Below are 54,515 nucleotides of genomic sequence, written 5' to 3' on the forward strand. Positions count from 1 at the left end.
GGTCACCTGACCCTCGGACGCCGTAAAACTCAATCGAACCCCGATCTAGTCGAACAGGGTCGAGACCGAGCGTTCTTCGCTGATGCGGCGCATCGCCTCGGCGATGAGCGGCGCGATCGTGACTTGACGCACATTCTGCGACACGCGCACGGCTTCGGTCGCCATGATGCTGTCGGTGATGACCAGCCAGTCGATGGGTGCTGCCGAGACACGGGCCACGGCACCGCCCGAGAGCACGCCATGGGTGACATAGGCGCTGACCGAGACGGCACCCGCTTCCTTCAGCGCCACCGCGGCGTTGCAGAGCGTGCCGGCCGAATCGACGATGTCGTCCACCAGCACGCAGCGCTTGCCGTCGACGTCGCCGATGATGTTCATCACTTCCGACACGCCGGCCTTCTCGCGCCGCTTGTCGATGATCGCCAGGTCGGCATCGAGCCGCTTGGCATAAGCCCGCGCGCGCACCACGCCGCCGACGTCCGGCGAGACGATGGTAATGTTGCCGCGGCCGAAATTCTGCTCGATATCCTTCACCAGCACCGGGGCGGCGAAGAGATTGTCGGTCGGGATGTCGAAGAAACCCTGGATCTGGCCGGCATGGAGATCGAGGGTCAGCACGCGGTCGGCGCCAGCCACCGTGATGAGGTTCGCCACCAGCTTGGCCGAGATCGGCGTGCGCGGGCCGGACTTCCGGTCCTGGCGGGCATAGCCGTAATAGGGGATGACGGCGGTCACGCGGCGCGCCGATCCGCGGCGCAAGGCATCGAGCGTGACCAGCAGCTCCATCAGATTGTCGTTGGCGGGAAAGGAGGTCGACTGCACCACGAACACGTCCTCGCCGCGGACGTTCTCATGGATCTCGACGAAGACTTCCATATCCGAGAAGCGGCGCACCGCCGCCTGGGTCAGCGGAAGATTGAGATAGGCCGAGATCGCTTCGGCCAGCGGCCGATTGCTGTTGCCGGTCAGAATCTTCATTGCTTACACCCGAATGCGCCCGCGGGCGCCCGAACAAGGGCAGGACCCGCACCCTGCCCCCCGCGAAGGCGGCCGGAGAGTATCAATCCGTCATAGGGCTGTAAACGAAATTGGCCGGCTGCGACAAATTCACAGAAACATGAAAAATATCAATGTGATAAGGGTGAATCCGGCGAGCATCAGAAGGTAGGGCATGGATGTGTGGCGCAGCCCCCTCCCTAGCCCTCCCCCTTGCAGGGGGAGGGGACAACAGACGGCAATCCCCTCTCCCGCTTGCGGGGGAGGGTTAGGGAGGGGGCTGCTCGCTGCGGCACCGTCACTTCACCACCAGATCCACCGGCATCCGCGACAGCGCCTCGCAGCCATGCTCGGTCACGAGCACGGTCTGGCCGTTGGTCATGGCCATGCCCTTGGCGCTGTCGAAGATGATGATGTGGATGAAGAACACCTGGCCCGGGACGGCAGGCTCGGGATTGCCGTGATAGAACATCGGCCAATCCATCCAGTTGGGCGCGAAGGTGGTACCGAGGCTGTAGCCGGTCGCGTTCATCCGGTTCTCGCGATGGCCATGGGCGTCGCAGACCCGGGCATAGGCGTCGAACACCTCGCCGATCGGGCGGCCGGGTTTCAGCGCCGCCTTGCAGGCCTCGAGCGCCTCGACCGCCACCTTGTGCATCTCGAGCTGTCCCGGCATCGGCTCGCCGATCGGGATCGTGCGCATGAGGCAGGCATGATAGTGGCGATAGACGCCGGCGAATTCGAGCGTGAGCTGATCCTTGGCATCGAGCTTCCGCCGTCCGCTGAAATAGCGGCAGAGCAGCGCGTCGCGGCCTGAGCCGATGATGAACTCGTTGGCCGCATCGTCGCCGCCCTCGCGATAGATGGCACTGTGCATGGCCGCCAGGATGTCGCCCTCGAAGGCACCAGGCCCGGCGAGGCGATGGGCCTCCTGGAGCGCCTTGTCGGCGAGCTCGGCTGCCTTGCGCACATAGACGATCTCGGCGGGGCTCTTCACCAGCCGCAGGCGGCTCACCAGGTCGGACGCATCCTCGAGCTTGCAGAAATCCTCAAGCGCCGCATTGAGGCGCATCGCGTTGCGGCCGGTCAGGCCATAGGCCTCATATTCCACGCCAAGGCGTTTGTTATGGAGATGGAGCTCGGCCAGCATCGCCTTGAGCTCGAGCGCGGGCGCGGCCTCGGGTCCGTCGACCCAGATGCGGATATCCTTGATCACCGAGGTTTGCTGCGCCTGCAGGAGGTCGGGCGCGCGCGTCAGCAGGAAGAAGCGGCCATCGGCGCCGAGATAGAGGCATTGGAAGAAGACATAGCCGAAGGTGTCGTAGCCGGTCAGGTAGAACATGCTCTCCTGCCGGAAGATCAGCAGCCCGTCGAGGCCGCGCGCCTGCAGCATCGCCACCGCGCGGGCGCGCCGGCCGGCCAGTTCATCGGACGTAAAGTGAAGTGCCATGTTGCTTCCTCGGATTCGAAAGAAGGGGACGAGACCGAAGCGGGCTCGGGATCAGGGCTCCAGGCAGACCAGTGAGAGCAGCCGGCCGTAATCCTTCTGGCCTTCGAGCGTGGTGCGGCGATAGCTGAAGAAGCGGTCGGCCTCGGCACAGGTGTCGCAGTAAGCGAGGTTCACGCGCTTGACGCCGGCGGCCCCCAACCGCGAGGCGACATAGCTCGGCAGGTCGAAGAGGTAATGGCCGGCCCGGCGCGAGGGCGCGAAATAATCTTCGTTCTGCGGGTTCTGCGCCAGGAACGGCGCCGGAAATTCCGGACCGACCTCGTAGGAGCGCTGCGCGATGCAGGGTCCGATGCCGGCGACAACGCGGTCGACCTTGGCGCCGAGCTTGACCATGAGCTCCAGCGTCGCCTCCACCACGCCGCCGATGGCGCCGCGCCAGCCGGCATGGGCCGCACCCACGATGCGCGCCTGCGGATCGGTCATCAGCACCGGCGCGCAGTCGGCGGTCAGGATGCCGAGCGCGATCCCGGGCTGGTCGGTCACCATCGCATCCACCTGCGGCGCCTCTTCGCGCTTCCAGGGAACGGTGACATGGACCGCCTTGGCGCTGTGAACCTGGTAGCAGGTGACGAGCGGCAGTCCCTCCAGCTCGGCTTGCGACAAGGCGCGGCGGCGATTCTCGGTGACGCGCTCCGGATCGTCGCCCGAGCCATAGCCGCAATTGAGCGAGGCATAGAGGCCTTCGCTGACGCCGCCCAGCCGCGTCATGAAGCCGTGGCGCACACCGTCGAGATCGTTGAGCCGACCGAGCGTGATCATGGGAAAGGTTCCAAGCCTCGTGACAATCAGTCGGGCGGAAAACCGGCGGGCGCGGGGCCCTGGGGCGCCGTCAGGGCCAGCGCCTGAAACAAGGTGCCCATTTCCCGCGGGTCGAGCAAGCGGGCGAGGGCGCGCTCGACGCCGGCACGGGCGGCGGCATCCGCATCACGGGTCAGGCGCTGGGCCCGGAGCCGGATGCCGAGCGCCTCCAGGAAGGCGCCCTGGGTCATGGGGCCGTGCGCCCGGGCGCCGCGTTCCCGCGCGGCGCGGCCGAGGCCTGCGAAATCCACATGCGCGCTGAGATCGACCCGGCCCGGCTCGATCAGCAGATTATCGATGCGGCGATGGCCCTGGACCGCCTGCAGGCTCCAGCCCTGCCCGTCGCCATAGCCGTAATCGACCAGCAGCGCGGCACCGCCCTGCTGCCCCAGACGGCGGCCGATCTCGCCGGCGATGGTCAGGCCCTGCGGCGAGATCTCGGCCAGCCTTCCGACCGGCGACCGCCGGGTTTTCTCGTCCAGCAGCCCGATCTGCGGGCCTGCCGGGATCAAGGTCCATTCCAGGTCGGCATCGACCGCCGGCTCGATCACGGCGCGCTCGCGCCAGCCCTCGCGGGTGCGCTCGAACTGATGCACCGGCAGCGCGTCGAAGAATTCATTGGCGACGAGAAGGAGCGGCGCCTCGGGCAGATCCGCCAGGGTCTCGTGCCATTGCGGCGGGGCGATCGGTTCCGCGAAGGGTGCCAGGGCCTCGGCCTGGCGCTGGCGCAACACCGGGCTCGCCTCGATCAGATGCAATCGCAGCGCTTTGTGAAAGGCGGGCCGCAGGCGCGTTGCGCGCAGCGCGTCGGCGATCAGCGTGCCGCGACCAGGCCCCAGCTCCACCAGCAGAACCGGATCGGGCGCGCCCATGCGTTCCCAATAGTCGAGACACCAGAGGCCGAGGAGCTCGCCGAACATCTGGCTGATCTCGGGCGCCGTCACGAAATCGCCCGCGGCACCCAGCGCCGGCTGGCACCGGTAATAGCCATGCTCGGGATGAAGCAGCGCCTCCTGCATGAAGGCGGCGACCGTCATCGGTCCGGTCAGGCGCAGGCGGCGGCGGAGATGGGTCTCGAGCGGTGTCATCGCTTGCATCCGGTCGCGGTCCGGAACGCGTGCCTCATTGCGGCGCGGGCTTGGCCCGCCAGATGAAGATCAGCCCCATCACGATCATCGGCAAGGACAGCAGCTGGCCCATGGTGGTGCCCATGGCGAGGAATCCCAGCTGCGGATCGGGCTCGCGGAAGAACTCGACCAGAAAGCGCGACAGCCCGTAGCCGGTGAGGAACACGCCGGACAGCAGCCCCAGCTTGCCGCGCGCCGGCGTGAAGCGGGCGAGGAACAGCAGAATGAGAAACAGGACGATGCCCTCGAGCGCGGCTTCATAGAGCTGGCTCGGATGGCGCGGCTCCGGCCCGCCGCGATCGAACACCAGGGCCCAAGGCACATCGCTGACGCGGCCGAACAGCTCGCCATTGTTGTAGTTGGCGAGCCGGCCGAAGAAGAGACCGATCGGCGTCGCGCAGGCGATCACGTCGGCGAGCGCGAAGAAGGGCAGGCCGCGGCTGCGGGCGAACAGGATCATGGCGAGGATCACGCCGATGAGACCGCCATGGAACGACATGCCGCCCTGCCAGACCATGAAGATCTTGAGCGGGTCCGCGAGATATTCCTGGCCATTGTAGAAGATGACATAGCCGATGCGGCCGCCGAGGATGACGCCGAGCACGGCCCAGACCAGGAAGTCGTCGAACAGCCCGCGGCCCAGCGGCATCGGCGCCAGGGAGCCGAGCCAGACGCAATAGCGCCACCCGGCGAGCAATCCCAGCACATAGGCGAGCGCGTACCAGCGGATCGCGAAGGGCCCGATCTGCAGCAGGACCGGATCCAGATGAGGATAGAGAGTCGCGAACAGCATGAGATGCCTGACGCCGTTGAGGTCCGCGCAAGTTATAGGTGCTGGCCCGCGGTCGCGGCAAGCGTCCCCCGGCTTCTCCCTTGGCGCCGAACCCCTTTCACCGCCACAATCGTGAGGCCGTCACGGCGCGGCGATCTCGGGGAAGGTGCATGGCGATGGGTGGACTGAAACGTGCGGCGATCTGGGGCCTGGGGCTGACATGGCTGCTGATGGGCGCCGGGTTGCCTGCGCATGCCGACGAGTTTCCGGTCGGCGACAAGGGCAGCATGTGGGCCGATCCCTATCTGATCGGCTCCTATCGCCATATGGGCGACATCTACGCCTCGCGGCGGGTGCCGCGTTCGGGTCCGGTCTCCGAGCTGCCGGCGGGCGAGCCGCTGACGATCGACAGCTTTCCGGTCGGCGGCGTGGCGATGTCCCTCGAAGATTATGTCGCGCGCGCCCGCACCACGGGACTGATCGTGCTGAAAGATGGCAAGGTCGTGCTCGAGCGCTATTGGCATGGTGCCGATGCGACTTCGCGCTTCGCGTCCTGGTCGGTGGCGAAGTCCTTCGTCTCGACGCTGGTGGGATTCGCCGTCGCCGACGGCCTGATCAAAAGCGTCGAGGATCCCGTCACCGATTACCTGCCGGAGCTCCAGGGCAGCGGTTATGACGGCGTGCCGATCAAGGCGATCCTGCAGATGTCGTCCGGTGTCGCCTTCAACGAGGACTATGAGAGCAGCGCCTCCGACGCGCTGATCTTGTGGAACCAGGTGCTGCAATACAACAAGCGGACCTTCAGCGATTTCGCTGCCCGGTCGAAGCGCGAGGTCGAGCCTTACGCGAAGTTCAATTACAAGGGCCTCGACAGTGTCGTGCTGGGGATGCTGGTGGCGCGCGTGACCGGCAAGAATCTCTCCACAGATTTGGCCGAGAAGATCTGGGGGCCGCTGGGCATGGAGGACGATGCCAGCTGGCTTCTCGAGGATCGCAGCGACAAGGCGCTCGAGGCCCCTTTCTGCTGTCTCAATGCAAGGCTGCGCGACTATGCGCGCTTCGGCCAGTTCATGCTCCAGGGCGGCGCCTGGGACGGCAAGCAGCTCTTGCCGGCGAGCTGGATTGCCGAGGCGACCCGGCCCGACCGCAGCCAGGTCGAGTTCGGGGCGCTCTATCCCGGAACCTCGCTGGGCTATCAATATCAATGGTGGGTGTTGCAGGGCTCCGACCGCGCATTTAGTGCGGAAGGTGTCAATGGCCAGTTCATCTATGTAAATCCCGCCAAGCAACTGGTGATCGTCATGACCAGCGTCTGGCCGCAGTTCTGGGATAACCGGCTGGCGAAGGAGAGTTTCGCGCTGTTCGACGCGATCGGCGCCGCGCTGCCCGACTGAGCGCCTCGCGACGATCGGCCCATCAAACCGGTCCAAACGCACTTGTTCTGCAACGCGAGCCGTATAACATCGTCGCCGCCATGAGCCAGAACGCCGATAGCAGGAGCCTTCGCGTGCAAACCCAAAATCGGTTCCTCGATGACCTCGCCAAAGTGGCGGCGAGTGCGCTGGGGGGCATGAGTTCGATGCGCCAGGAGATCGAAGGGCGGATCCGCGAGCAGTTCGCGCGTCTGCTGTCCGGCATGGAACTCGTGAACCGCGAGGAATTCGATGCGGTGAAAGCGATGGCGGCCGAGGCGCGGATGGACCAGGAGCGGCTGCGAAGCCGTCTGGCCCAGCTCGAGGCCGAACTCGCCAAGGCGCGCGAAGACGCCAAGGTGGCTTCTCCCTCGACGCCCGCTTCGACCCCACCGGCCTGACGCGACCGGCCTCCTTCCCCTGCGCGCTCCAGCCGTCTGCGAGGGAGCGGGTTCTCCCCTGCGCCATTGCGGAAATGTGACGCGGACGCCCCCAGGACCAGTTGTCCACAGGGGGTGTCGGAACCCGACGGCGATTTCCCCTTTATCCCATCAGATAGCAGTTGCACCCGGAGTCCTGATTTGGCACGCTAAATCTGGTGGGTAGATTGAGCTGTCATTCTACATATCGGGGCCACCACAAGACCTACCCGGATGTCCCGTCGCCCGGAAACTGCGCGCCCAGCGCATTTCGATCCGACCAGGGCCATTCCGTCACCGCCTACGTCTCGGTGCCCCGAGGCCGGCTCTTGGCAAGGAGGGCGCCTGATGGCGACAGCCAGGTTTGAGCGGACCGAGCCCCGGCATAACCCCCTCGATATCCTCGAAGAACTGGTCAGCGCCAACGAATGGCGTTTCGACCGGAATGCCGACGAGGAAATGGTGGTGGAGTTGCCGGGTCGCTGGTGCGATTTCCGTATGTTCTTCGTCTGGCACGAAGATCTGGAAGCGGTTTACTTCTCCTGCACATTCGATCTCCGGGTTCCGGCGCATAAACGCAGCGCCGTCGCCGAATTGCTCGCCCTCATCAACGAGAAACTCTGGCTGGGCCATTTCGACGTCTGCTCAGACGAGCTGGTGCCGATGTTCCGTCACACGGTCCTTCTCCGTGGCGCCGGGGGCGTGAGCCCGGAACAGCTCGAAGACCTGGTCGATATTGCGATCAGCGAATGCGAGCGCTTCTATCCTGCCTTTCAGTTCCTGCTGTGGGGTGGCCGCAAGCCCGATCAGGCGATCGAGGCGGCGCTGCTCGACACGGTCGGCGAGGCCTGATAAGCCGCCGTCCCCGAGGTCCGGCCGATCTCCGGCCGGACCTCGGCGGATCTGAAGGAGGGTTCTTTCCATGCGCGATCTCGAGGGACCGCTGCTGCTGGTCGGCTGCGGCAAGATGGGCGGCGCCATGCTCGCGGGCTGGCTCGGCCGCGGCCTCGATCCGGCCGAGGCCCACGTCGTCGAGCCGAACAAGGCGGCCCTGGGCGATCTCGCCGACCAGGTGCGCCATCACGCCGATTTCTCCAGCCTGCCGGCGGCCCTGGCACCCCGCGTCGTGGTGCTGGCGGTGAAGCCGCAGATGATGGCCTCGACCCTGCCGGGCTGCCGGCGTTTCGTCGCGCCCGGCACGCTGTTCCTGTCGATCGCCGCCGGCAAGACCATTGCCTATTTCGAGCGCGAGCTGGGCCGGGGGCCATTGGTGCGCGCCATGCCCAACACCCCGGCCGCCATCGCGCGCGGCATCTCGGTCGCGGTCGCCAACCCGGACGTCACCGCGGATCAGAAGGAGCAGGCCGACCTGCTGCTGAATGCGGTGGGCGAGGTCGCCTGGGTCGACCAGGAATCGCTGATCGACCCGGTCACGGCGCTTTCCGGCGGCGGACCCGCCTATGTCTTCCTGCTGATGGAATATCTGGCGGCAGCGGGCGCGGCCTCGGGGCTGCCGCTCGATCTGGCCCGGCGGCTGGCGCGGGTGACGGTCTCGGGGGCGGGCGAGCTGGCGCGGCAGAGCGCCGAGTCGGTCGAGCAATTGCGCCAGAACGTGACCAGCCCCGCCGGCACGACGCTCGAGGCGCTCAAGGTGCTGATGGCGGATGACGGACTGAAGCCGCTCCTCATCAAGGCGATCGCCGCGGCGACGCGACGCTCGCGCGAGCTCGCCGGCTGAACGGAGGCCAGGATGTCGGCGCCGTCCGATCCGGGTTTGCATCCGAGTGCCCAGCGGGTCCAGGCGCTGCTGCGCGCCGCCGGCCATAGCGGCGAGGTGGTCGAGTTCGCCGAGACCACCCGCACCTCGGCCGAGGCGGCCGCGGCCATCGGCTGCGATGTCGCGCAGATCGCCAAATCCCTGATCTTCCGCGCCCGTCCCTCGGACCGGCCGGTGCTGGTGATCGCGTCGGGCCGCAACCGCGTGAACGAGAAGCTCGTGGTGCAGCAGCTCCTGGCCAAGGGCCTGGGCGAGGGGCTTGTCCGTGCCGATGCGGATTTCGTGCGCGACAAGACCGGTTTCGCCATCGGCGGTGTGGCGCCGATCGGCCATGTTACGCCTCCCATCATCTTCATCGACCGCGATCTCCTGGGCTATCCTGGGATCTGGGCCGCCGCCGGCACGCCGCATGCGGTCTTCCAGCTGACGCCCGAGGAACTGGTGCGGGTGACCGGGGGCGAGGTCATCGCCGTCCTCTGAGCCTGCTGGGGCGTAAGACCTTGGGGCGACCGCCTTTCGATGCCGCCTTCGGCGCCCTACATTGAAGGGACAGCAGCTTCGTCACGGGACATAGGACCATGGCACGCAGGGCAAAGGCGCGACGCGGAGGCGGCAAGGCGGAAACCGGGACGGCGCAAACCCGTGCCAGGGCGCGGCGCAAGGCCGGTCCCAGGGCCGCCAAACTTGGCGACTCGGGGGCTGCCAATGCCGATTCGCTCGAGGAAGCGGTTGTGGCCGCCGCCATGGCCCTGGCCGAGCGCCAGCCCTGGACCCGGGTCACCCTGGGTGACATCGCCGAGGAGGCCGGCCTGCCCTTGGCCGCGCTGATGCTGGCTTTCCCGTCCAAGACCGCCGTTCTGACGGCCTTTCAGCGTGGAATCGACCGGGCGGTGCTGCAGGCCGGCGAAGTCGGGGAGGGCAGCGCCCGCGACCGGCTGTTCGAACTGCTGATGCGCCGGCTCGAGGCGTTGAAGCCCCATCGCAAGGCGCTGGCCTCGATCGCGGCTGCAGCACCCCACGATCCGGTCGGCGTCATCTGCGGCTGGAGCCGCCTCCTTCATTCGATGAGCACGGCCCTGGCGCTGGCGGGGCTCTCGGCAGATGGGCTGCAGGGGATGATCCGGCTCAAGGGGCTGGCTGGACTCTATGGGTCGGTTCTGCCTGTTTTCCTGCGCGATGACAGCGACGATCTCACCCGCACCATGGCGGCGCTCGACGGCAGGTTGCAGCGCATCGAGACTGTCATCAATTGGTTCCGGGGCCGGATCAAACCGGAAACATGAAATTCATGTTATTGAAATATAACATTTAATTTCATTTTTGTTGCAGTGCAAAATAAATCTTGACGGAGCCGGTGCAGCTCCCATATTGTGCAGTGCAACAAAGAGATTTCGGCACCGATCCCCAACCGGGCCGCACCCCCCTGACACCGCGGAGACCAACCATGGCCAAGGCGCAAAGCACTGTGTTCGACTACGAATTCCCCAAAATGCCCGATTTCTCGCAGCTGCAGCAGGACTACAGCCGCTATTTCGGTGACTTCAGCAAGATGTTCACGGCCGGCAAGTTCCCCGGCTTCGACATCGAGGCGGCGATGACCTTCCAGCGCAAGAACATCGAAGCGCTGACCCAGGTCAACCAAGCGGCCCTCGAGAGCGTCCAGTCGCTCGCGAAGCGCCAGTCCGAGATCGCCCGCGAAGCGGTCGAGACCTATTCGAAGTTCGCCAAGGAAATCGGCGCCGTCAGCGTCGAGGACCGTTTTGCGAAGCAGGCCCAGGCTGCGAAGGAAATCTTCGAGCAGGCCGTGACCAATCTCAATGAGCTGCGCGAGATCGCCCAGAAGTCGCAGGATAAGGTCGCGACCCTGATCAGCAAGCGCGTGAGCGACAATCTCGATGAGGTCAAGTCGGCCCTCCAGCCGAAGACCGTCTCGAATGGCGCCGCGAAGAACTAAGACCGATTAGACAGTCGGTTTCCTCCCAGGCCGTTTCGCCGCAAGGCGAAACGGCCTTTCTTTTTTGATTCCGCGGCAAAGCCGGCCCCGTTTTGCCGCGAGGCGAGACGGCCCATCTTTCTTGATGCGCTGCTTCGCCGAATAGGCAAGGCGGCGATTTCTTTTTATGGTCGCGAGGACTGAAAGCCCGATGCGACGCGAAGGGGTCCGATGCGATGAGCGAAGCCAAGAAGCCGGCGGTGCAGCCTCTGCGCTCCGCCATCACCTATGAGGATTTCGACCGGGTCGACATCCGGGTCGGCACCATCATCGCCGTCGATCCCTATCCCGAGGCGCGCCGTCCCGCCTTCAAGCTGCAGGTCGATTTTGGCCCCGAGATCGGCACCCGCAAGACCTCGGCACAGGTCACGAAGCACTACAACGCGCATACCCTCGTCGGCCGCCAGGTGGCCGCGGTGGTGAATTTTCCGCCCAAGCAGATCGGCAAATTCATGTCGGAGGTGCTGGTGCTGGGATTTCCCGACCATGAAGGCGAGGTGGTGCTGATCAGCCCCGAGCGCCCGGTGCCGAATGGCGGGAAGTTGTATTGAGCGGCATCGCAGCTTCGATAGCGCGCAGCCCCCTCCCCCTAGCCCTCCCCCTGTATAGACCGGAGAGGGGGATGACGAGCTATCGAATTACACCGGCAACCGCAGCAGCGCCCGCAATCCGCCCATCGGCGAGCGGTCGAGCATGAGCTCGCCGCCGTGGCTGCGCATCACGTCGCGGGCAATGGTGAGGCCGAGGCCGATGCCGCCGGTCTCGCGGTTGCGCGAGTTCTCGAGCCGGAAGAAGGGCCGGAACACTTCCTCGCGCATGTCCTCGGGGATACCCGGGCCGTCATCGTCGACCGCGATCTCGATGGCGGCACCGACATAGTCGGCGGCGATGGTGACGCGTCGCGCATGGCGGCGGGCATTGGCGATCAGATTGTCGAGGCAGCGCCGGATCGCATCGGGCCGGATCGAGACCGGCATGGGGCCCTCGACCTTGAGCTCGACCGGCTGGCCGGCGCGCGCCGCACCATTGGCGACCTCGCGCAGCAGCTGCGCCAGATCCACAGGCTCGGGCTTGGCGGTGCTTTCGCCGCGCGCGAAGGCGAGATAGCCCTCGACCATCTTCGCCATCTCGGCGACGTCGGCACGCAGCTCGTTGACCTCCGCGCTCTCAGGCATCATGGCGAGCTCGAGCTTCATCCGGGTGAGGGGCGTGCGCAGATCGTGGCTGACGCCCGCCAGCATCTCGGTGCGCTGCTGGATCTGGCGCTGGATGCGGGCCCGCATCAGGTTGAAGGCCGCGCCCGCCTGGCGCACTTCCTCGGCCCCCTTGAGCTCGAAGTCCGGCACGTCATGGCCCTTGCCGAAGGCGTCGGCCGCCAGCGCCAGGCGCTGGATCGGATGCATCTGCGCGCGCATGAAGAAGGTCGCCGCGCCGAACAGCACCAGCGAGGTGCCGACCATCCACAGGATGAAGACATAAGTGGTCGAACTGAACAGCCGCTTGCGCGGCGCGATCACGCGCAGCACCCCGTCGGGCAGCTGCACATAGATCTCGACCAGGTTCTTGAGCGAGCGGCTGTCGATCAGGAACGGTCGCTGCACCCGCGCGTTCAGCGCATTGGAGAGCTTCTGGTCCATCGACATCTGCTGCGCCAGGATCGGCTCGTTCGGCAGCACCGCGCCTGGGAGCAGCTCGGCATCGATCAGCATCTTGTCGTGGGCGATCTGGAAGATGCGGGGATATTCCTCCGGCCCCTTGGCCATCTGCATCATCTCGATGACGGCGCCGATGTCGCCGCCCACGCCATAGGCGAGCTGGCGGGTCACCGTGTCCCAATGGTCGTCGTAGAAGACCCAGGTGGCGATCACCTGCAGCAGGATCAGCGGCGTCACGATGATCATGACCGCGCGGCCGAAGAGCGAGCGCGGCAGCACGGTGTTCCACAGCCGGGCGAAATCGCGTTCGGCCTTGCGGGACTTTTCGGCGGGGAGGGTCGAGCTCACCATGGCTCAGTCCAGCCGCAGCATGTAGCCGCGTCCCCGCACCGTATGGAGATAGCGGGGAAAGCGCGGATCGGGCTCGATCTTGCGGCGCAGGCGCGTGATCTGCACGTCGACCGCGCGTCCGCTGCCTTCGGCCGAAGGTTGCTGCGACAGTTCCTCGCGGCTGACGGCCTCGCCGGCGCGCTGCGCCAAGGCCGCCAGCAATTCGGCCTCGGCCGCGGTCAGGCGAATCTCCTCCTGGCCGCGCTTCAGCTCGCGCCGGTCGAGATCGAAGGCATGGGGGCCGAATCGCAGCAGCCGGCGCGGTGCTGCCGCGGCCTGGGCGTCGCGGCTGCGGCGCAGCACATTCTGGATGCGCAGCACCAGCTCGCGCGGCTCGAAGGGTTTTGCCAGATAATCGTCGGCGCCCTGCTCGAGACCGGCGATGCGATGCTGCGCCTCGCTCATCGCGGTCAAGAGCAGGATCGGCACATTGCTCTCCCGGCGCAGGGATTGGGTCAGTTCCAGCCCGCTCTCGCCCGGCATCATGATGTCGCAGACGATGAGGTCGAAAGAGAGGCCGGCCAGCCGCTCGCGCGCCTGCTTGGCGTCGGCGGCGGCGGTCACGCGAAAGCCCTTGTCGGCGAGGTATTTGCGCAGAAGCTCTCGGAGCCGGTTGTCGTCGTCCACGACGAGGATGTGGGGCGCTTCGGCGGTCATTGCACCCGGATTATAGGCCGGCGCTCCCGGCCCAGGCCAGCCGGCCGAGGCTTGCGCGGGGTGGGCCGGTCCGACGGTCAGGGCTGCCGGCGCGGCAGCGCCAGGGCGGCGCGGTCTTCCTCATTGATCAGGCCCAGCAGGACCTTGCGGAAGCCTTCGACCGCATCGGCGCCGGCACCGCGATAGGCGGCGGCGATCAGCGAACGCTGGCGCTCCGACAGGCGGCGCTCCAGCTCGGCACCCTTCTCGGTCAGCTCCAGCAGCCGTTGCCGGCGGTCGCGTTCGCCAGGGCGCTGGCTCACGAAACCCTGCTCGACCAGGGCGCCCAGCACGCGGGAGAGCGACTGCTTGGTGATTTTGAGAATGGCCAGCAATTCCGACACCGTCATGCCGGGTTTGCGGCCGACGAAATAAATCACGCGGTGATGGGCCCGGCCGAAGCCGAACTCCTCCAGCATGGCATCCGCCACGAAAGTGAAATCGCGGTAGGCGTAGAACAAAAGCTCCATGCCTTGCCGAAGATCCTCTTCGCGCAAAAACAAAGGGTTGGCAGGGGGACGAGGGTCGACCATGGCGCACAAGGTAACAGGTTTACGTCAGTAATATTGACATAATTCCAGGTTTTGGTCTAAAACCGATCGGGACAGTGCTGCTATTATAGTGCTCCGGTTCACGCTGCTCCGCGCCAAAAAAAATCAAGACTCGGTTTGGCGCCGGGCGGCCGGCGGGAGCCCCGGAACCGGCTTCAACAGACGGGATGATCGACCAGGCGCCCGGCGGGCGCCCTTCAGAGAGAGGTTTCGACGGTCATGAGTGTTCTGCCCTTCGACGATCGCGATGGTGTCATCTGGTTCGATGGCAAGCTGGTGCCCTGGCGCGAGGCGAAGATCCACGTCCTCACCCACGCGCTGCACTATGCCTCCTGCGTCTTCGAGGGCGAGCGCGCCTATGGCGGGCAGGTCTTCAAGCTGACCGAGCATAGCGAGCGGCTGGTCAAGTCCGCCGACATCCTCGGATTCAAGATTCCCTACGGCGCCGCCGAGATCGACGCCGCCACCAACCAGGTGCTGAAGGCGATGAACCTGCAGGACGCCTATGTGCGTCCCGTGGCCTGGCGCGGCAGCGAGATGATGGGCGTCTCGGCCCAGCAGAGCAAAATCCACCTCGCCATCGCGGTCTGGGAGTGGCCCTCCTATTTCTCGCCCGAGCTGCGCGAGAAGGGCATCAAGATCCAATGGTCGAAATGGCGCCGCCCGGCGCCGGACACGGCGCCGACCTCGAGCAAGGCGGCCGGTCTCTACATGATCTGCACACTCTCGAAGCATGAGGCCGAGCGCAACGGCTATGCCGACGCTCTGATGCTGGATTATCGCGGCCAGATCGCCGAATGCACCGGCGCCAATGTGTTCATGGTCATCAATGGCGAGATCCACACGCCCAAGCCCGATTGCTTTCTCGACGGCATCACCCGGCGCACCGCGATCGATCTCGCGCGCCGGCGCGGCATCAAGGTGATCGAACGCGCGATCTTCCCGGACGATCTGAAGAAGGCGCAGGAGTTCTTCATCACCGGCACCGCGGCCGAGGTCACGCCGGTGGGCGAGATCGCCGAGCATAAATTCACGGTGGGCGCGATCACGCGCCAGATGATGGCGGACTACAGCGCCGAAGTGCGCAAGCCCGCGAGCCAGCGCAGCGCCGCCGAATAAGCCCGCGCCGACGCTTCGGAGCCAAAGGGGCCGTGCTCCCGAGAGGGACGCGGCCCTTTTCGATTCCGCGCGCATTACGCCCCCGTAAACGTCATCGAGCGGGTTTCATTCTAGTGGCCGGTCCGCCGGGCGCCCTATAACTCGTCGCGACAACGCTCTCATGCTGGGAAGGTCCCCGCCCGATCGGATCATCCGACACAAGGAGACTGCAATTGGCAAAGAAAGACAAAACACTGGCGTCGCGCCGGGAGTTGCTGATCGGCGGGGCCGCCATCATCGCCGCTTCGGCCGCTTCCACCGTGTCGGGCACGGCGGTCGCGGCCGAGACGCAAGGTCTGCAGTTCCAGAAGAGCGACACCGCGGTCGTGTTCATCGACCCGCAGAACGATGTGCTGAGCGAGAAGGGCGCGAATTGGGGCGCGGTCGGCGCCAGCGTGACCGAGAATCACACGGTCGAGAATATGGAGCGGATCTTCAAGGCGGCGAAGGCGAAGGGATATGAAGTGTTCATATCGCCGCATTATTTCTATCCCACCGACAACGGCTGGAAGTTCAACGGACCGCTGGAGAGCGACGAATTCCGAACCCACACCTTTGCCCGAAGCGGTCCGCTGACTCTGGCGGGCTTCCCGAACTCGGGCGCGGACTGGCTGGATCGCTTCAAGCCCTATATCGAAGATGGGAAGACGGTCATCGTCAGTCCGCACAAGGTATGGGGGCCGCAGACCAACGATCTGGTCCTGCAGCTGCGCAAGCGGCGAATCGGCAAGATCATCCTCGGTGGGATGCTGGCGAACATATGCGTGGAGTCGCATCTGCGCGAGCTCCTCGAGCAGGGCTTCGAGATTGCGGTGGTCAAGGACGCCACCGCCGGCCCCCGCCATCCGGAATGGGGCGACGGCTATCAGGCGGCGATGATCAATTACCGCTTCCTCGCCCATGCGGTGCTCTCGACCGACGAAGCGGTCGCGGCCATGGGGTAGGAAGCCCGCGAGCCGGCGTCGCAAGATCACGCGGTCCAAGTCATTTATTTCTAGTTCGATCAGCGATATGCTCGCTAGGATATATCCCTTGCGAGAATAGATATGCGCACGGCGCTCGGTTGCCCCTATGCCCAGAAGGCCTTCGCTTATTCGGCGCCGATTGGGGCCCTCGCCGGCTTGATCGGGCTCGGCGGCGGCGAGTTTCGCCTGCCCGTGCTGATGCACGTCATCGGCTTTCCCGCGAAGGCGTCGATCCCGCTCAACCTGATCGTCAGCCTGACGACGCTGGCGGCGGCCCTGCTGTTTCGCAGCCATGTCGTGCCGGCTGGCGCCCTGGAGCAGCATCTGCCGGAGATCATCGGGTTGATGGCGGGCGGCATGATCAGCGCCTTTTGGGGCGCTGCGCTGGTCCATCGCCTGAAGAGCGAACGCTTGATCGCTGCCATCGCGATCCTGCTGGCGGCGCTGGGTGGTCTTCTGCTGATCGAAGTTCTTTTTCCCTTTCAGCCGCTCGATCTGCCTTCCGAACTATTCGTGCGTCTTCCTATGGCTGTTCTGATGGGGCTCGGTATCGGGCTGGTGAGCAGTCTCCTGGGGGTGGCCGGCGGCGAGCTTCTGATCCCGACCCTGATGTTCGTCTTTGATGCCGACATCAAGACGGCCGGGACCGCGAGTTTGATGATCTCGCTTGCGATCGTCGCGATTGGGATCTGGCGCTATGGACGGCTCGGCGCCATCCCACGCGGACGCGGCCCCCAGCGCATCACCATGGCGATGGGGCTGGGCTCGGTCGTTGGCAGCCTGATCGGTGGCCTGGCCGCTGCCGCCGCACCGGTGTTCGCGCTCAAGATCCTGCTGGCGCTGGCGCTACTGGCCGCCGCTGCAAAGATCTTTTGGGAACGATCGTCCGCCCAGGGTTGAAAGCGGCTTCCTAGAGCTTCGGGCGGCGGTCGTCGCTGTCATACATGGGCCGCAGCCGCTCATAGGCGCTGGCGGCGCGGAACACGGCGACATCGTCATAGGGGCGGCCGACGATCTGCAGGCCCGTCGGCACGCCCGATTTGGCGAAGCCCGAGGGCACGCTCATGACCGGGCAGCGGCTCATGGCGTTGAAGGGCGGGGTCATGCACCAGTCGAGATAGCCGTCGATCTTGACGCCGTTGATCTTGATGCCCGGATCGCCGAGATCGGCATCGGCCTTGATCGCCGGCAGGGCCAGGGTCGGGCAGATCAGCAGGTCGTAGGTCTGGAACAGCGCGCCCAGCTTCTCATACATGGCGCTCTCGATCTCCATGCCCTCGACGAAATCCACCAGCGTGGTCTTCTTGGCGCGGCGCGCGAACTCGCGGGTATAGGGCATCATCTTGCGGCCATGCTCGGGGATCAGACGCGAGACCCAGGCGCCGAAGAGCCCCGAGAGATGAGCCCAGGTGGCGCGCTTCACATCCTTGGTCCAGCCGATCTTGACCTCCTCGACCTTGGCGCCGAGGTCGCGCAGCGCTGCGGCCGCGGCTTTCGTATTGGCCGCGACCTCGCTGTCGACTTCGTAGAAATCCAGATCGACGGAAAGTGCGATGCGCCAGCCCTTGATCCCTTCGAACTTGTCGGGGATGCGCAGCTTCGGGCGCACCGGCACGATGTCGCGCGGATGCGGGCCCGACATCACGTTCTGCAGCATTGCCACGTCGGAGACCGAGCGGGCCATGGGGCCGGCATGGTTGTACCAGTCGAGATTGAAGGGACCGGAATCGGGGTTGCGGCCATAGGGCGGCTTGAAGCCATAGACGCCGCAGGCGGAAGCCGGGATGCGGATCGACCCGCCGATATCCGAGCCGTTGGCGAGCGTCGTGGTGCCGGCGGCGAGCGAGGCACCCGCGCCGCCCGACGAGCCGCCGGATGTGTAATAGAGGTTCCAGGGCGTGCGGGTCGTGCCCCAGAGCTTGGTGTGGGTGATGGGCGCGCAGGAGAACTCGGGCGCGCAGGAGCGGGCCAGCATGATGGCGCCCGCCTTGAAGATCAGCTCGGCCGGCGGGGCCGTGACCGTATCGACATTGTCCTTGAAGACCAGCGAGCCGAAGGTGGTGCGCTCGCCCTTGATGGTGGTCTCGTCCTTGATGACGATCGCCAGGCCCTCGAGCGGCCTTGTGCGGCCGTCGGTGCGCATATATTTCGCCTCGGCCTTCTTGGCCTGGTCGATGGCGCGGTCATAGAAGGTATAGGTAAAAGCATTGACCTTGCTCTCGACCCGCTCGGCGCGCTCCACCAGCGCCCGCACCAGCTCCACCGGCGACAGCTTCTTGGTCTTGAAACGCCGCACCGCTTCGGTCGCGGACAAATAGCAGAGATCGAGATCCGTCATGTCGATTCCCCTGGATTTTTCGTGGCGCATTGACTGCGCCGACAAGTCTTGATTTCGGTCATAGCACAAGGGATGGCGGACACCCAAGCGCGATGGCACTCTGACGAAAAGGAAGGGGAGGAAGCAGGGACGATGCGTCGGCCACTAGAGCCAGCGCTTCTTGGCGCTCTCGTCGCTGTCGCGGGCACTCACCCATTCGCCGCCATCGGGCGTCTCTTCGAGCTTCCAGAAAGGCGCGTCGGTCTTGAGCCAGTCGATCAGGAACTGGCAGCTCTCGAGCGCGGCCGCGCGATGGGCCGAGACGGTGATCACCAGCACGATCCGGTCGCCGGGCTCGAGCCGGCCATAGCGATGAATCACGAGGCTGCCCTGCAAGGCCCAGCGCCGATGCGCTTCGGCCTCGATCTCGGCGAGCTTCTTCTCGGTCATGCCGGGATAATGCTCGAGCGTCATGGCGCCGATCGGTTTGTCGCCCGCCATGTCGCGCACGAGGCCGACGAAACAGGCGAGACCGCCGATGTCGTGGCGGCCCCGCGTCAGCGCCGTCATCTCGGTGCCGGGATCGAAATCTTCGCGTTGAACGCGGATCATGGCGGCCGCCCGCTCAGCCGCCGGTGACGGGCGGGAACAGCGCGACCTCGTCATTGGCCGCGACCGGATGGTCGAAATCGACATAGTCCTGATTGACCGCGACACGCACCAGCTTGCGGTCGGCCAGGGCCGCGCGATAGCCGGGCCCGCGCTGGGCGAGCCAATCGACCAGGGCCCCCACCGTCTTGACCTCGGCGGGCAGCGCCAACTCCTCTTCGCCGCAGCCGATCCGGGCGCGGAACAAGGCAAAATAGAGCAGTTTCATAAGGGCCAGATTAGCCCCTCGGGCCCGGCGCGGCCAGCCTCAGAGGATCAGGGCTCATCATCCTCGCCGGCCGCCGCGGGCAGCGTGCGGCAGCTCTCGCGAATAGCCTCAGACCCGGCGGGGTCAAAGCTGCGATTCATCCAGCGGCCGGTGGCGGCGAACCAGAGGGCCGAGCGATTGAGACGCTCGGCCGCACCGCCGCGGACTCGCTTCGAGACTGTGATACGCAGGACGGAGACGACGGGGATGGAGACGGCCGGAAGCGAAAGGGTGGGCAGCATGGCATGGCCGGCCTCGCTCGGGTCGGCCGAGAAGTCCTGCAACGGGGAGGGGCTTTGATCGGTCATCGGCGCACTCCTGCCTCGGTGTTGTTCGCGCTCTTCCAACGCAGATCGGCTCGATGGGATCGAAGTCCGATTGAGTCCAGGGGCAGCAGGAAGAACGCGTCGTCGTTCGCAACGCGTCCCTATTCAACCCAGAATCGATGGCGGCAATGTGGCAGTGCCGCCGATCCGAAGTGATTTCTCTGTGATGATGTGAGGGCACCGCGTTACGCGATGGTCACGCTGCCGCAGCGCAATATCAGCGTGAGCCCGCGCCGCGTCTCGCCTTACGCATAGCCGAAACAGCTCGCGACGGTGGCGGTTCTTTCACGAACGGCCTCGGCTTCCATGGGCGAAAATTTCAGTCGGTAATAATCCGGACGGTGCAGCCGCTCCTCCGCTTGGCGCAGCAGCGCCTCGTCGGGCTCGAGGTCCGCATGCGCCAGGATGCGGATGAGCGTTTTCCGCGGCGTCGCCACGAGATCCTCGTAGCGCACCATCAGGATCGCGTCGGCGAGCGCGTCGTCGGTCTCGATTTCCTTGGCCATCAGGCCATAGAGCCCGGCCCATTGCAGGGCCCAGCCTTCGGCTTCGCGGCCGGCCTGCCGGAGCGCCCGGATCTCCGCGGTCGCATCGGAATTGCCGCAATCGATCGGCTGACGGTCGAGCCCGAACTCGTAATGGCCGGCGCGCGCGAGGTGTCGTCGGGCAGCCGGATAGCGAGCTTGCGCTTCGCAGAACAGCCGATGCTGCTTCATCAGCGAAGCCACATGCCAGAGCGGTTCGCGGATCGGCACGATGAAGCGGGCATCGGGAAAGAGCTTCAACAGATAGCCATGGCGCGTGCTGTCGTAATTGGCCTTGGCGAGATAGCGCGGCCGGTCGCGCACCAGCATCAGCTTGCGCATATGGTCGCGCAGGAAGGCTTCGAAGGCCGGTTCATCGGTCCGGGAATCGAGCAGGGCGGAATGCGGCGTTTGGTGGAGGTCGGGAAAGAAGGCCATCCAGGCCGGTTCTTCGAAGGCTTCCGGGCTGTCCGAAGTCACCATGATCCCGTCATGATGGGCCCGCTCCGCCGGCAGCTCCGCCTTCAGCGGCATGAATCCCAGCAGGCGGTTCCAGAGATAGGGAGTCAGCACCGGCGGGAAATCGCGATAGCGATGGCTGGCGAGCTGCGGATGGGACGCCAGGAGCTCGAGCAGCATCGTCGAGCCGCTGCGGGCGAGGCCGGTGATCCAGACCGGGGCCGTGATCGGCTGGCGATCGAGCCGGTCGCGCAGCAGCCGGCTCTCCCAGCGTGCGGCGGCGCGCATCACGGCGCCGCGCTGACAGAGAACGGTGCCGAGCGCGTCCATCCAGCCCGCCACCTGGAAGCTGCCGAGGCGGGCGTCGTCGGCCGGCCGCTCGCTCATGCGATCCGCCAGAACCGTTTGATGGCAAGGGAGGCGCTCAGCATGACCACGAAGAACAGCGGCTCCCAGCCTCGCAGCCAGGCCGGCCCCATCCGCAGCATCTCCTGCGCCGGCAGAGCGATCTCGACCCTGTCGACGGCGCTGTCGTCGGGGAGATAGCCGGCCGGATTGCCCACCAGCGCATGCCACCAGCGCCGCTTCTCCACGACCGGGACCGGCTTCGGCAGGGGGATCGATGTCGCGATCGCCCCGGTCGGGTCGCGCAGCAGCAGGCGATGCTGCTCGGGGCGCATCGCCTGATGCGGCATGACCGAGAGCTCCGCGGCGACGCCGGCACCGGCGGGCTTGGCGGCCACATCCACGGCCGCGTCCTTGTCGGGGAAGCGATAGCCATAGCTGGTCGAGAGCCAGGCCAGCATGGCGAGGATCGGCAGCATGGCCAGCAGCACGCCCGGGAGGACCAGGCCGATGCGCCGCATCGCCGTCCTCAGCACATTGCGGATCAGCGGCCAGGCCTCGGCGAACTCGCCATCAAAACCGTCGAGCGCCCGGCGCGCATCGAGCGCCTCGGTCTGCGCCCGCGCGATCCGGGCTTGCGGCGAGGCGAAGCGATAGATCGCCATCGACAGGGCGGCCGCGATCATCGCCCAAAGCACGAGACGACCGGGCGCCGGCAGCGCCTGCATCATCTGGTCGATCCAATCGAAGGCCAGTCCCGGCCAATCGAGCGCGCCCATGAGCGACTCCTTCGTCGAGCGCGACGATCAGCGGGACTGCGGGGTGCGGCGGGCGTCCGACCCGGCAATGACGGTCGGGCGGGTGCCGGATTGCGTGCCCGATTTGCGGCGGCGCTTCAGCCAGCGCCGGACCGGCCAGGCCACGACGAATCCGACCGCGGCGAAAAGGGCGAGCAGCAGGCCCCAGAGCGCGCCCAGCAGGCTGAGGCCCGCGCCGGGGCCGACATAAGCGAAGGCGGGGTGGGCGAGGGTCGCAGCCCCGAGGATGACCGCGACGGCGACGATGAGCTTGTTCATTCCCAGTCTCCTTGATTGATCGATTTCTCCTGCGCCGTTCGGTTCCCCTCTATTGCGATGTCAGCCAACCGACCTGGTCGGCGGCGAAGCGCTCGCCGCTGGCGACGATCGGGATGCGCCGGTCGGCGGGTCCCCCGCGCACCGGGTTCATATATTCCCAGGCGATCTCGCCCTGCGCCGTGACCTCGACGAGGCGGCCGCCATCGGATTCGGTGATCAAGCTGTTGCCGTTGGGCAAGCGCTGCACATTGGACCGCAGCACGCTTTCGAGCGGATGGCCTTGGGCGCCGTCATATTCCCAGGCAATGGCCATATCGGCGGGATCGATTTCCAGCACGCGCGAGCTGCCCAGCGGGCCGGTATTGCCGATATTGTCGAACATCAGGAGATGGCCGTTCGGCAACAGCGACGGATCATGCTGTCCCAGCCAGGGTCCGCGCGCGGCCCAGACGAAGCGGCCCTGGCGCGGATCGAGCACCGCGATCAGGCTCGCCTCGCGGAAGGAGAGCAGCACGTCGCCCGCCTGCCAGGCGGCGGGCGCGTTGGCGGGCGTCGCGTCGATGGGCTTGGCGGCATTGGCATGGAGCGGATCCTGCCGGCCATAGTCGGACAAGGCCGCGAGGAACTTCCGATAGGGCGATGCCGCCATCGCGTCCAGCAGCGAGATCTTCTGCTCCACCTGGCCGTCGGGCGAGAGGATCACCAGGGAATCCTCCAGCATCGGCGTGTCGAGCTGCGGCATGCTGCCGATCGGCTGGTCGCGGAACCGATGGGTCAGGGTGTAGATCCGCCCGTCCGCGCCGACCTCGACATCGTGATGGACGCGGTCGAGATATTTCCAGACGACCTTCGAATCCTTGGTCATCTTCACCAGCCCCAGGCCCCAGGGCGTGTCGCCGACACCGCTATAGACGGCCAGGATGTCGCCATTCGGGAACAGATGGACCTTGTCGAAGGAAACGAAGCTGTCGGGCCGCGGCTTCTCCACGACGGAGCTCGAATCCCACACCTGGCTGAAGGGCAGGCGCCATTCATGGACGATGCGGCCGTTCATATCGATCAGATAGGCGGCGCTCTCGTGGCCGGAGCTGTAGAGCGTGAAACCGGGAAAGGCCTTGCCGGCGTCGGCCACGGTCACGCCGCGCTGATCGCTGCGCGCATCGGCCCAGAGGTCGGTCTGCAGCGGCTCCTGATAATGAACCGTCTTGTCATAGAGCGCCGTGCCGGCGCTGTAGGCGTCCTTCAACAGGCCATAGGGCGGCAGGCGATCGAGCACCACATAGGCGCCGCCGACGAAAGCGATAAAGCAGCAGCAGAGCGTGAAGATCACCGCGCCGGTGCGCGAGGGCGCCGCATCGGCCGGGGGCGCCGACAGGCGCAGCCTTTCGCCGCCGCGATCCCATCCGGTGCCGAAGGGCGGGGTGGGGCCGAGAAGCGTCGGGTCGAGCTGGGGTCGTTCGAGGGACATGGATCAGCGATCCTGATCGGAACAAGACGGAATCGATCGCTGCGGCCCGTTGTGATCAGCCGATAACCATCACTGTCCGAAGCGCATCCCCGCTTCGGTTTACGAACGCACAACATTCTCTTAAGGGCAAATATCCAGGCCGAGGGGGTTTCGCAACCCCCGCGATGTGGCGAGTTTGTGGCTCAGCCCGCGATGAAATCAGATTCCGCGGATAGGCAGCTTATCGCAGGTCGCTGAACGGCAGGAAATCGACGAGATCGCCTGGCGCCACCGCGGTCACTTCCTCGGCGATCTCGACCAGGCCCGTGGCCGTCGTCATCGAGGTGAGGATGCCGGAACCTTCGCGCTCGAAACGCTGCACCGCTTGCTGGCCGGTCGCATCGATCTCGATCCAACCGCGCAGGAATTCGCGCCGGTCGCGCTTCTTGCGCAGGGCGAAGGCGGCGGGCAGGCGATAGCGCACCGGTTCGAGATCCCTGGCCCCCATCAGTCCGAGGATCAAAGGCCGCGCGATCCGCAGATAGGTCACCATGGCCGCCACCGGATTGCCGGGCAGGCCGACGAAGGGAACCGCCCGCCCGCCGGCATCGATCTGGCCCAGCGCCACGGGCCGGCCGGGCTTGATGGCGAGGCGCCAGAAATGCAGCCGGCCCATCGACGCGATCGCCGCCTTGACGTGATCCTCCTCGCCGGTGGAGACGCCGCCCGAGGTCAGCAGCAGGTCGTGATCGCGCGCCGCCACCTGCAGCGCGAGGCGCACCGCATCGGGCCGGTCCGGCAGGATGCCGAGATCGCTGACCGAGGCGCCGCTCTGGCGCAGCAGCGCGCCCAGGATGTAGCGGTTGGAATCATGGATCGTGCCGCTGGCGAGCGGCTGGCCGGGCTCGGCCAGCTCGTCGCCGGTCGAGAACAGCGCCACCCGCAGCCTTGCCCGCAGCGCGAGCCTGGCCTGACCCGCGGCGGCGGCGAGCCCGATCTCCTGGGGGCGCAGTCGGATTCCGGCTTCCAGGATCTTGCGGCCGGCGGTGACATCCTCGCCGCGCCGGCGCCGGTTCTGGCCGCGCTTGAGGCCGGCGGCGATCACGACGCTGTCGCCGTCGACCCGGCAATCCTCCTGCATCGCGACCGTGTCGGGACCGGCGCTGTCGTCGGGGCCCGCCGGCATGGCGGCGCCGGTGAAGATGCGAACGGCGGTGCCGCGCGGCTGAGCATGAGCGAGAGGATGGCCCGCCGCGGCGCGGCCTGAAAGCCGAAGACGCGTCTCGCCGGCCGGATCGAGATCCGCGCCATAGACCGCATACCCATCGACCGCGGCATTGTCGTGGCCGGGCACATCGAATTTGGCCACGATATCGGCTGCCAGGATCCGGTCCTGCGCCGCCTCCAGCGGCAGCGCCTCGGTGCCGACCACGCAATGGATGCGTCCGCGCAGCAGCGCCAGGGCCGTCTCGAGCGGCATCAGCGGCTCGCTATTGGAAAAACAGTCGCGATCGAGCGACGACGTCATCCGGCGGGTCGGCGCGGCGGCAGGCCGCAATGGGCGAGGATGAAATCGGCGATCGCGCCGATGTCGTCGAGCGCCAGCACCGGCAGCCTCACCCCCGGCAGGGGACCATCGCTCGCGACCGCGACGATATGCGGGTCTTCCGGATGCAGCAGCGGCTTGCCGTTGGCCTGGCGATAGATCTCGAGCTTGGGATGGGGCTCGCGCTTGAAGCCCTCGATCAGCAGCAGATCGACGGGGGTCATATGCCGCATCAGCTCGACCGCCGTCGGTTCCGGCCCGCCGCGATTCTCATGCATCAGCGCCCAGCGGTTGACCGACGACACCACGACTTCCGTCGCTCCCGCCGAGCGATGGACATAGGAGTCCTTGCCCGGCTGGTCGATGTCGAAATTATGGTGGGCATGCTTCATGGTCGAGACCGTCATCCCGCGCCCGATCAGCTCGGGCAGCAGGCGCATCATCAAGGTGGTCTTGCCGCTGCCGCTCCAGCCGGCGAGGCCCATCACCTTCATCGCGAGCCCTGGCCCTCGCTCTGCATGTGGCGCAGGCCGGTGACGAGATAGTCATAGCCGGTGACGAGCGTGAGCAGCGCCGCGACCCAGAATCCGATCTCGCCGATGAGCCGGATCGGCAGGGCGGCGGGGCCGGCATCGCCGAGAATGAGGAAGCCCAGGGCTACCATTTGCACCGTGGTCTTCCATTTGGCCAGCATCGAGACCGGCACGCCGACGCGCAGCTCCGCCAGGAACTCGCGCAGGCCCGAGACCAGGATCTCGCGGCAGAGGATCACGACCCCCGCCAGCACGGTCCAGCCCGAGATGTAGCCCAGCGCCGTCATCACCACGATCGCGGCGGCGACCAGGAGCTTGTCGGCGATCGGGTCGAGGAAGCGGCCCAGCGCCGAGGTCTGGCTCCAGCTGCGCGCCAGATGGCCGTCGAAATAGTCGGTGATGCAGGCGGCGGCATAGACCGCACAAGCGGCCCAGCGCCACACATCTCCCGGGAGATAGAGCAGCGCCACCAGGAGCGGGATGGCGACGATCCGCGAGAGCGTCAGCAGGTTGGGCAGGCTGGTGATCATGACGTTGAATCGACAAAAGTTTTGGGAAAATTCCGAATCGCCCTGGCGGGCTCGGCAAGCGGGGGGAGTTTAGGGGCTGGCACCGGTTTTGTCATGGCCGCCCCGGCGCAGCCCCGAACCGTCCGGCGCGCATCCCGGAAAGCCCTATTGTCCGTGGAAATGGTCGTAAATCTTCTTGGCGACCGTTTCATTGATGCCGGCGACCTGGGTCAGGTCGGTCAGGCCGGCGCGCGCCACCGCCTGTGCCGATCCGAAATGCAGCAGGAGCGCCTTCTTGCGCTTGGCGCCGATGCCGGCGACCTCGTCCAGCAGCGAATGGCCGATCTGCTTCGATCGCTTGGCGCGATGGGTGCCGATGGCGAAGCGATGCGCCTCGTCGCGCAGGCGCTGCAGGAAATAGAGCACCGGGTCCTTGGGCTCGAGGCTGAAAGGCGGCTTGCCCGGCATGAAGAAGCGCTCGCGGCCTGCATCCCGGTCCGGGCCCTTGGCGATGGCGACGATCGCCACATCGTCGATGCCCAGCTCCGCGAAGACCGCGAGCGCCGAATTGAGCTGCCCCTGCCCGCCATCGAGCATGACCAGGTCGGGCCAGGTGCCGCGCTCGCGCTCCGGGTCTTCCTTCAGCGCGCGGGCGAAGCGGCGCTCCATCACCTCGCGCATCATGGCGTAGTCGTCGCCGCCCGTGGGCGCCGGCAGGGCCGCCACCACCTCGGCCGGCGTCGGCTCGCTCTCCACCTGGAAGGCTGGCGAAGGCTCATGCAGCGTCGTGGGCGCGGCCGGCTCGCTGGCCGGCTTGGGCCGATCCTTGCCGTGCTTCGGCCCGACGATCGAGAATTTGCGGTAGGCGCTTTTCATGAAGCCTTCGGGTCCGGCCACGATCATGGCGCCGTAGGCATGGCGACCCTGGATATGGCTGTTGTCATAGACCTCGATGCGGTTCGGTGGCGCGTCGAGGCCCAGCGCCTGGGCGACGCCCTCGAGCAGCTGGCGCTGGCTGGCATTTTCGGCCATCCGGCGGCCCAGCGCCTCGCGCGCATTGGCGAGCGCATGGTCGATCACGCGGCGCTTCGAGCCGCGCTGCGGCAGCAGCAACTCGACCTTCCGACCCGCGGACACGCTCAGCGCTTCGGCCAGCAGCTCTTCATCGGCCGGCTTGTCGCTGAGCAGGATCAGCCGGGGCGGTGTCTTGTTCTCGTAGAACTGGCCGATGAAGGCGGCCATGATCTCGTCGAGCGCCGTCTCGCGGTCATGCGACGGGTAATAGGCGCGGTTGCCATAGTTGGAGCCGGCGCGGAAGAAGAAAACCTGAATGCAAGTTTGCCCGCCCGCCTGGTGGGCGGCGATGATATCGGCCTCGTCGATATCCTCGACATTGATGTCCTGATGCGCCTGCACCTGGGCCAGCGCGCGGATGCGGTCGCGCAGCTTGGCGGCGGTCTCAAAATCGAGCGCTTCGCTGGCGCCCTGCATCGCCAGGGCCAGGCGCTGCTGCACGTCGCGGCTCTGGCCGGAAAGGAAGTCATGCGCTTCCGCCACCAGCTCCGCATAATCGGCCTGGTTGATCCGGCCCACGCAGGGCGCCGAGCAGCGCTTGATCTGGTAGAGCAGGCAGGGCCGCGTCCGCGAGCTATAGACGCTGTCGGAGCAGGAGCGCAGCAGGAAGGCGCGCTGCAGCGCGGTCAAGGTCCGATTGACGGCGCCCGCCGAGGCGAAGGGTCCGAAATATTCGCCCGGCCGCGAGCGCGCGCCGCGATGCTTGGTGATTTGTGGCGCCGGATGATCGGCTGTCACAAGAATGTAAGGAAACGACTTGTCGTCGCGGAGCTGGACGTTGAAACGCGGCCGCAGCCGCTTCACGAGATTGCTCTCGAGCAGCAGCGCTTCCACCTCGGTGTGCGTCACCACCACCTCGAGACTTTCGGTCTCGGCCACCATGCGCTTGAGGCGCATCGGCAACCGGTCGGTCTGGGTGTAGGAGGTGACGCGTCGCTTGAGATTGCGCGCCTTGCCCACATAGAGCGCGTCGCCGGCGGCGTTCAGCATCCGATAGACGCCGGGCGAGGAAGGCAGGGTCTTGAGATGCGCCTCGAGCAGCGCGACGCCCTCGGCCAGGCTCGGGGTCCGGGCGCGTTTGCGGCTTGGCGGCGCGGAATTTTCGGGACCGGACGGGGACTTCGGGGACCCCGGCGCGGGCGCGGGCGCATCGTCCGGACGGTCGGGGGTCATGGACACCCGCCTCGGTCCGCGAGGTCCCGTCGCGAGGGAATCGCGCGGGAATCCTGGGGCGCTCTCAGATATCCACGGAATCGGTGCATAACGCTGTTGATAATGGGGGCCGGCCCAGGGTTCGAGCCAGCGAATCCGTCCCTTTCACGTCATTGCCTATTAAATAGGCATAAATCGTAACTGTTTGAAATCAAGCTACAAAAATAAATATTTGCATGAACTCTTGATGAAGGCCCGGCCCGGCTGCGGGCGCGGTTGCAAGCCTAATTTGCGCTCTGGCCCGCTGTGCACAACTCGGACCCCCGGAACCCCTGTCAAGCTCTTAACCAATAGTTCCGGCATTTCAAGGGGTTCAGCCAGTGCCTCGCATCTCGGAGTATGCAGTTTAAAACATCCTGGGGGTTGTATTGGCGCTGCAGGTTAATGACCGGAGCCGCCGCTCAACGGCCCGGTCTGCGGCGCTCCACCTCGATGCCGACGCTCAAGGCCTCGGGGAAAACATCGAGTTTCTCGATCCTCACTTTGGCGTTCAGCACGCGGCGATCGGCGAAGCACATCTCGGCGATGCGCTCGCACAGCGTCTCGACCAGGTTCACATGGCCGTTGCCGACCACATGTCGAATACCTGTCATCAATTCGCCATAACAGACCGTGTTCTCCAGCTCGTCATTGATTGGCCCATCAGCTTCGACCTCGAGCTCGAGATTGAGACGGATCCGCTGGTTGGCCACCCGTTCATGTTGATGAACGCCGATCCGCGCCGACAGCACCAGGTCGCGGATGAAGAGGCGCATGGGAACGGCTTCGGCTTGGCGCGCCGGGAAAGCGCTCACCACCTTCTTCGTCGTCGCGCTCTTGGGCTTGGTGATGGCCATGGAATTCGCCTTGTCTGTCGGAGAGATCGTCGATCGGAGATATTGCGCCAGCCGGTGGGTGGCTGCGAAAGCCAGAGCCGGGTCTCGTCAGATTTGGGGAGCCGGCATGGTCTCGGAAAGCCCCATGGCCGTCACCCGGAAACAGTAGCGCCGCCGCTCATTCCTGCGCAACAAAGCCGCGCGACGGCACGGCCCAGCCCAGATGCTCGCCGCCATCCAGCGCGATCATCTGGCCGGTCATCGCCGGCGCCGCCAGGATGAAGCGGAGCGCCTCGCAGATTTCCTGGGGCGTGGTGCCGCGTCCGAGCGGCATCGCAGCGCATTGGCGCTCGAATTGCTCGGCGGTCTGGCGCGGGCTGGGCAAGGTCGGGCCCGGCCCGATGCCATTGACCCGGATCCGCGGCGCCAGCGCCAGCGCCAGAGTCCGCGTCAGCGTCCAGAGCCCCATCTTGCCGACCGTGTAGGAGAGGAAATAGGGCGTGGGCTTCCACACCCGCTGGTCCAGCATATTGACGATGTTGCCCGGGGCGCCTGCCGGCAGCTGGCGCGCGAAGGCCTGGCAGAGCACCAGCGGCGCCCGCAGATTGGTCTCGATATGCGCGTCCCAGGATTCGCGTGTCGCCGTGTCGATCTTGTCCATCTCGAACAGCGAGGCGTTGTTGACCAGGAGCGAAAGCGGCCCCAGCGCCTCGGTCGCGCGCGGCAGCAGGCTCTCGACCTCGGCCTCGCGCTGCAGGTCGGCATGGAGCGCCACGGCGCGCCCGCCGCCGCGCTCGATCGTCTGCACCAGCGCCTCGGCCTCGGCGCGCGAGCTGTTGTAGTGGATGGCCACGGCCCAGCCCTGCTGCACCAGATCCTCGGCAATGGCGCGGCCGATGCGCTTGGCAGCGCCGGTCACGAGCGCAGCACGAACGGGAGCGGGGGCGGGAGTCGTCATGGCCGGGAGAATGACCCGGGTCCCCGCTGGTGGCAACCCTGCAAACCCCTGATCGGGCCGCGAGATTCGAGCCTGTCTTGCGGCAAAATGGACATGGTATAAATCCTTCGGGAAATGTGACGGTCGGGATGGGGGGCGACAGGTGCGCCCGTCACGCCGATCGTCGGTGGGTCTCGGTTTTCCCGCGCCCTCGGGTCGCGGGGAAATTCTGCAGGAGGGTTTGGACGCATGCGACGCGTGGTTTCATTGGCGCTCATCCTCGTCCTTGCCGGCTGTGCCCAGTCCTATCAGCCGGTGGTGGATACGAAGGGTGTCGATAACGCCAAATATCAGCAGGATCTTTCGGAGTGCCGGCAATATGCCGAGCAGGTCAGCCCGGCGGGCGAAGCGGCGACGACCGGTTTGCTCGGGGCGGCGGGCGGTGCCGCGCTGGGCGCCATCGTCGGCGCCTTCTCCGGCGGTGCCGGAACGGGTGCGGCCATCGGTGCCGCGACCGGCGGTGCGGTCGGCGCGGGTGCCGGCGGCGTCAGCGGCGTCAGCGAGCAGAAGCGCATCATCAACAACTGCCTGCGCGGGCGCGGCTACAACGTGTTGAACAGCTGACGTCCGGACGGCGCTTTTGCTTGGGTCGGACGAAACAATCCCTCGCTTGCCTTGACCCTTCGCGCCGGCTCACGATGTCGAGCTTGCTGGATATCCTGTGCGCATCGAGAAGGAGCTGCCCATGACCGAAACGCCCGCCAGGACTTGGCGCACAGACGGCGTCCAGGTCATTCCCGGGTCCTCGCTCGATCCGAACACGGCGCAGACGCCCGGCATGTCGCGCGCGACGGCGATCAATCTCGCCCGCGCCGGCGCGCAGAAGATCTGGGCCGGCACCGTCACCATCGCGCCCAACGCCAAGACCGGCGCGCATCACCACGGATCGCTCGAAAGCGTGATCTATGTGGTGCGCGGCCGCGCGCGCATGCGTTGGGGCGAGACGCTGGAGTTCATGGCCGAGGCCGGCCCGGGCGATTTCATCTTCATTCCGCCCTATGTCCCGCATCAGGAGATCAACGCCGACCCCGGCGAGCCGCTCGAATGCGTGCTGGTGCGCAGCGACCAGGAGCCGGTGGTCGTCAATCTCGACATCGAGCCGGTCGAGCGCCCGGAATCGGTCGCCTGGATCGACCCGATCCACCGCCACCCGCATAAGTGAGCTCGGCAGCGATTATCGGGCGACTTCATCCCTCCCCCTCCCGCAAGGGAAAGGGGTGAAAAGAACCCGGCGGGCGACGCTATTCGGCTGCCGACGTGCCTCGGCCGCGCGCTCGTGCAGTGGCAAGCCGCCGCGTCAGCGGAATCAGCTCGCGGCCATAATCGATCGCATCCTCCAGCGGATCGAAGCCGCGGATCAGGAACGTGGTGACGCCGAGATCGAAGTAATCGAGCAACCCGTCGGCGACCTGCTCAGGCGTTCCGACCAGCGAGGTGGTGTTGCCACGGGCCCCCGTCGCGACCGCCGCCGCCGTCCAGAGCCGCTTGTCGAGGCGCGCACCCTGCGCTGCTGCTGCCAGCAGACGCTGTGAGCCGGTATTGGACGGGGCGAGGTCGGCTTTGCCGAGGCCGGCCTTGGCGCGGGCCTCGTGGATGCGCTCGAGGATCTCGTCTGCGCGCTTCCAGGCCTTCTCCTCCGTGTCGGCCAGGATCGGCCGGAGCGAAAGGCTGAAGCGAAGCTGGCGGCCATGTTTTGCTGCCGAGGCACGCACCCTTGTGATGGCTTCGCGTGCCTGCGCATGGGTCTCGCCCCAGAGCGCATAGATGTCCGCATGCTTGCCCGCGACCTCGATCGCCGCATCGGACGAGCCGCCGAAATAGATCGGGATCGAGGGCTTCTGCAGCGGCTTGATCTGGGCGAAGGCGCCTTCCACGCGGTAATGCTGGCCGCGATAGTCGAAGGGTTTGTCGCTGGTCCAGGTCTTGCGCAGGACCTCGATGAACTCGGCGCTGCGTTCATAGCGCTGGTCATGGGTCAGATAGTCGCCGTCACGGCGCTGCTCGGCATCGTCGCCGCCCGAGATGATATGCACCGCCACGCGGCCTTTGGAGACATGGTCGAGCGTGGCGAAGCTGCGCGCGGCATAGGTCGGCGCCACGAACCCCGGCCGATGCGCGATCATGTAGCCCAGCCGATCGGTGACGCTGGCGGCATAGGCGGCGATCTGCTCCCCGTCGGGCGATTCCGAGTGATGCGCGATCAGCACGCGGTCGAAGCCGGATGCTTCATGCGCCTGCGCGAAGCGCCGGATGTAATCGAGATCGACGATCGGTCCGCTTGCCGGGATCGTTTCAGAGGAGAGGCGGTGGGCGATCAGGCCGATGAAATCGATGCTCATGATGGCTTTCCTTCGGTGAAGCGTCGTCTCTCTTCTGCCGGTCAGTGATCGAGCGCCCGCCGCCCGCTGCCGATCCGGACCGAATCATCCTGGGGCGTGTGGATGCGACCGCAGATCACGTCGCGGAAATGGCGTTCCAGCGGCTCGGCGGCGGAGAGGCCGGGATTGCCGGAGAGCTTGACCGCGATTTCGACGGCGGCGATCGCCTGGTTGGTGACCGTCAATTTGATCTGGCCGCTCTCGCCAACGCTGGGCGGGTTGTCTTCATCGGTATCGCGAGCGGCGCTGCGCAGGAGGCGGTCATTGACGCCGAGCAGCGTCTCGATCTCGCCGGCCGCTTCCTGGAAGCGCGGCAGGCTGGCCAGGGGTGCGCCCAGATTGGAGGGGGCTCGCGTTCGGGCGAACCGCAGGAACCAATGGCGGGCTGCGAGCGCCACGCCGTGATAGACGGCGGCCACCAGCAGCGTGCTCCAGGCATATTGATTGGGCTCTTGCAGACTCCAGGCAGCCAGGGGTCGGATATCGACCGCGTGATCCTCCGGTATCACGACATTCTGGAGAATCACGTCATGGCTCGCCGAGGCGCGCATCCCGAGTTGATTCCAGCTTTCTCTCACTTCAATTCCGGGCGCGCCGCCGGGTACCAGGAACGTGCCGACCTTTGGCTCGGCGTCCTCGGTGCGCGCCCAGACCGCGAGCCAGGACAGGATCGGAATGCCGGTCGAGTAAATTTTGTGGCCGGAGAGGCTCCAGCCTGTGGGGGTTCGCCGGGCCAGGGTTGCCGGCAGGCCGCCGCGCGCCGGCGTGCCCAGCTCCGGTTCGACCCGCAGCGCGTTGATCAGCGAGACCTCGTTCGCCGCCTCGCGGCCGAGACGCTCTGCCCAGGAGGCCGGCCAGCTGCGCGCAGCGGTCGCGAGATGGATATAATGCATGGCGAGCACCAGCGCCGTCGAAGGCTCGCCCTGCGCGATGCTGCGGATCACGGTCACCGCATCCTCGAGCCCGCCGGCGCGGCCGCCGAAGCGCTTCGGGACGTTAAGGGCGAGCAGGCCTTCTTGCGCGAGTCGGGCGAAATTGGCATGCGGGAAGCTGCTGGTGCGATCATGGGCACCGGCGGTGACGGCGAATTCTTCCGCGAGCCGGGCCGCGCGCCCGGCCAGTGACTCGAGCTCGATCGTCATTTTCGGATATGGCTTGGCCATGGGAATTGTCTCAGCAGGCCAATGTTGTGGAGGCGGCGTAGAATGCGGCTACGCCTCAGCAAACCCGTCGAGTGCCGCCGCCGTAAACCGAGCTTTTCTTCTGCGGGCCTTGAGAAAATCTCGCTAACCGCCACCTGGATGGTAGGCTTTAGAAAGAAGCGCCGGGGGTGGATGGCGGGCTTGCCGCATCATTTAACGGACTGGAACGATGAATCTTTTCACGCCGACGACGATCGGCCCCCTGCGTCTGCCGAACCGCATTGCGATGGCGCCGATGACGCGCAATCGCGCGAGCGACGATCAGGTGCCGACGGCGGCCATGGCGACTTACTATGCGCAACGCGCCAGCGCCGGCCTGATCGTGACCGAGGCCAGCCAGATCTCGCATCAAGCCGTCGGTTATCCCCGCACACCCGGCATCCATAACGAATCCCAGATCGACGGCTGGCGTCGGGTGACCGACGCCGTTCATGCGGCGGACGGGCGAATCTTTCTGCAGCTCTGGCATGCGGGCCGCGCCTCGCACCCGTCGCTGTTGCCGGGGCGGGCTTTGCCGGTTGCGCCCTCGGCCATTCCGGCCCGTGGCAAGGCCTTCACGGCCGAGGGGCTGTTGCCTTTCCCGACGCCGCGCGCGCTCGAGGCGAGCGAGATCGCGGAGATCGTGGCCGACTTCGGTGCCGCCGCCTGGCGTGCCCGCATGGCTGGATTCGACGGCATCGAGATTCATGCCGGCAATGGCTATCTCATCGATCAGTTCCTGCGCGACGGATCCAACCGGCGGACCGACCGTTACGGCGGCAGCATTGCCAATCGCGTCCGGCTCCTGCTGGAGGTCACGCAAGCCGCCGCCGGCGGCTGGAGCGCGGACCGCGTCGGCGTGCGGTTATCGCCGCTCCAGAACTTCAACGACATGAGCGATTCCGATCCGGCCGCCACCTTCGCTCAGGCGGCGCGGGAATTGTCCCCGCTGGGTCTCGCCTATCTTCATGTGGTGGAAGCCGTGACCGGCAGCGAGGCGGGACAGGCTCCGCTCGTCGCCCCGATCCTGCGGCGCGCCTTCAAAGGGCCGCTCATCCTGAATGGCGGCTACACCCATGCGTTGGCCGAGAAGGCGATCATATCCGGCGAGGCCGACCTGATCTCATTCGGGGCGGCCTTCCTTGCCAACCCCGATCTTCCCGAACGACTGCGCCGCCAGGCACCGCTCAACCCGGCCGATCGCGCGACCTTCTATGGCGGCGATGACCGCGGCTATACCGACTATTCGCCCCTGTCGGATCCGACGACGGCGAGGCGCTGAGGCAACTCAGGCCTGCTAGGACTCGACCGCCTCGGCCGGTGCACGGGCGAACTCGCGACCGAGGGCCCGGGCGCGGCGGAGCAGTTCCGTCCGCATCGCATCGGACTCCTTCGAATTCATCAGCAGCTCGAGCCGGCCGTTGCGGACCTTGCAATAGTCCAGGACGCCCTGGACCAGCTGGATCTCCATGGCGCCGCGATAGCCGCGCTGCCCGTCATAATTCTTGGCCGTGCCGGCGGCGACGCCGATGAGTAATCCCTGCTCCAGTCGCAACTGGCTCTGGCTATAGGCCCAGCCGCGATTCCAGACCCGGTCGATCCAGCCCTTGAGCATCGCCGGCACCGACCACCACCAGACCGGAAACACCATGGCGATCGCATCGTGGCGTTCGACCCGTGCCTGCTCGGCCAGGACCGCGTCGGAATAGCGTTTAGGCTGATGCCAATCCGGCTCGTCGGGCGGGAAGACCAAGGGGTCGAAGCCCTCGGCATAGAGATCGGCCAGCTCGCCGCCATGGCCGCTCTCCGCCAGTCCCGCGCGGAATTCATTCGCGACGCCCGCCGTGAGGGAATCGGGGCGCGGGTGGCAGAGAACGGTCAGCACTTGCATCGAGACTTCCCCCAGGCCTGGCGATCTATTTCTTCTCGTCCTTCGGATCGAAGGTGAGGGAAGCCGAGTTGATGCAGTAACGCAAGCCCGTCGGCGCCGGGCCGTCGGGGAAGATATGGCCCAGATGCGCCGCGCAGCGGGAGCAATGAACCTCGGTGCGCACCATCATATGGCTGCGGTCGGTCTGGGTCTCGACGGCGTCCTTGGCCTTGGGCTGGGTGAAGCTCGGCCAGCCGCAGCCGGAATCGAACTTGTCGTCCGATTCGAACAGCAGTTCGCCGCAGCAGACGCAGCGATATTCGCCGGCTTCGTGATTGTCCCAGTACTCGCCGGTGAAGGCGCGCTCGGTGCCGGCCTCGCGCGCGACCCGATATTGCTCGGGCGTGAGCTGCTTGCGCCATTCGGCGTCGGGCTTCTGGATCTTGGGAGACTTGGTATGGCTGTCGGTCATGGAAACCTCCTCATCAAGACAGGACGAAAAGCCGGCAGATCACGCCGATCAACGCGCCCGCCAGCAAGGCGATGCAGGCCGCCGCGGCGACCACGAAGCCGGGCCCGCGTTTCGCGGGGTCGCGAAAATAGCTGACCATGTAGAGGACGCGGCCCGCGACCCAGACCGCGCCCAGCACCGCCGCCCAGAGCGGCGAGACAAAGATCGCGAACAGCCAGAGCGAGGCCAGGAACGGCACCAGCTGTTCGAGCGTGTTGGCCTGGATCCGTTGCGCCCGCTTGAACTCCTCCGGTCCCTCGGTCGAGGGCGCCATGACCTTATGGCGATAGCGCATCCGGCTGGCGAGAACGAAGGTCGCCAGATAGACGAGCAGAGCCGCAATCGTCGCCAGAGCGGGCCAGGGGTACAGGTCAGCCATCGGGGTGGGATGCTCGGGGGTCTGGGGTTGCCTGCCACAGATAATGGGCCGGCCGGAGGATTCGAGTCACGAGGGAGTGACCGGAACGCGGTTTGAGTTAATCCCCTCCCCCGGAACGGGGGAGGGCGTGGGAGGGGGAAGTCCTGCTCCCCGCAGCCCCCTTCCTAACCTTCCCCCATTCGGGGGGAAGCGATTCGTCTGCAATCAGCCCCGCTTGCTGCGGCCCCTGAACCCGCCGCGCTTGGGGCGGCCGGCCTTGGCGGCACCGGCGGGGCGGTCCCACGGCGTGAGGGCCGGCTCGGCCGCCTTGGAGATGCGGGGCGGACGGGGGCCGACCTGAGGGGGTTCGCCCGCGCGGCCGCCGATCGAGCGGCCTCCCGAACCTGGCGCTCCTGCGGGGATCTCCAGCTGCATGGCCTCGAGCCGGCGGAGCTCGTCGCGCAGCCGGGCCGCTTCCTCGAATTCGAGATCGGCCGCGGCGGTGCGCATGCGTTTCTCCAGGTCGGCCACGGTGGCCTGGAGGTTGTGGCCGATATGATGCAAGGCCCCCTTGTCGCCGGTCGTGACCGTGACATGATCGCGCTCATAGACGCTCTCGAGAATGTCGCCGATCGATTTCTTGATCGATTCCGGCGTGATCCCGTGGGCCACGTTCCAGGCCGTCTGCTTGTCGCGCCGGCGCTGGGTTTCGCCCAGCGCCTTTTCCATCGATTTGGTCATGACGTCGGCATAGAGGATGACGCGGCCTTCGACATTGCGCGCGGCACGGCCGATGGTCTGGATCAGCGAGGTCTGCGAGCGCAGATAGCCTTCCTTGTCGGCATCGAGGATGGCGACCAGCGCGCATTCCGGAATATCGAGGCCTTCGCGCAGCAGGTTGATGCCGATCAGCACGTCGAAGGCGCCGAGCCGCAGGTCGCGGATGATCTCGATGCGCTCCAGGGTCTCGACGTCGGAATGGATGTAGCGCACGCGCACGCCCGCCTCATGCATATATTCGGTCAGATCCTCGGCCATGCGCTTGGTCAGGGTGGTGATCAGCACGCGCTGGCCCTTGGCCGCGGCCGCCTTGCATTCGGCGATCACGTCGTCCACCTGGGTCTCGGTCGGGCGGATGAGGCAGGGCGGATCGATCAGACCGGTCGGGCGGATCACCTGCTCGGCGAAAACGCCCTCGGTGCGCTCCATCTCCCAGGGCCCCGGCGTCGCCGAGACATAGACCGACTGCGGCCGCATCACGTCCCACTCCTCGAATTTGAGCGGGCGGTTGTCGATGCAGGAAGGCAGGCGGAAGCCGAACTCCGACAGCGTGTTCTTGCGCTGGAAGTCGCCGCGATACATGCCGCCCACCTGCGGCACGGTCACATGGCTCTCATCCACGATCAGCAGCGCGTCGGCGGGGATATATTCGAACAGGGTCGGCGGCGGCTCGCCCGGCTTGCGGCCGGTGAGATAGCGGGAATAGTTCTCGATGCCGGCGCAGGAGCCCGTCGCCGCCATCATCTCGATGTCGAACTGGGTGCGCTGCTCCAGCCGCTGGGCTTCCAGCAGCTTGCCGGTCTTGGCGAAGTCCTCGAGCCGCAGCTTGAGCTCCACCTTGATCTGCTCGATCGCCTGATTCAGGGTCGGCTTCGGCGTGACGTAGTGGCTGTTGGCGTAGATCTTGATCTCGTTGAGGGCCGCGATGCGCTCGCCCGTCAGCGGGTCGAACTCGACGATGCTCTCGACCTCGTCGCCGAACAGCGACAGCCGCCAGGCGCGGTCTTCCAGATGGGCCGGGAAGATCTCGATCGAATCGCCGCGCACACGGAACGAGCCGCGCTGGAAGGCGGCGTCGTTGCGCTTGTACTGGATCTCGACCAGGCGGCGCAGCAGCTCATGGCGCTCGCGCGTGTCGCCCTTCTTGATCGTGATGGTCATGGTCGAGTAGGTCTCGGGCGAGCCGATACCGTAGATGCAGGAGACCGATGCCACGATGATGACGTCGCGGCGCTCGAACAGCGAGCGCGTCGCCGAGTGGCGCATGCGGTCGATCTGCTCGTTGATCGAGCTTTCCTTCTCGATATAGGTGTCGGTCCGCGGGACGTAGGCCTCGGGCTGGTAGTAGTCGTAATAGGAGACGAAATACTCGACCGCGTTTTCCGGGAAGAAGCTCTTCATCTCGCCATAGAGCTGGGCGGCGAGGGTCTTGTTCGGCGCCAGGACCAGGGTCGGGCGCTGCAGCCGCTGAATCACATGGGCCATGGTGTAGGTCTTGCCGGAGCCCGTCACGCCCAGCAGCACCTGGTCGCGCTCGCCCTTTACCAGTCCCTCGGTGAGCTGCTCGATGGCCTGGGGCTGGTCGCCCGCCGGATCGAAGGGGGAAACCAGCTTGAACGGCGTGCCTTCGCCCGCGATCGGGCGTTCGAGCACGATCGGGTCGAATCCTGGGGGAGCCCCTTTGACGGAATTCAGCCTTGGCGACATGGCCCCAGATATAGCGAGCCGGTCCCGCCCTGGGTAGGGGTGGGGCCTGCGACCCTGCCATGCTCATGAAAATGCCGCCCGAGGGCCCGGGCGGCGGGCAAAAAGAAACCCGGCCTCTGATGGAGGCCGGGAGGGCGGATGGAACCGCTCTAAGGGGAACCGACTGTCATGAACGGGTCAGGCCCTGTCACCGGCCCGACTCATTCGGGTGTTGCGACCAAGCCGGAACCGAAGGTCCCAGCTGGGCCACGCTGACGAGACCCGGCGGCGGTTTCAGGCCGAGAGACTCGGCCACACGCGGAACCGACAGCACGAGCAGCGCCAACAACATGACGCCCGACATCAGACCGACCCGGATGCTGGCGATCAGCTTGCGGCCCTTGCCGCCTGGGATCGACCCGTTGTCCTGCGCAAACTTGGCATTACCGCGCATCCTGCACCCCCTAATCCTTCGGCATTCTCCTTCGCGACCCCCTTGGTCGCTCGGACAATGCAGATATGGTCAGTCGCTGTGGCGAGACACGCCCCCTCCTGGGGCGTTTCCGTGATTCTTTGGGGCGGAAATGTGGCGCCCGCTCTTGGCGCTCTGAAACCCCGCCGCCTTTCGTCACCTCGCCCAGCTCTTCCGCTGGAGTCTCATGATTGCGGCAGATGGCGTTTCGGCCGTGTTAAGGGCCGTGGTTAACGCGCGGGATTTTTTCCTGGGCGCTGCAACCGATGCATTTGGCGCGAATGCAGGATGAGGGGCTGGCGCCGGCGCAAAGGAAAACCCTGTTCTCGCCCACAGGCGAGAACAGGGTTGGTTGCATCTGCGAAAAGGGCGCGGCCGTTACTTCGGGACCGCCACCGTGAAGTAGGGCGCCGTGAGCGTCTGGCCGGCGCCGAAGGGACCCGGCACCTTATGGGAGAAGGCCGGCAGGGTCTTGATGAAGGCCGCCAGGGCCTTGGCATCGCTCTCGGTGAGCGCGCCGTAGGAGTGCCAGGGCATGACCGGCGCCAGCTCGCGCCCGTCGGGCCGCACGCCGGTGCGGACGGCCGCGATGATCTCGGCCTGGCTCCATTGGCCGAGACCGGTTTCCTTGTCCGAGGTCAGGTTGGGCGGATAGAAGACGCCGAGGCCCGGGATCTCGAAGCCGATATCGGAGCCACCCAGCGCATGGGCCATGTCGGGCTGGCCCGTCATGGCGCCCGGGGTATGGCACCCGCCGCAATCCATGATGGTCGCGAGATAGCGGCCGCGCTCGATGGTGCTTTCGGCCAGGGCCGGCGCGGCCCCGAAGCCGGCCAGAGTCAGGATCAGCGCGCCGAAGGCGGCACCACGCGCCGGAAACGGTGTCTTGGACATGGTCATGGTTGGGCCTCTCCCCCGAGATGAGACGCGGATCGCGAGATGAACCGCTCCGCAGGAGCGCCTTCTACGGGAAGCAATCGACCGTTGTCGAGACGGAATGAATAAGATTCGATGCAATTCCCTTATGTGCGGGAAGCATCGTTTCAAGAGTGCGTTGTCGCGGTAACAATGCGCGACACAGATGAAACGGATCGCGTATTTCCCAACATAAATCCATGGTCCCGGCTTGCGCCGAGGGCGGGCGGCGACTATCTTCGCGCCGCTTGCCGCGTGCTGGAATCGCATCGCCGCCGCGGCCCGATTTTCCCTTCATCTACGAGCCCAGGAATTCGCCATGGCCTTCCTCGCTGACCGTCTCGATCTGATCAAGCCGTCGCCCACCATCGCCGTCACCATGAAGGCGCGTGAGCTCAAGGCGGCCGGGCGCGACGTGATCGGGCTCGGTGCCGGCGAGCCGGACTTCGACACGCCCGACAACATCAAGGCGGCGGCGGTCGAAGCGATCCGCCGCGGCGACACGAAATACACCAATGTCGACGGCACCAACGAGCTGAAGAAGGCGATCTGCGCCAAGTTCGAGCGCGAGAACGGCCTCGGCTACAAGATCGACGAGATCACGGTCGCGTCGGGCGGCAAGCAGATCATCTATAACGCGATGGTCGCGACGCTGAACCCCGGCGACGAGGTGGTGATCCCGGCGCCCTATTGGGTGTCCTATCCCGACATCGTGCTGCTCTGCGAGGGCAAGCCGGTGTTCGTGCCTTGCAGCCAGGAGAGCGGTTTCAAGCTGAACGCGCGCGATCTCGACCGCGCCATCACGCCCAAGACCAAATGGATCATCCTCAACAGCCCGTCCAACCCGACCGGTGCCGCCTATACGCGCGACGAGCTGAAGGCGCTGACCGACGTGCTGGTCAAGCATCCGCATGTCTGGATCCTGACCGACGACATGTATGAGCATCTGGTCTATGACAATTTCGTCTTCTCCACGCCGGCGCAGATCGAGCCGCGCCTGAAGGACCGTACGGTCACGATGAACGGCGTGAGCAAGGCCTATTGCATGACCGGCTGGCGCATCGGCTATGCGGCGGCGCCGGTGGCGCTGATCAAGGCGATCGCCAAGGTGCAGTCGCAGAGCACCTCCAACCCCTGCTCGATCAGCCAGGCCGCCTCGGTCGAGGCGCTGAGCGGACCGCAGGAGTTCATCGCCAAGCACAACGCCGTCTTCAAGCAGCGCCGCGACATGGTCGTCGACATGCTGAACCAGGCGAAGGGCATCAAGTGCCACAAGCCGGAAGGTGCCTTTTATGTCTATCCGTCCTGCGCCGGCACCATCGGCAAGCGCACGCCGGAAGGCAAGGTCATTGCCAGCGACGATGATTTCGTCGCCTACATCCTCGAGGCCGAGGGCGTGGCGGCGGTGCAGGGCTCGGCCTTCGGCTTGTCGCCCTTCTTCCGCATCTCCTACGCGACCTCGACCGAGGCGCTGAAGGATGCCTGCACGCGCATCCAGCGCGCCTGCGCGAAGCTGAGCTGAAGGCCGGGCTTCAGCCCGCGCTGAGGGCGAAGGCGGCGAGGAAGGCCCAGACCGCCTTGAAGACGGCCCAGCCGGCGATGGCGGCGAAGGTCACGGCGCCGAGGCCCAAGGCCGTCGCAGCCAGGGCGCAGAGTCCGTCGCGCTCGATCAGGGCGAGGCCGAACAAGGCCACCGGCAACGCCAACGGAATGTTGGTCAGCGGAATCGGCAAGGCCAGCAGCAGGCTCAGCACCAGGCAGAAGCCTCCGATCAGCCGCTCCGCCACCGCGACGGTGAGAAACGACAGGCGGGGCTTGAGAATGCGTTCGACCCGCACCAGCGCCGGTAACGCCTTGCCGATCACCCGCGCATAGTCCTCGCGCGAGATCGATCGCTGCAGCATGGCCTGGGGCAGCCAGGGCCGCGATCGCCCCAGGATCATCTGCAGCGCGATGAATGCCAAGGGCAGGCCCAGCACGGCGGACAGCCCCGGCAGGTAGATCGGCACGAGATTGGGCAGGGCGAACAGAATCAACAGCAGCCCATAGCTGCGTTCATTCAGCGTCGACACGATCTCGCCGAGCGCCACGCGCTCTTTCGGCCAGTCGCGTCCGAATTCGAGAAGAATGCGGGAGACGCTGCGGCGAGGGCCGTTGCGCGGAGAACCGGCAGCGAAGGCTTCGGCAGTCACGGGCTCGCCTCGATCTCGTTCGCGGGTCCGAGAAGCCGGTCTGACGACGGGAAGGCGTTTCCCCCGGCACGGATGACGGGCTGCATTCAATCCGGGGATTGAGGCTGAAAAGAGGCGCGGCCGATGACGGTTTGATGTCCTTGGCCTTCTGCTTCGGCAGGTGGACGACCATCGATCAGTTGGGAACGGCGGCGGCCACGCCCCTGATCGCGGCCCAGCCGGCGCCGATCGCGAAGATCATCGCGGCATTGCCGAGCAGCGCTGCGACCAGCGCGCAGAAACCGTCGCGTTGCATCAGCGCCAGGCCGAACAGCACGACCGGTGCCGCGAGCACCATGCCGGTGAGGGGGATCGGCAGGATCAGGAGCAGGCTCAGCACGAGACAGAGGCCCGCGATCAAGGACATCGCCGGGGGCTCGAGCATGATCGGCAGGCGCGGCTTGAGGATCCGCTCGATCTTGGTCAGCGAGGGCGCGGCGCGATCGACGATGCGCTGATAGGCCTCGCGCTTGATGTCGCGCTTGGCGAGCCAGGAAGGCAGCCAGGGATGCGGCCGCTGCAGGATGATCTGCACGCTCAGGATCGCGAGCGGAACGCCGAAGATCGCCGAGAGGCCCGGGATCGGATTGGGGATCAGGTTCGGCAGCGCGAACAGGATCAGCAGCATGCCATAGCCGCGATGCTCCAGCGCCGACATCAGCTCGCCGATGGCGATGGTTTCCGCTTTCCACCCCTTGCCGAAATCGACCAGCAGCCGCGACACGCTTTCAGGCCGGCCCGTGCCGCGCCGCGGCGGCCGTTTGCGTTTGGCGCTGTTCTCCCGGCGGGAAGAAGCGCGCGAGCGATGGGGCGTGGAGTCCGCAGTCATCGGACGACCCTACTCCGGAAAAAGCTGGCACGGCGGGGCCGTTCGAGGGGGCAACCACCAGGGATCGATGTCGCAGGGCCAGCGGCCCCAATAGACAGGGTAAACGCGGTTTCTTTATGTCCGGTTCCCGTGAATTCCCGCCCGCTCTCCGAAGGCCGGGTCTTACCGCGGTTTAAGCTTGTCACGGGCTCCACCGGCCCTAAGGGGCGAATTCCGCTTGCCACCGCGGCGCCCGCGCCGGAATGATGAGAGCCAACCAAGGGCGGAAGGCCCAGGGCCGAACCGTCCCCAACGCAACAGACACGCGGATCAGGGAGTATGGCCATGGGCGAGAAAACGACGGCGGCGCCCCGTTGCGCCGCCTTGGTGGGTCCTTATCTCAGCGGCAAGACGACGCTGCTCGAGAGTCTCCTCTTCGTCACCGGTTCGATCTCCAGGAAAGGCACCGTCAAGGAAGGCAACACGGTCGGCGACAGCGCCCCCGAGGCGCGGGCGCGCAAGATGTCCGCCGAGATCTCCGCGGCCACGACCGAGTTCCTCGGCGAATCCTGGTGCTTCCTCGATTGTCCCGGCTCCGTCGAGCTCGCGCGCGAAGCGCAGCAGGCGCTCATGGTGGCCGATGCCGCCGTGGTGGTGTGCGAACCCGAGCCGGCCAAGGCGCTGATCCTGGCGCCGCTGCTGAAGTTCCTCGACGACCGCAAGATTCCCCACCTGCTGTTCATCAACAAGATGGACATCGCCCCGCATCGCGTGAGCGAGCTGCTGGCGGCGTTGCAGGCGGTGTCGGCGCGCCCGCTGGTGCTGCGCCAGGTGCCGATCCGCACTCCCGACAAGAACGGCGTCGATCAGGTCACCGGCTATGTCGATCTGGTGAGCGAGCGCGCCTATCAGTACAAGCCGGGCCAGCCCTCGGATCTGGTGAAGATGCCGGAGACGGTGCTGGAGCGCGAGCAGACCGCGCGCCGCTCCATGCTGGAGTCGCTGGCCGATTTCGACGACGCCCTGCTCGAGCAACTGCTCGAGGATGCGGTGCCTTCGAAGGACAGCATCTATCAGCAATTGACCAAGGATCTGGCCGCCGACCTGATCGTGCCGGTCCTCATGGGGGCGGCCGACCGGGATCATGGCGTTCGCCGCCTGCTCAAGGCGCTGCGCCACGAGGTGCCCGATGCGCGCGAGACGGCGAAGCGGCTGGGGATCGTGGCCGATCCGAGCGACACCGTCGTTCAGGTGTTCAAGACCTACCACCAGTCCCACACCGGCAAGCTGTCATTGGCACGCGTCTGGGGCGGCAAGCTGCAGGATGGGATGATGCTCTCCGGCCATCGCGTTGGCAGCGTGGCGCGGATGAAAGGGCATGAGCTGGCGAAGCTGGCCGCGGCCAGCCCGGGCGACGTGGTCGCCCTCGGCCGTATGGACGATGTCGCGACCGGCATGCTGCTTTCGGCCAGCGGCAAGGCCAAGACCGCGACACCCTGGCCGGCCAAGCCGGCGCCGCTGTTCTCACTGGCGATCGACACCGAAAATCGCGCCGACGAGGTCAAGCTGACGGCGGCGCTGCACAAGCTGGTCGAGGAAGACGAGGCGCTGACGGTCGAGCACAATCCCGACACCCACGAGATGGTGCTGTGGGGCCAGGGCGAAATCCATCTGCAGATCGCGATCGACCGCCTCCGGCTCAAATACAACCTGCCGGTCAAATCGCATCGCCCGCATGTGAACTACAAGGAGACGATCCGCAAGGGCGTCAAGCATCATTCGCGCTTCAAGCGCCAGAGCGGCGGCCATGGCCAGTTCGCCGACATCCATGTCGGCATCGCGCCCTTGCCGCGCGGCAAGGGGTTCGAGTTCCATGACGAGATCGTGGGGGGCGCGGTGCCGCGGCAATATATCCCGTCGGTGGAGGAGGGCGTGCGCGACTATCTTGTCCGTGGGCCGCTCGGATTCCCCGTGGTCGATGTGGCCGTGACCCTGACGGACGGCCAGTTCCATTCGGTCGACAGTTCCGACATGGCCTTCAAGACCGCGGCGCGCATGGCGATGACCGAGGCCATGCCGAGTTGCGAGCCGGTGCTGCTGGAACCGATCTTCGCGGTGACGGTGACGGTGCCGACGGAGTTCACCTCGCGCGTGCATGGACTCATCAGCGGCCGGCGCGGCCAGATCCTGGGTTTCGATGCCAAGGAGGGCTGGCTCGGCTGGGACGAGGTCAGCGCCCAGCTGCCGCAATCGGAGCTGCATGACCTGATCATCGAGCTGCGCTCGCTGACCCTCGGCGTCGGCACCTTCGCCTGGAAGTTCGATCATCTCCAGGAGCTGATCGGGCGGATCGCCGACAAGGTGGTCGAGCAGAGGCTGCAGCCCGCGCATTGATTTTCGTATTCGAACAATCCTCCTTCCGCTCTTCGGCCTCCGAAGTCTGGCGTCGGAAGATCGTGGGGTGAGAACGGATGGGACCCAATTCTTGGGCCTCGTCGCCTTGCGTCTGCAACAGATTGGAAATAATCCAAATCGGACTTGAAGCGCCGATTCAGGCGTCTATAACTTGCCTGCCGCCCGTCAGGCCGGCCCATTTGTCATCGTCGATGGACTCTTTCGGAGGGGAAACATGGGAAAGAAGGGCGAGATGCCGATCGAGATCGGCATCGCGGAGAAGGATCGCAAGAAGATCGCCGACGGCCTGTCGAATCTGCTGGCCGACAGCTACACGCTCTATCTCAAGACCCACAATTTTCATTGGAACGTGACCGGTCCGATGTTCAACACGCTGCATCTCATGTTCGAGGCGCAGTACACGGAGCTGGCGCTGGCCGTCGATCTCATCGCCGAGCGCATCCGCGCGCTGGGTCACCCCGCGCCCGGCAGCTACAAGGCCTATTCCAAGCTCTCCTCCATCAAGGAAGCGGACGGCGTGCCCGACGCCGAGGAGATGATCCGCCAGTTGGTCGCCGGCCAGGAGGCCGTCACCCGCACCGCGCGCAGCGTGTTCCCGGTCGTCGACAAGGCGCATGACGAGCCGACCGCCGACCTGCTGACGCAGCGCATGCAGGTTCATGAGAAGAACGCCTGGATGCTGCGCAGCCTGCTCGACTGACAGGACGGTTTTCGAGTTCCCGGCGCGCCCGCGCCCGGCCTTTCAGGGCCGGTCCGCGGGCGTTGCCGTTTCTCTGGGATTGATCGCCGCCGGTGGCGAGGGTGGGGCGATATGAACCTTTTCCGCCAATCCTCGCGTGGGCCTCACTCTTTCTTGAATTGAGCGGAGGGGCATCGCGGCTTAGGTCTGGAAGGCGCAAAACGCCGGAACGACGGGGAGAGGAGCGCCGCCATGCTGATTCGGACGCGACGGAGCTGGGAATTGCCGGAGCGGGCGGCGACGCCCGAAGCGATCTTCCGCGATCGCCGACGCCTGGTGACCGGCCTGGCGCTGGGGCCGATTTTGCTGGCCGGTGCCGGCTTCGCCGGCCTTCGCCCGGCATGGGCCGCAGCCATGGCCGACCCTTCGGCCAAGCTCTATCCGGTCCCGCATAACGACAATTACAAGCTCGACCGTGCGCTCACCGCCGAGAAATGGGCGACGAGCTGGAACAATTTCTACGAGTTCAACGAAAGCAAGGATGTGGTCGCGGACGCGCAGGCGCTTCCGATCCGTCCCTGGACCGTCAAGATCGACGGCATGGTGGCGCAGCCGATCGAGATCGGGATCGACGATCTCCTGGCCAAGATGCCGCTCGAGGAGCGGCTCTATCGCCATCGCTGCGTCGAAGCCTGGTCGATGGCGGTTCCCTGGAGCGGCTTTCCGCTGAAGGCGCTGGTGGCGATGGCGCAGCCTTCGGCCGACGCCAAATATCTCCGCATGGAGACCTTCGAGAATCCCGACGTGGCGCCCGGCCAGAATCAGGCCTGGTATCCCTGGCCCTATGTGGAAGGCTTGACCATGGCGGAGGCGACGAACGAGCTGGCTTTCCTCGCGACCGGCGTCTATGGCAAGCCGCTGCCGCCCCAGAACGGATCGCCCCTGCGCCTCACCGTGCCGTGGAAATACGGGTTCAAATCGATCAAGTCGATCGTGCGCTTCAGCTTCACCGACCAGCAGCCGATGAATTTCTGGCAGGCGCTGCAGTCGAGCGAGTATGGCTTCTGGGCCAATGTGAATCCGGAGGTCCCGCATCCGCGCTGGAGCCAGGCGCATGAACGCGTGCTCGGCACCGACGATGTGGTGGCGACCCAGCTCTTCAACGGCTATGCCGAGCAGGTCACCGAGCTCTACAAGGATCTCCAGAACGAGCGGCTCTACGCTTGAGCCGGAGGCGGCGATCCTCGGCGGCAAATCTATGTCGCCGTACTCCTATCTCCTCCCCCATGCGGGTGAAACGGTTGGGGGTGACGAGATGGAGGATGGTTGCGATTCGGTCGTAGAAGGTGTCGAGGGTACGTTCCTTGGCCTTTCGCGGATGGGCGTTGAGTTGGGCGAAAGATGGCTCGATCGCATTGAGGTCGGGGCCGCAGGGCGGCAGATAGCATAGCTCCGCGCCGACGGCTTCGGTGATCCGGCGCACCTCGTTGACCTTGTGGGCGGACAGGGCGAAGTACGGTTGACCGTCTTCGCGAGACTCCGAGTCGCGCGGGGCCTTGCGGTAGAGCGCGCTACTGCCGCCGCCCCACTGTCACAGCCCGCTGGCAGCCCCTCACATGCGGCGACATCAGTTCGTCATGACCGAGCCCGGCTCCGCTTTCGTCGCCAGCCGGCGCGACGAATAGCAGGATCTGCTGTGCATCCAGGAGGGGCGCGCCGTCGGCAACGACAACGCCGATACCCACAGCCGCCTGCTATCTGAGCCGGAGAACTCAGGTACTACAAAACCCGGACATGTGATGTGTCACCGACACGCCACCCGAGCCCAGTTTTGCTCCGCCGTTGACAAGCGTACAATGGGGAACGCAGCTCGACGTGCCCAGCGGCCGGAACGGGTGCTCTCTGTCACCTTTGGCGTCGCGGCCGCCCGGACCATCGGTTCAGGAGGCACGACCATGACGAATGAAAAGCCGATCGCCGACGAGCGCGCCTATAGGCCCGCTCAACCGGTTGTCCGCAAGATCGACAAGGCGGACCTCAGAGACGCTTTGGCCAGGGGCCTGGCCGACTTCAATGCGATGCCAACCCATCTGGTTTTCCTTTGCTTGATATATCCCATCGTCACTCTCGTTGCCGCCAGGACTGCCGCCGGATACGAGGTGTTACCGCTGGTCTTCCCGCTCTTTGCCGGATACACCCTGATCGGCCCGTTGGTCGCGATCGGCATGTACGAACTGAGCCGACGTCGCGAAAAGGGTCTCGATATCTCCCGGAGGCACCTCTTCGACGTTCTCCGATCCCCGGCCATCGATGCCATTGTGGTGCTCGGCATCGTGCTGATGGGGATCTATTCCGCGTGGTTGTTCGCAGCGCAGACCATCTACGAGCTATATTTCGGCAGCGCGGTGCCGGCGTCGATTGCGGAATTCGCCCGCCAAGTCTTCACCACGCCGTCCGGCTGGGCACTTATAATCGCGGGCTGCGGCGTTGGTTTCCTCTTCGCCGTCGTGGTGTTCACCCTCAGCGTGCTGTCCTTTCCGCTGCTTCTGGACCGCGACGTCGGCGTCATAACGGCGGTCACAACATCGGTAAGAGCGGTTCTCGCGAACCCGACAACGATGGCGATGTGGGGCTTCATCGTCGTCGGCGCCCTGGTGATTGGCTCTCTGCCTTTTTTCGTCGGCCTCGCCGTCGTGCTGCCGGTGCTCGGGCATTCGACCTGGCATCTGTATCGCAAGGTTGTGAAGAGCTGAACGCTAGGATCCCGTCGCGAAGAATATGATCCGCGTGAAGAAGGTGTAGCTCGCTTCCAACGTCATGAGTCCCACGAACACCAACACCAAGGCCGGCGGGAGCAAAATGGCAAACATCAGGGCGAGCCGCTCCCAGCGCATATGCATGAAGACGGCGACGATCAACCCTGCCTTCACCACCATGAACAGGAGGATCAGAGACCATCTGAGGGTGCCCTGAAGGTGGAAGTAGTCGACGAGATAGGAGAAAGTGCTGAAAACAAACAGCAATCCCCAGATCGCGAGATAAATACCAATGGGATGCTGCTGGCCCTCCGCGTGCGCTGTGGCTCGCTTCATTGAATGCTGCTGGCTCTCTGCTTGCACCATGTTTCCCTCACCAGAGATAGAAGAGCGCGAAGATGAACACCCACACCAGATCGACGAAATGCCAATACAGACCCATGATTTCGACGGCCTCGTAGTTCCCCTTCCTGCTGGTGAAAAAGCCGCGCCTGTTGCGGTCGAAGTCTCCCCGCCAAACCTTCCGAGCAATGATGATCAGGAAAATCACGCCGATCGACACATGCGTGCCATGGAAACCCGTGATCATGAAAAACGTGGAGCCGAACTGGGCCGCGCCGAACGCATTGCCCCAGGGACGCACCCCTAGCTCCACAATCAGCTTGGTCCACTCAAAGGCCTGCATTCCAACGAATGTAGCGCCAAACAGCGCGGTCACCAACATCAAGACAGCGGATTTGACGCGATCGTGTCGATAGCCGAAGTTGACGGCCATCGCCATCGTCCCGCTGCTGCTGATCAAGATGAACGTCATGATGGCGATCAGGATGAGGGGGATTTTTTTGTCCCCGATCTGCAAAGCGAAGATCTCACTGGGGTTCGGCCACGGCACCGTCGTGGACATTCGCACCGTCATGTACGAGAGCAGAAAACAGCTGAAGATGAAGGTGTCGCTGAGGAGGAAGATCCACATCATCGCCTTGCCCCAGGAGACGTTCTTGAACGCCCGCTGGTCGGAGGACCAATCGGCGACGATGCCTTGCCAGCCTTCGGGTCGCGTGAGGGGCTCTGTCATAGGCTTTGATCCCGATTACCTGATTCCACAGATGGCTAACAAAGTGCCCAGAGTATCGTTGCCTGAAAACAGCAGACCGAAAAGGATCAGCCAAACCACGAGCAGGAAGTGCCAGTAAACGGCACACAGCTCCACGCTCAGGCGCAGGCGGACCACGTCAAAGCCGCGCCACAGTTTGGCGGTGGTCCTGCCCCAAGCCACCAGACCGCCCAACAGGTGCAGCCCGTGCAGCGCGGTGATCAGGTAGAAGAAAGCGATCGCCGGGTTCGTGATGTCGAAGGCAATCATCATGTTCAGTTGGCGCCAGGCCAAGATCTGCCCGCCCAGAAAGGCAACGGCGAAAACACCCCCGGCAATCAGGCCGGCCGTCACACCGTTTATTTCGCCGCGACGTGCTGCCATCCGCGCCCATTGCATCGCGACGCTGCTCAGGGCCAGCATGGCCGTATTCAGCCACAACAGCCACAGCTGAGGCGTGGGGCGCCAGTCCTCATACTCCATCCGGCTTCCGTAAGCCATGATCAGGAGCAAGAACAGGACCGTGACCACGGCAAGAAACACCCTCAGGCCGAGCGTCGCCGTAGGCACGGAGAATGCGCTTCCATCATGCAAGTCCACGACGTTGCCCTGTATCGGCGCCCAGGGCTTTTCTGTCATCTGACGGAATAAATTCATGTCTTATCCACCCCGAAGCCGGGCGCCCCGGCTCGTCTCGAAGCCATTCGTGAGACCGCTTGGGCCATCAATCGCCTCTATTCCGCCGACCGGGCCGCGACGCCGGGAAGCTCCTCATGACCTTCGTCGGCGGTTACCTGATCGGGCGGAAGGTTTTGCGGTATGAAGTCCCGGTCGGCGCCCGGCACGCCATACGCGTAAGCCCAGCGATAGACCACCGGCAGGGTCGGGCCCCAGTTGCCATGCCCCGGCGGGCTATCAGGTGTCTGCCATTCCAGCGTGGTGGCGTGCCAGGGGTTGCGGCCGGCAAGTTTGCCTTTGAAAGCGCTCCACGCCAGGTTGAACAAAAACACCAGCTGGGTGAAACCCACGATCAACGCCATGACGGTGACGAATTTGTTCAGCGTTGCGGCCGATTCAGGGATGAAGCTGGTTTCTCCCAATTCGAAATATCGGCGCGGCACACCCAGAAAGCCCAGATAGTGGAGGGGGAGAAAAATCGAATAGGCGCCGAGGAAGGTGACCCAGAAGTGAAGCCTGCCCAGCCGCTCGTTCAGCATTCGCCCCGTTATCAAGGGGTACCAATGGTATATCGCTCCCATGATCACGAGGATTGGCGCCACTCCCATCACCATATGAAAATGAGCGACCACGAACATGGTGTCGGAGAGCGGAACATCCACGACGGCATTGCCGAGGAACAGCCCCGTGATCCCCCCGTTCACGAACGTGATGATAAATCCGATGGCAAACAGCATCGGAACCGTGAGGTGAATGTTGCCGCGCCACAGGGTCAACGTCCAGTTGTAGACCTTCAGGGCGGTGGGGATGGCGATGATGAGTGTGGTGGTGGCGAAAAAGAAACCGAAATACGGGTTCATGCCGCTGACGTACATGTGGTGCGCCCACACCACGAAGCTGAGGCCGCCGATGACCACGATCGCCCAGACCATCATCCGATAGCCGAAGATGTGTCTCCGCGCATGGACACTGATCAGGTCGGATACCATGCCGAACGCCGGCAGGGCGACGATGTAGACCTCGGGATGGCCGAAAAACCAGAACAGGTGCTGAAACAGTATCGGACTACCGCCGCTGTATTTGAGCTGCTCCCCCATCGCGACAATGGCCGGCATGAAGAAGCTGGTCCCCAGGATCCGGTCAAACAACATCATCACGGCGCTGACGAACAAGGCGGGGAAAGCCAGCAGCGCCAGGATGGTGGCCGTGAAAATGCCCCATACCGACAAGGGCAGGCGCAGCAGCGTCATCCCTCGTGTACGGGCCTGCAGCACCGTCACCACATAATTCAGACCGCCCATGGTGAATCCGATGATGAAGAGAGCCAGGGAGACGAGCATCAGAATAATGCCCCCGCCCGCTCCCCCCGGAGTGCCGGAGAGGATGGCCTGGGGCGGGTACAGGGTCCAGCCGGCGCCGGTGGGCCCGCCCGGCATGAAGAAGCTCGCGACCAGCACCAGCACGGCGAGTAGATAGATCCAATAACTCAGCATGTTTACATAGGGGAAAACCATATCGCGGGCGCCCACCATCAGCGGGATGAGGTAGTTGCCAAAGCCGCCCAAGAACAGCGCGGTGAGCAGGTAGATCACCATGATCATCCCGTGCATCGTGATGAACTGGTAGTAAGCGCTTGCATCGATAAAGGAGAAAGTGTCCGGGAACCCCAGTTGCAGTCGCATCAGCCACGACAACACCAGAGCCACCAACCCTATCGAGATCGCCGTGAAGGCATACTGGATGGCGATGATCTTGGCGTCTTGAGAAAAGACGTACTTCGTCACCCAGCTTTTCGGATGGTAAAGCTCGACCTCTGCAACTTCGGCCGGCGGAACATCTTTGGCTGCGGTAGGTGTGAAATAAGACATCAGCGCACCCTCCTCGTTTTCTTTGCGGGAGGCTCTCCTAGTTCGAGTCCCTCCGTGCAAAGCCCGGCTCCGCGGAGGCTGTCTCCCGCTTGCTCGAGACCGGAATTAATTCCTCTCCTGTACCATTCCCGCCTCGAGCCAACAGCTGCGCGAACGTCGGCTGCTCTTTCAACCACGCCTGATAGGTGCTCTCCTCCTCGACCACGACCTTGGCACGCATCGTATAGTGGCCAACGCCGCATAGTTCGAAGCAGAGCACATCGAATGTTCCCGTTCTGGTGGGGATGAACCAATAGTAGGTGACCGTACCCGGCACCATGTCCATCTTGGCCCGGAACTGGGGCACAAAAAAATCATGCAGGACGTCTATGGAGCGGAGCAACACCTTGACCGGCTTATTGAGCGGAAGGTGTATCTCGTCGCTTTCGATCAGGACGTCGTCTCGCCCGTAGGGATCGTTCGGGTTCAGACCAAACGGGTTTTTGGAACTGATGTTCCGGGAGTCGGACGTGCCCAACACGCCGTCCTTTCCGGGCAATCGGAAAGTGAACTGCCACTGCTGGCCCATAACCTCGAATTCCGCCGCCTCTTTCGGGACCGTGACGAAACGGTCCCATACGAACAGGCCTGGGGTCAGCATGCCCGCGACGCCCACCGTGGTCAGTGCGGTGAGCCACCACTCCAGCTTCTTGTTCTCCGGCTCGTAGGTCGCCCGTCTTCCCTCCTGATGACGATAGCGGAACACGCAATAGGCCATAAAACAAATGATGCCGATGAAAACGACCCCGGTGATCCAGAATGTGATGATGATGGTGGTATCGACGTAACCCCAGTTTGAGGCGATGGGCGTCCACCACCACGGGCTCAGAAAGTGAAATGCGACAGTGCCGACGGCCACGAGAAGAATTGCCAGTGCTACAGCATTCTTCGTCGCCCTTGCCCCTATGTCTGGTGTGACGCTCGACCCCTCCCGGGCAGGCCCTTCGGTCGGTTCCTGCTTGGGCTTCTCGGCTTCGTCGAAGGTCAGCTTCATGAAGTAGAAGACGAGCAGCACGCTGATCACGAAGAAGAGCAGGCCGCCGTAATAGCCGACCGGGTTGTCGACGCCGCTGCGGGCGGCGGCGAACAGGCCGCTGACGCCGACAATGGCAATGAGGCCCCCGAGCATCCAGTTGGGAGCGCCCGCCATGCGGCCGAGGACGGAGAGGCCGGCCATGGCCAGCAGGATCAGGCCGATACCGAGAACGACAATCGGGACCGTCATAATGTGACCCCCCGCCGTCGACCGAATGGGCCACAAGATCCGGTATTGTGGGTGTTCTGGGGAGCATGCGGGGTAGCGCGCAGCATCTCCTCGATTAGCCGCAGGGAGGGCTTGGCCGGAACCCGGCTCTCAAGGTCCACGTAGCCGAAGGGGCTACTGCTCGACTGGTCCTGACCTCGCATCCTGTCCTCCGGTTCGTCGACCGAAGGATTCACGTCTCGCTATCAAACGTGAGGAGCCTTTCAGCAGCATGCTGA

The 54,515-nt window shown here is 65.3% G+C and carries 57 protein-coding genes; 19 read left to right on the top strand and 38 right to left on the bottom strand.

Going from position 1 to position 54,515, the window contains the following annotated elements:
- Positions 1-45: 45 nt before the first annotated feature.
- The 5 genes from ACREE8_RS14785 to lgt form a co-directional block, all read right to left on the bottom strand.
- Complete coding sequence (locus tag ACREE8_RS14785) at positions 46-978, bottom strand: ribose-phosphate pyrophosphokinase (RefSeq protein ID WP_431573775.1); 933 nt, start codon at positions 976-978, stop codon at positions 46-48.
- A 316-nt stretch (positions 979-1,294) separates the two neighbouring features.
- The gene (locus ACREE8_RS14790) at positions 1,295-2,446 is read right to left on the bottom strand and encodes a M24 family metallopeptidase (RefSeq protein ID WP_431573776.1); all 1,152 of its coding nucleotides are present in this window, start codon (positions 2,444-2,446) and stop codon (positions 1,295-1,297) included.
- A gap of 51 nt (positions 2,447-2,497) precedes the next feature.
- Positions 2,498-3,265 carry a peptidoglycan editing factor PgeF gene (gene pgeF, locus ACREE8_RS14795; protein WP_431573777.1) on the bottom strand — a complete coding sequence of 256 codons (768 nt, stop codon included), beginning with the start codon at positions 3,263-3,265 and terminating at the stop codon, positions 2,498-2,500.
- A gap of 26 nt (positions 3,266-3,291) precedes the next feature.
- Entirely contained in the window at positions 3,292-4,392 is a 1,101-nt protein-coding gene (locus ACREE8_RS14800; RefSeq protein WP_431573778.1) for a class I SAM-dependent methyltransferase, read from the bottom strand.
- A 34-nt stretch (positions 4,393-4,426) separates the two neighbouring features.
- Entirely contained in the window at positions 4,427-5,224 is a 798-nt protein-coding gene (gene lgt, locus ACREE8_RS14805; RefSeq protein WP_431573779.1) for a prolipoprotein diacylglyceryl transferase, read from the bottom strand.
- Between the two features lie 155 nt (positions 5,225-5,379).
- On the opposite strand from lgt, the gene ACREE8_RS14810 reads away from it, so the two are divergent.
- From ACREE8_RS14810 to ACREE8_RS14845, 8 genes are all read left to right on the top strand, one after another.
- Positions 5,380-6,597, top strand: coding sequence for a serine hydrolase domain-containing protein (locus ACREE8_RS14810; protein ID WP_431573780.1), 1,218 nt, complete (start codon positions 5,380-5,382; stop codon positions 6,595-6,597).
- A gap of 80 nt (positions 6,598-6,677) precedes the next feature.
- On the top strand, positions 6,678-7,016 hold the full coding sequence (locus ACREE8_RS14815) for an accessory factor UbiK family protein (RefSeq protein WP_431573781.1): 339 nt from the start codon (positions 6,678-6,680) through the stop codon (positions 7,014-7,016).
- Positions 7,017-7,382: 366 nt separating this feature from the next.
- On the top strand, positions 7,383-7,886 hold the full coding sequence (locus ACREE8_RS14820; RefSeq protein WP_151176104.1) for a YbjN domain-containing protein: 504 nt from the start codon (positions 7,383-7,385) through the stop codon (positions 7,884-7,886).
- A 70-nt stretch (positions 7,887-7,956) separates the two neighbouring features.
- Positions 7,957-8,772, top strand: a complete 816-nt coding sequence (gene proC, locus ACREE8_RS14825; protein WP_431573782.1) for a pyrroline-5-carboxylate reductase — start codon at positions 7,957-7,959, stop codon at positions 8,770-8,772.
- Positions 8,773-8,784: 12 nt separating this feature from the next.
- Positions 8,785-9,291 (top strand): YbaK/EbsC family protein, encoded by a 507-nt coding sequence (locus ACREE8_RS14830; protein WP_431573783.1) that lies wholly within the window; start codon positions 8,785-8,787, stop codon positions 9,289-9,291.
- A gap of 98 nt (positions 9,292-9,389) precedes the next feature.
- Positions 9,390-10,094, top strand: coding sequence for a TetR family transcriptional regulator (locus ACREE8_RS14835; RefSeq protein WP_431573784.1), 705 nt, complete (start codon positions 9,390-9,392; stop codon positions 10,092-10,094).
- A 161-nt stretch (positions 10,095-10,255) separates the two neighbouring features.
- Positions 10,256-10,765, top strand: a complete 510-nt coding sequence (locus ACREE8_RS14840; protein ID WP_431573785.1) for a phasin family protein — start codon at positions 10,256-10,258, stop codon at positions 10,763-10,765.
- A 215-nt stretch (positions 10,766-10,980) separates the two neighbouring features.
- Positions 10,981-11,355 (top strand): tRNA-binding protein, encoded by a 375-nt coding sequence (locus tag ACREE8_RS14845; RefSeq protein WP_431573786.1) that lies wholly within the window; start codon positions 10,981-10,983, stop codon positions 11,353-11,355.
- An 87-nt stretch (positions 11,356-11,442) separates the two neighbouring features.
- On the opposite strand, the gene ACREE8_RS14850 is transcribed toward ACREE8_RS14845, so the two are convergent.
- The 3 genes from ACREE8_RS14850 to ACREE8_RS14860 form a co-directional block, all read right to left on the bottom strand.
- Positions 11,443-12,810, bottom strand: coding sequence for an ATP-binding protein (locus tag ACREE8_RS14850; RefSeq protein WP_431573787.1), 1,368 nt, complete (start codon positions 12,808-12,810; stop codon positions 11,443-11,445).
- A gap of 3 nt (positions 12,811-12,813) precedes the next feature.
- On the bottom strand, positions 12,814-13,506 hold the full coding sequence (locus tag ACREE8_RS14855; RefSeq protein ID WP_431573788.1) for a response regulator: 693 nt from the start codon (positions 13,504-13,506) through the stop codon (positions 12,814-12,816).
- Positions 13,507-13,583: 77 nt separating this feature from the next.
- Entirely contained in the window at positions 13,584-14,078 is a 495-nt protein-coding gene (locus tag ACREE8_RS14860; protein ID WP_431573789.1) for a MarR family winged helix-turn-helix transcriptional regulator, read from the bottom strand.
- A gap of 237 nt (positions 14,079-14,315) precedes the next feature.
- On the opposite strand from ACREE8_RS14860, the gene ACREE8_RS14865 reads away from it, so the two are divergent.
- The 3 genes from ACREE8_RS14865 (at position 14,316) to ACREE8_RS14875 (ending at position 17,119) form a co-directional block, all read left to right on the top strand.
- Positions 14,316-15,215 (top strand): branched-chain amino acid aminotransferase, encoded by a 900-nt coding sequence (locus tag ACREE8_RS14865; RefSeq protein ID WP_431573790.1) that lies wholly within the window; start codon positions 14,316-14,318, stop codon positions 15,213-15,215.
- 212 nt (positions 15,216-15,427) lie between these two features.
- Positions 15,428-16,198: a cysteine hydrolase gene (locus ACREE8_RS14870; protein ID WP_431573791.1), complete on the top strand. Its 771-nt coding sequence runs from the start codon at positions 15,428-15,430 to the stop codon at positions 16,196-16,198.
- A 102-nt stretch (positions 16,199-16,300) separates the two neighbouring features.
- Complete coding sequence (locus ACREE8_RS14875; protein WP_431573792.1) at positions 16,301-17,119, top strand: TSUP family transporter; 819 nt, start codon at positions 16,301-16,303, stop codon at positions 17,117-17,119.
- Between the two features lie 10 nt (positions 17,120-17,129).
- On the opposite strand, the gene ACREE8_RS14880 is transcribed toward ACREE8_RS14875, so the two are convergent.
- The 14 genes from ACREE8_RS14880 to ACREE8_RS14945 form a co-directional block, all read right to left on the bottom strand.
- Positions 17,130-18,557 carry an amidase gene (locus tag ACREE8_RS14880; protein ID WP_431573793.1) on the bottom strand — a complete coding sequence of 476 codons (1,428 nt, stop codon included), beginning with the start codon at positions 18,555-18,557 and terminating at the stop codon, positions 17,130-17,132.
- 144 nt (positions 18,558-18,701) lie between these two features.
- Positions 18,702-19,148: a molybdenum cofactor biosynthesis protein MoaE gene (locus ACREE8_RS14885; RefSeq protein ID WP_431573794.1), complete on the bottom strand. Its 447-nt coding sequence runs from the start codon at positions 19,146-19,148 to the stop codon at positions 18,702-18,704.
- A 13-nt stretch (positions 19,149-19,161) separates the two neighbouring features.
- On the bottom strand, positions 19,162-19,413 hold the full coding sequence (gene moaD, locus ACREE8_RS14890; protein ID WP_431573795.1) for a molybdopterin converting factor subunit 1: 252 nt from the start codon (positions 19,411-19,413) through the stop codon (positions 19,162-19,164).
- A gap of 47 nt (positions 19,414-19,460) precedes the next feature.
- The gene (locus ACREE8_RS14895) at positions 19,461-19,760 is read right to left on the bottom strand and encodes a hypothetical protein (RefSeq protein ID WP_431573796.1); all 300 of its coding nucleotides are present in this window, start codon (positions 19,758-19,760) and stop codon (positions 19,461-19,463) included.
- Positions 19,761-20,023: 263 nt separating this feature from the next.
- A complete protein-coding gene (locus ACREE8_RS14900; RefSeq protein WP_431573797.1) occupies positions 20,024-21,148 on the bottom strand; it encodes a sulfotransferase family protein in 1,125 nt (374 codons plus the stop codon).
- Positions 21,145-21,885: a hypothetical protein gene (locus ACREE8_RS14905; RefSeq protein ID WP_431573798.1), complete on the bottom strand. Its 741-nt coding sequence runs from the start codon at positions 21,883-21,885 to the stop codon at positions 21,145-21,147. The genes ACREE8_RS14900 and ACREE8_RS14905 overlap by 4 nt, the downstream gene beginning before the upstream one ends.
- Before the next feature lie 27 nt (positions 21,886-21,912).
- Positions 21,913-22,182 carry a hypothetical protein gene (locus ACREE8_RS14910; protein ID WP_431573799.1) on the bottom strand — a complete coding sequence of 90 codons (270 nt, stop codon included), beginning with the start codon at positions 22,180-22,182 and terminating at the stop codon, positions 21,913-21,915.
- Positions 22,183-22,231: 49 nt separating this feature from the next.
- A complete protein-coding gene (locus ACREE8_RS14915; protein ID WP_431573800.1) occupies positions 22,232-23,650 on the bottom strand; it encodes an arylsulfotransferase family protein in 1,419 nt (472 codons plus the stop codon).
- Positions 23,651-23,870: 220 nt separating this feature from the next.
- Positions 23,871-25,157, bottom strand: coding sequence for a molybdopterin molybdotransferase MoeA (locus ACREE8_RS14920; protein ID WP_431573801.1), 1,287 nt, complete (start codon positions 25,155-25,157; stop codon positions 23,871-23,873).
- On the bottom strand, positions 25,154-25,669 hold the full coding sequence (gene mobB, locus ACREE8_RS14925; protein WP_431573802.1) for a molybdopterin-guanine dinucleotide biosynthesis protein B: 516 nt from the start codon (positions 25,667-25,669) through the stop codon (positions 25,154-25,156). Before mobB ends, ACREE8_RS14920 begins: the two co-directional genes overlap by 4 nt.
- Positions 25,666-26,238 carry a CDP-diacylglycerol--glycerol-3-phosphate 3-phosphatidyltransferase gene (gene pgsA, locus ACREE8_RS14930; RefSeq protein WP_431573803.1) on the bottom strand — a complete coding sequence of 191 codons (573 nt, stop codon included), beginning with the start codon at positions 26,236-26,238 and terminating at the stop codon, positions 25,666-25,668. The genes mobB and pgsA overlap by 4 nt, the downstream gene beginning before the upstream one ends.
- Positions 26,239-26,382: 144 nt before the next feature.
- Positions 26,383-28,464: an excinuclease ABC subunit UvrC gene (uvrC, locus tag ACREE8_RS14935; protein WP_431573804.1), complete on the bottom strand. Its 2,082-nt coding sequence runs from the start codon at positions 28,462-28,464 to the stop codon at positions 26,383-26,385.
- A gap of 440 nt (positions 28,465-28,904) precedes the next feature.
- A complete protein-coding gene (folB, locus tag ACREE8_RS14940; protein ID WP_431573805.1) occupies positions 28,905-29,339 on the bottom strand; it encodes a dihydroneopterin aldolase in 435 nt (144 codons plus the stop codon).
- A 157-nt stretch (positions 29,340-29,496) separates the two neighbouring features.
- Positions 29,497-30,276 carry an SDR family oxidoreductase gene (locus ACREE8_RS14945; RefSeq protein WP_431573806.1) on the bottom strand — a complete coding sequence of 260 codons (780 nt, stop codon included), beginning with the start codon at positions 30,274-30,276 and terminating at the stop codon, positions 29,497-29,499.
- Positions 30,277-30,504: 228 nt separating this feature from the next.
- Here ACREE8_RS14945 and ACREE8_RS14950 point away from each other — a divergent pair, with 228 nt between their 5' ends.
- Both ACREE8_RS14950 and ACREE8_RS14955 read left to right on the top strand, forming a co-directional pair.
- On the top strand, positions 30,505-30,879 hold the full coding sequence (locus ACREE8_RS14950) for a hypothetical protein (protein ID WP_431573807.1): 375 nt from the start codon (positions 30,505-30,507) through the stop codon (positions 30,877-30,879).
- Positions 30,880-31,000: 121 nt separating this feature from the next.
- A complete protein-coding gene (locus ACREE8_RS14955; RefSeq protein WP_431573808.1) occupies positions 31,001-31,477 on the top strand; it encodes a cupin domain-containing protein in 477 nt (158 codons plus the stop codon).
- 79 nt (positions 31,478-31,556) lie between these two features.
- Here the strand turns inward: ACREE8_RS14955 and ACREE8_RS14960 are convergent, their stop codons facing one another.
- A complete protein-coding gene (locus tag ACREE8_RS14960; protein WP_431573809.1) occupies positions 31,557-32,654 on the bottom strand; it encodes an LLM class flavin-dependent oxidoreductase in 1,098 nt (365 codons plus the stop codon).
- A 41-nt stretch (positions 32,655-32,695) separates the two neighbouring features.
- The gene (locus ACREE8_RS14965) at positions 32,696-33,856 is read right to left on the bottom strand and encodes an acyl-CoA dehydrogenase family protein (RefSeq protein ID WP_431573810.1); all 1,161 of its coding nucleotides are present in this window, start codon (positions 33,854-33,856) and stop codon (positions 32,696-32,698) included.
- A 208-nt stretch (positions 33,857-34,064) separates the two neighbouring features.
- Here ACREE8_RS14965 and ACREE8_RS14970 point away from each other — a divergent pair, with 208 nt between their 5' ends.
- Entirely contained in the window at positions 34,065-35,156 is a 1,092-nt protein-coding gene (locus ACREE8_RS14970) for an alkene reductase (RefSeq protein ID WP_431573811.1), read from the top strand.
- Between the two features lie 15 nt (positions 35,157-35,171).
- On the opposite strand, the gene ACREE8_RS14975 is transcribed toward ACREE8_RS14970, so the two are convergent.
- From ACREE8_RS14975 to ACREE8_RS15000, 6 genes are all read right to left on the bottom strand, one after another.
- Entirely contained in the window at positions 35,172-35,765 is a 594-nt protein-coding gene (locus ACREE8_RS14975; protein WP_431573812.1) for an NAD(P)H oxidoreductase, read from the bottom strand.
- A gap of 25 nt (positions 35,766-35,790) precedes the next feature.
- Positions 35,791-36,216, bottom strand: a complete 426-nt coding sequence (gene msrB / locus ACREE8_RS14980) for a peptide-methionine (R)-S-oxide reductase MsrB (RefSeq protein WP_431573813.1) — start codon at positions 36,214-36,216, stop codon at positions 35,791-35,793.
- 13 nt (positions 36,217-36,229) lie between these two features.
- Positions 36,230-36,634 carry an MAPEG family protein gene (locus tag ACREE8_RS14985; RefSeq protein WP_431573814.1) on the bottom strand — a complete coding sequence of 135 codons (405 nt, stop codon included), beginning with the start codon at positions 36,632-36,634 and terminating at the stop codon, positions 36,230-36,232.
- A gap of 204 nt (positions 36,635-36,838) precedes the next feature.
- Complete coding sequence (gene uvrB / locus ACREE8_RS14990) at positions 36,839-39,046, bottom strand: excinuclease ABC subunit UvrB (RefSeq protein WP_431573815.1); 2,208 nt, start codon at positions 39,044-39,046, stop codon at positions 36,839-36,841.
- A gap of 241 nt (positions 39,047-39,287) precedes the next feature.
- Positions 39,288-39,533 (bottom strand): hypothetical protein, encoded by a 246-nt coding sequence (locus tag ACREE8_RS14995; protein ID WP_431573816.1) that lies wholly within the window; start codon positions 39,531-39,533, stop codon positions 39,288-39,290.
- A gap of 396 nt (positions 39,534-39,929) precedes the next feature.
- Positions 39,930-40,451, bottom strand: a complete 522-nt coding sequence (locus ACREE8_RS15000; protein WP_431573817.1) for a c-type cytochrome — start codon at positions 40,449-40,451, stop codon at positions 39,930-39,932.
- A gap of 334 nt (positions 40,452-40,785) precedes the next feature.
- Here ACREE8_RS15000 and ACREE8_RS15005 point away from each other — a divergent pair, with 334 nt between their 5' ends.
- A complete protein-coding gene (locus tag ACREE8_RS15005) occupies positions 40,786-41,988 on the top strand; it encodes a pyridoxal phosphate-dependent aminotransferase (RefSeq protein WP_431573818.1) in 1,203 nt (400 codons plus the stop codon).
- A 10-nt stretch (positions 41,989-41,998) separates the two neighbouring features.
- Here the strand turns inward: ACREE8_RS15005 and ACREE8_RS15010 are convergent, their stop codons facing one another.
- Positions 41,999-42,658: an exopolysaccharide biosynthesis protein gene (locus ACREE8_RS15010; protein WP_431573819.1), complete on the bottom strand. Its 660-nt coding sequence runs from the start codon at positions 42,656-42,658 to the stop codon at positions 41,999-42,001.
- Positions 42,659-42,833: 175 nt separating this feature from the next.
- Positions 42,834-43,526 (bottom strand): exopolysaccharide biosynthesis protein, encoded by a 693-nt coding sequence (locus ACREE8_RS15015; protein WP_431573820.1) that lies wholly within the window; start codon positions 43,524-43,526, stop codon positions 42,834-42,836.
- 324 nt (positions 43,527-43,850) lie between these two features.
- On the opposite strand from ACREE8_RS15015, the gene ACREE8_RS15020 reads away from it, so the two are divergent.
- The 3 genes from ACREE8_RS15020 to msrP all read left to right on the top strand — a co-directional run bounded on the left by ACREE8_RS15020 (position 43,851) and on the right by msrP (position 47,826).
- Positions 43,851-45,899: an elongation factor G gene (locus tag ACREE8_RS15020; protein WP_431573821.1), complete on the top strand. Its 2,049-nt coding sequence runs from the start codon at positions 43,851-43,853 to the stop codon at positions 45,897-45,899.
- Between the two features lie 235 nt (positions 45,900-46,134).
- Positions 46,135-46,620, top strand: coding sequence for a Dps family protein (locus ACREE8_RS15025; RefSeq protein ID WP_151176150.1), 486 nt, complete (start codon positions 46,135-46,137; stop codon positions 46,618-46,620).
- Between the two features lie 231 nt (positions 46,621-46,851).
- Entirely contained in the window at positions 46,852-47,826 is a 975-nt protein-coding gene (gene msrP / locus ACREE8_RS15030; protein WP_431573822.1) for a protein-methionine-sulfoxide reductase catalytic subunit MsrP, read from the top strand.
- Here msrP and ACREE8_RS15035 read toward each other — a convergent pair.
- On the bottom strand, positions 47,780-48,106 hold the full coding sequence (locus ACREE8_RS15035; RefSeq protein WP_431573833.1) for a transposase: 327 nt from the start codon (positions 48,104-48,106) through the stop codon (positions 47,780-47,782). The genes msrP and ACREE8_RS15035 overlap by 47 nt on opposite strands.
- A gap of 448 nt (positions 48,107-48,554) precedes the next feature.
- Here ACREE8_RS15035 and ACREE8_RS15040 point away from each other — a divergent pair, with 448 nt between their 5' ends.
- Positions 48,555-49,352, top strand: coding sequence for a DUF2189 domain-containing protein (locus ACREE8_RS15040; protein WP_431573823.1), 798 nt, complete (start codon positions 48,555-48,557; stop codon positions 49,350-49,352).
- A gap of 3 nt (positions 49,353-49,355) precedes the next feature.
- Here the strand turns inward: ACREE8_RS15040 and ACREE8_RS15045 are convergent, their stop codons facing one another.
- From ACREE8_RS15045 to ACREE8_RS15065, 5 genes are all read right to left on the bottom strand, one after another.
- Positions 49,356-49,721 (bottom strand): cytochrome C oxidase subunit IV family protein, encoded by a 366-nt coding sequence (locus ACREE8_RS15045; RefSeq protein ID WP_431573824.1) that lies wholly within the window; start codon positions 49,719-49,721, stop codon positions 49,356-49,358.
- A 7-nt stretch (positions 49,722-49,728) separates the two neighbouring features.
- Positions 49,729-50,430, bottom strand: a complete 702-nt coding sequence (locus tag ACREE8_RS15050; RefSeq protein ID WP_431573825.1) for a heme-copper oxidase subunit III family protein — start codon at positions 50,428-50,430, stop codon at positions 49,729-49,731.
- Positions 50,431-50,445: 15 nt separating this feature from the next.
- Complete coding sequence (locus ACREE8_RS15055) at positions 50,446-51,105, bottom strand: cytochrome c oxidase subunit 3 (RefSeq protein ID WP_431573826.1); 660 nt, start codon at positions 51,103-51,105, stop codon at positions 50,446-50,448.
- 77 nt (positions 51,106-51,182) lie between these two features.
- The gene (locus ACREE8_RS15060) at positions 51,183-52,994 is read right to left on the bottom strand and encodes a cytochrome c oxidase subunit I (protein WP_431573827.1); all 1,812 of its coding nucleotides are present in this window, start codon (positions 52,992-52,994) and stop codon (positions 51,183-51,185) included.
- Positions 52,995-53,031: 37 nt separating this feature from the next.
- Complete coding sequence (locus tag ACREE8_RS15065; protein ID WP_431573828.1) at positions 53,032-54,258, bottom strand: cytochrome c oxidase subunit II; 1,227 nt, start codon at positions 54,256-54,258, stop codon at positions 53,032-53,034.
- Positions 54,259-54,515: the final 257 nt, after the last annotated feature.

It is taken from the genome of Hypericibacter sp. (assembly GCF_050729195.1).
Lineage (GTDB): Bacteria > Pseudomonadota > Alphaproteobacteria > Dongiales > Dongiaceae > Hypericibacter.

Excerpts from the sequence above, each read along its gene's own strand:
- ACREE8_RS14785 (WP_431573775.1), bottom strand. The coding sequence starts at position 978 with ATGAAGATTCTGACCGGCAACAGCAATCGGCCGCTGGCCGAAGCGATC.
- ACREE8_RS14790 (WP_431573776.1), bottom strand. The coding sequence starts at position 2,446 with ATGGCACTTCACTTTACGTCCGATGAACTGGCCGGCCGGCGCGCCCGC.
- pgeF (WP_431573777.1), bottom strand. The coding sequence starts at position 3,265 with ATGATCACGCTCGGTCGGCTCAACGATCTCGACGGTGTGCGCCACGGC.
- ACREE8_RS14800 (WP_431573778.1), bottom strand. The coding sequence starts at position 4,392 with ATGACACCGCTCGAGACCCATCTCCGCCGCCGCCTGCGCCTGACCGGA.
- lgt (WP_431573779.1), bottom strand. The coding sequence starts at position 5,224 with ATGCTGTTCGCGACTCTCTATCCTCATCTGGATCCGGTCCTGCTGCAG.
- ACREE8_RS14810 (WP_431573780.1), top strand. The coding sequence starts at position 5,380 with ATGGGTGGACTGAAACGTGCGGCGATCTGGGGCCTGGGGCTGACATGG.
- ACREE8_RS14815 (WP_431573781.1), top strand. The coding sequence starts at position 6,678 with ATGAGCCAGAACGCCGATAGCAGGAGCCTTCGCGTGCAAACCCAAAAT.
- ACREE8_RS14820 (WP_151176104.1), top strand. The coding sequence starts at position 7,383 with ATGGCGACAGCCAGGTTTGAGCGGACCGAGCCCCGGCATAACCCCCTC.
- proC (WP_431573782.1), top strand. The coding sequence starts at position 7,957 with ATGCGCGATCTCGAGGGACCGCTGCTGCTGGTCGGCTGCGGCAAGATG.
- ACREE8_RS14830 (WP_431573783.1), top strand. The coding sequence starts at position 8,785 with ATGTCGGCGCCGTCCGATCCGGGTTTGCATCCGAGTGCCCAGCGGGTC.
- ACREE8_RS14835 (WP_431573784.1), top strand. The coding sequence starts at position 9,390 with ATGGCACGCAGGGCAAAGGCGCGACGCGGAGGCGGCAAGGCGGAAACC.
- ACREE8_RS14840 (WP_431573785.1), top strand. The coding sequence starts at position 10,256 with ATGGCCAAGGCGCAAAGCACTGTGTTCGACTACGAATTCCCCAAAATG.
- ACREE8_RS14845 (WP_431573786.1), top strand. The coding sequence starts at position 10,981 with ATGAGCGAAGCCAAGAAGCCGGCGGTGCAGCCTCTGCGCTCCGCCATC.
- ACREE8_RS14850 (WP_431573787.1), bottom strand. The coding sequence starts at position 12,810 with ATGGTGAGCTCGACCCTCCCCGCCGAAAAGTCCCGCAAGGCCGAACGC.
- ACREE8_RS14855 (WP_431573788.1), bottom strand. The coding sequence starts at position 13,506 with ATGACCGCCGAAGCGCCCCACATCCTCGTCGTGGACGACGACAACCGG.
- ACREE8_RS14860 (WP_431573789.1), bottom strand. The coding sequence starts at position 14,078 with ATGGTCGACCCTCGTCCCCCTGCCAACCCTTTGTTTTTGCGCGAAGAG.
- ACREE8_RS14865 (WP_431573790.1), top strand. The coding sequence starts at position 14,316 with ATGAGTGTTCTGCCCTTCGACGATCGCGATGGTGTCATCTGGTTCGAT.
- ACREE8_RS14875 (WP_431573792.1), top strand. The coding sequence starts at position 16,301 with ATGCGCACGGCGCTCGGTTGCCCCTATGCCCAGAAGGCCTTCGCTTAT.
- ACREE8_RS14880 (WP_431573793.1), bottom strand. The coding sequence starts at position 18,557 with ATGACGGATCTCGATCTCTGCTATTTGTCCGCGACCGAAGCGGTGCGG.
- ACREE8_RS14885 (WP_431573794.1), bottom strand. The coding sequence starts at position 19,148 with ATGATCCGCGTTCAACGCGAAGATTTCGATCCCGGCACCGAGATGACG.
- moaD (WP_431573795.1), bottom strand. The coding sequence starts at position 19,413 with ATGAAACTGCTCTATTTTGCCTTGTTCCGCGCCCGGATCGGCTGCGGC.
- ACREE8_RS14895 (WP_431573796.1), bottom strand. The coding sequence starts at position 19,760 with ATGACCGATCAAAGCCCCTCCCCGTTGCAGGACTTCTCGGCCGACCCG.
- ACREE8_RS14900 (WP_431573797.1), bottom strand. The coding sequence starts at position 21,148 with ATGAGCGAGCGGCCGGCCGACGACGCCCGCCTCGGCAGCTTCCAGGTG.
- ACREE8_RS14905 (WP_431573798.1), bottom strand. The coding sequence starts at position 21,885 with ATGGGCGCGCTCGATTGGCCGGGACTGGCCTTCGATTGGATCGACCAG.
- ACREE8_RS14910 (WP_431573799.1), bottom strand. The coding sequence starts at position 22,182 with ATGAACAAGCTCATCGTCGCCGTCGCGGTCATCCTCGGGGCTGCGACC.
- ACREE8_RS14915 (WP_431573800.1), bottom strand. The coding sequence starts at position 23,650 with ATGTCCCTCGAACGACCCCAGCTCGACCCGACGCTTCTCGGCCCCACC.
- ACREE8_RS14920 (WP_431573801.1), bottom strand. The coding sequence starts at position 25,157 with ATGACGTCGTCGCTCGATCGCGACTGTTTTTCCAATAGCGAGCCGCTG.
- mobB (WP_431573802.1), bottom strand. The coding sequence starts at position 25,669 with ATGAAGGTGATGGGCCTCGCCGGCTGGAGCGGCAGCGGCAAGACCACC.
- pgsA (WP_431573803.1), bottom strand. The coding sequence starts at position 26,238 with ATGATCACCAGCCTGCCCAACCTGCTGACGCTCTCGCGGATCGTCGCC.
- uvrC (WP_431573804.1), bottom strand. The coding sequence starts at position 28,464 with ATGACCCCCGACCGTCCGGACGATGCGCCCGCGCCCGCGCCGGGGTCC.
- folB (WP_431573805.1), bottom strand. The coding sequence starts at position 29,339 with ATGGCCATCACCAAGCCCAAGAGCGCGACGACGAAGAAGGTGGTGAGC.
- ACREE8_RS14945 (WP_431573806.1), bottom strand. The coding sequence starts at position 30,276 with ATGACGACTCCCGCCCCCGCTCCCGTTCGTGCTGCGCTCGTGACCGGC.
- ACREE8_RS14950 (WP_431573807.1), top strand. The coding sequence starts at position 30,505 with ATGCGACGCGTGGTTTCATTGGCGCTCATCCTCGTCCTTGCCGGCTGT.
- ACREE8_RS14955 (WP_431573808.1), top strand. The coding sequence starts at position 31,001 with ATGACCGAAACGCCCGCCAGGACTTGGCGCACAGACGGCGTCCAGGTC.
- ACREE8_RS14960 (WP_431573809.1), bottom strand. The coding sequence starts at position 32,654 with ATGAGCATCGATTTCATCGGCCTGATCGCCCACCGCCTCTCCTCTGAA.
- ACREE8_RS14965 (WP_431573810.1), bottom strand. The coding sequence starts at position 33,856 with ATGGCCAAGCCATATCCGAAAATGACGATCGAGCTCGAGTCACTGGCC.
- ACREE8_RS14970 (WP_431573811.1), top strand. The coding sequence starts at position 34,065 with ATGAATCTTTTCACGCCGACGACGATCGGCCCCCTGCGTCTGCCGAAC.
- ACREE8_RS14975 (WP_431573812.1), bottom strand. The coding sequence starts at position 35,765 with ATGCAAGTGCTGACCGTTCTCTGCCACCCGCGCCCCGATTCCCTCACG.
- msrB (WP_431573813.1), bottom strand. The coding sequence starts at position 36,216 with ATGACCGACAGCCATACCAAGTCTCCCAAGATCCAGAAGCCCGACGCC.
- ACREE8_RS14985 (WP_431573814.1), bottom strand. The coding sequence starts at position 36,634 with ATGGCTGACCTGTACCCCTGGCCCGCTCTGGCGACGATTGCGGCTCTG.
- ACREE8_RS14995 (WP_431573816.1), bottom strand. The coding sequence starts at position 39,533 with ATGCGCGGTAATGCCAAGTTTGCGCAGGACAACGGGTCGATCCCAGGC.
- ACREE8_RS15000 (WP_431573817.1), bottom strand. The coding sequence starts at position 40,451 with ATGACCATGTCCAAGACACCGTTTCCGGCGCGTGGTGCCGCCTTCGGC.
- ACREE8_RS15005 (WP_431573818.1), top strand. The coding sequence starts at position 40,786 with ATGGCCTTCCTCGCTGACCGTCTCGATCTGATCAAGCCGTCGCCCACC.
- ACREE8_RS15015 (WP_431573820.1), bottom strand. The coding sequence starts at position 43,526 with ATGACTGCGGACTCCACGCCCCATCGCTCGCGCGCTTCTTCCCGCCGG.
- ACREE8_RS15020 (WP_431573821.1), top strand. The coding sequence starts at position 43,851 with ATGGGCGAGAAAACGACGGCGGCGCCCCGTTGCGCCGCCTTGGTGGGT.
- ACREE8_RS15025 (WP_151176150.1), top strand. The coding sequence starts at position 46,135 with ATGGGAAAGAAGGGCGAGATGCCGATCGAGATCGGCATCGCGGAGAAG.
- msrP (WP_431573822.1), top strand. The coding sequence starts at position 46,852 with ATGCTGATTCGGACGCGACGGAGCTGGGAATTGCCGGAGCGGGCGGCG.
- ACREE8_RS15040 (WP_431573823.1), top strand. The coding sequence starts at position 48,555 with ATGACGAATGAAAAGCCGATCGCCGACGAGCGCGCCTATAGGCCCGCT.
- ACREE8_RS15045 (WP_431573824.1), bottom strand. The coding sequence starts at position 49,721 with ATGGTGCAAGCAGAGAGCCAGCAGCATTCAATGAAGCGAGCCACAGCG.
- ACREE8_RS15050 (WP_431573825.1), bottom strand. The coding sequence starts at position 50,430 with ATGACAGAGCCCCTCACGCGACCCGAAGGCTGGCAAGGCATCGTCGCC.
- ACREE8_RS15055 (WP_431573826.1), bottom strand. The coding sequence starts at position 51,105 with ATGAATTTATTCCGTCAGATGACAGAAAAGCCCTGGGCGCCGATACAG.
- ACREE8_RS15060 (WP_431573827.1), bottom strand. The coding sequence starts at position 52,994 with ATGTCTTATTTCACACCTACCGCAGCCAAAGATGTTCCGCCGGCCGAA.
- ACREE8_RS15065 (WP_431573828.1), bottom strand. The coding sequence starts at position 54,258 with ATGACGGTCCCGATTGTCGTTCTCGGTATCGGCCTGATCCTGCTGGCC.